The 57671-nt window shown below is 66.0% G+C and carries 49 protein-coding genes (1 of these 49 only partly in view); 31 read left to right on the top strand and 18 right to left on the bottom strand.

Features of this window, described 5'->3' with window-relative positions; all coding sequences use genetic code 11:
• The first annotated feature begins 19 nt into the window (after window positions 1–19).
• The 10 genes from rho to FHR95_RS06840 all read left to right on the top strand — a co-directional run bounded on the left by rho (window position 20) and on the right by FHR95_RS06840 (window position 8985).
• Window positions 20–1279, top strand: coding sequence for a transcription termination factor Rho (gene rho / locus FHR95_RS06875; RefSeq protein WP_040185073.1), 1260 nt, complete (start codon window positions 20–22; stop codon window positions 1277–1279).
• 110 nt (window positions 1280–1389) lie between these two features.
• Window positions 1390–2877, top strand: a complete 1488-nt coding sequence (gene ubiD / locus FHR95_RS06870; protein WP_183313865.1) for a 4-hydroxy-3-polyprenylbenzoate decarboxylase — start codon at window positions 1390–1392, stop codon at window positions 2875–2877.
• A gap of 18 nt (window positions 2878–2895) precedes the next feature.
• On the top strand, window positions 2896–3675 hold the full coding sequence (locus FHR95_RS06865; protein ID WP_183313864.1) for an NAD(P)H-flavin reductase: 780 nt from the start codon (window positions 2896–2898) through the stop codon (window positions 3673–3675).
• Complete coding sequence (folM, locus tag FHR95_RS06860; protein WP_040185077.1) at window positions 3672–4385, top strand: dihydromonapterin reductase; 714 nt, start codon at window positions 3672–3674, stop codon at window positions 4383–4385. Before FHR95_RS06865 ends, folM begins: the two co-directional genes overlap by 4 nt.
• An 84-nt stretch (window positions 4386–4469) precedes the next feature.
• Complete coding sequence (locus FHR95_RS17285; protein WP_257125510.1) at window positions 4470–4598, top strand: hypothetical protein; 129 nt, start codon at window positions 4470–4472, stop codon at window positions 4596–4598.
• A gap of 64 nt (window positions 4599–4662) precedes the next feature.
• On the top strand, window positions 4663–4788 hold the full coding sequence (locus FHR95_RS17280) for a hypothetical protein (protein WP_281380749.1): 126 nt from the start codon (window positions 4663–4665) through the stop codon (window positions 4786–4788).
• Between the two features lie 133 nt (window positions 4789–4921).
• Window positions 4922–5080 carry a hypothetical protein gene (locus FHR95_RS06855; protein ID WP_183313863.1) on the top strand — a complete coding sequence of 53 codons (159 nt, stop codon included), beginning with the start codon at window positions 4922–4924 and terminating at the stop codon, window positions 5078–5080.
• 7 nt (window positions 5081–5087) lie between these two features.
• Complete coding sequence (locus FHR95_RS06850; RefSeq protein ID WP_183313862.1) at window positions 5088–6152, top strand: 3-deoxy-7-phosphoheptulonate synthase; 1065 nt, start codon at window positions 5088–5090, stop codon at window positions 6150–6152.
• A 68-nt stretch (window positions 6153–6220) separates the two neighbouring features.
• On the top strand, window positions 6221–6733 hold the full coding sequence (locus tag FHR95_RS06845; RefSeq protein WP_040185079.1) for a DUF3087 family protein: 513 nt from the start codon (window positions 6221–6223) through the stop codon (window positions 6731–6733).
• A 101-nt stretch (window positions 6734–6834) separates the two neighbouring features.
• A complete protein-coding gene (locus FHR95_RS06840; RefSeq protein ID WP_183313861.1) occupies window positions 6835–8985 on the top strand; it encodes a PhoX family protein in 2151 nt (716 codons plus the stop codon).
• A 103-nt stretch (window positions 8986–9088) separates the two neighbouring features.
• Here FHR95_RS06840 and ppk1 read toward each other — a convergent pair whose 3' ends face one another.
• Window positions 9089–11293 (bottom strand): polyphosphate kinase 1, encoded by a 2205-nt coding sequence (ppk1, locus tag FHR95_RS06835; RefSeq protein ID WP_183313860.1) that lies wholly within the window; start codon window positions 11291–11293, stop codon window positions 9089–9091.
• Between the two features lie 46 nt (window positions 11294–11339).
• On the bottom strand, window positions 11340–12350 hold the full coding sequence (hemB, locus tag FHR95_RS06830) for a porphobilinogen synthase (protein WP_183313859.1): 1011 nt from the start codon (window positions 12348–12350) through the stop codon (window positions 11340–11342).
• 214 nt (window positions 12351–12564) lie between these two features.
• Between hemB and elbB the strand changes: the two genes are divergently transcribed.
• Window positions 12565–13227 (top strand): isoprenoid biosynthesis glyoxalase ElbB, encoded by a 663-nt coding sequence (elbB, locus tag FHR95_RS06825; protein ID WP_183313858.1) that lies wholly within the window; start codon window positions 12565–12567, stop codon window positions 13225–13227.
• A gap of 194 nt (window positions 13228–13421) precedes the next feature.
• Here the strand turns inward: elbB and tatC are convergent, their stop codons facing one another.
• From tatC to FHR95_RS06760, 13 genes are all read right to left on the bottom strand, one after another.
• Complete coding sequence (gene tatC, locus FHR95_RS06820; protein WP_183313857.1) at window positions 13422–14186, bottom strand: twin-arginine translocase subunit TatC; 765 nt, start codon at window positions 14184–14186, stop codon at window positions 13422–13424.
• On the bottom strand, window positions 14183–14629 hold the full coding sequence (tatB, locus tag FHR95_RS06815; RefSeq protein WP_040185084.1) for a Sec-independent protein translocase protein TatB: 447 nt from the start codon (window positions 14627–14629) through the stop codon (window positions 14183–14185). The genes tatC and tatB overlap by 4 nt, the downstream gene beginning before the upstream one ends.
• A gap of 6 nt (window positions 14630–14635) precedes the next feature.
• Complete coding sequence (gene tatA, locus FHR95_RS06810) at window positions 14636–14914, bottom strand: Sec-independent protein translocase subunit TatA (protein ID WP_040185085.1); 279 nt, start codon at window positions 14912–14914, stop codon at window positions 14636–14638.
• Window positions 14915–14966: 52 nt separating this feature from the next.
• Window positions 14967–15302: a phosphoribosyl-ATP diphosphatase gene (locus tag FHR95_RS06805; RefSeq protein WP_183313856.1), complete on the bottom strand. Its 336-nt coding sequence runs from the start codon at window positions 15300–15302 to the stop codon at window positions 14967–14969.
• Between the two features lie 43 nt (window positions 15303–15345).
• On the bottom strand, window positions 15346–16968 hold the full coding sequence (gene ubiB, locus FHR95_RS06800) for a ubiquinone biosynthesis regulatory protein kinase UbiB (protein WP_040185089.1): 1623 nt from the start codon (window positions 16966–16968) through the stop codon (window positions 15346–15348).
• Window positions 16965–17621: a ubiquinone biosynthesis accessory factor UbiJ gene (locus FHR95_RS06795; RefSeq protein WP_183313855.1), complete on the bottom strand. Its 657-nt coding sequence runs from the start codon at window positions 17619–17621 to the stop codon at window positions 16965–16967. Before FHR95_RS06795 ends, ubiB begins: the two co-directional genes overlap by 4 nt.
• Before the next feature lie 7 nt (window positions 17622–17628).
• Complete coding sequence (gene ubiE, locus FHR95_RS06790) at window positions 17629–18384, bottom strand: bifunctional demethylmenaquinone methyltransferase/2-methoxy-6-polyprenyl-1,4-benzoquinol methylase UbiE (RefSeq protein WP_183313854.1); 756 nt, start codon at window positions 18382–18384, stop codon at window positions 17629–17631.
• Between the two features lie 99 nt (window positions 18385–18483).
• Window positions 18484–18867, bottom strand: a complete 384-nt coding sequence (locus FHR95_RS06785) for a gamma-butyrobetaine hydroxylase family protein (protein WP_183313853.1) — start codon at window positions 18865–18867, stop codon at window positions 18484–18486.
• Window positions 18868–19069: 202 nt separating this feature from the next.
• Window positions 19070–20392, bottom strand: a complete 1323-nt coding sequence (hslU, locus tag FHR95_RS06780) for an ATP-dependent protease ATPase subunit HslU (protein ID WP_040185096.1) — start codon at window positions 20390–20392, stop codon at window positions 19070–19072.
• Between the two features lie 2 nt (window positions 20393–20394).
• Window positions 20395–20913 carry an ATP-dependent protease subunit HslV gene (gene hslV, locus FHR95_RS06775; protein WP_040185097.1) on the bottom strand — a complete coding sequence of 173 codons (519 nt, stop codon included), beginning with the start codon at window positions 20911–20913 and terminating at the stop codon, window positions 20395–20397.
• Between the two features lie 152 nt (window positions 20914–21065).
• On the bottom strand, window positions 21066–21794 hold the full coding sequence (locus FHR95_RS06770) for an SPOR domain-containing protein (RefSeq protein ID WP_183313852.1): 729 nt from the start codon (window positions 21792–21794) through the stop codon (window positions 21066–21068).
• 3 nt (window positions 21795–21797) lie between these two features.
• Complete coding sequence (gene argS / locus FHR95_RS06765) at window positions 21798–23483, bottom strand: arginine--tRNA ligase (RefSeq protein WP_183313851.1); 1686 nt, start codon at window positions 23481–23483, stop codon at window positions 21798–21800.
• A 101-nt stretch (window positions 23484–23584) separates the two neighbouring features.
• Window positions 23585–25828, bottom strand: a complete 2244-nt coding sequence (locus FHR95_RS06760; RefSeq protein ID WP_246378423.1) for a primosomal protein N' — start codon at window positions 25826–25828, stop codon at window positions 23585–23587.
• A gap of 159 nt (window positions 25829–25987) precedes the next feature.
• On the opposite strand from FHR95_RS06760, the gene rpmE reads away from it, so the two are divergent.
• A complete protein-coding gene (gene rpmE, locus FHR95_RS06755) occupies window positions 25988–26200 on the top strand; it encodes a 50S ribosomal protein L31 (RefSeq protein ID WP_040185115.1) in 213 nt (70 codons plus the stop codon).
• Window positions 26201–26456: 256 nt separating this feature from the next.
• The gene (locus FHR95_RS06750) at window positions 26457–27728 is read left to right on the top strand and encodes a malic enzyme-like NAD(P)-binding protein (protein ID WP_040185117.1); all 1272 of its coding nucleotides are present in this window, start codon (window positions 26457–26459) and stop codon (window positions 27726–27728) included.
• Window positions 27729–27832: 104 nt separating this feature from the next.
• On the opposite strand, the gene FHR95_RS06745 is transcribed toward FHR95_RS06750, so the two are convergent.
• Window positions 27833–30361, bottom strand: coding sequence for a penicillin-binding protein 1A (locus FHR95_RS06745; protein ID WP_183313849.1), 2529 nt, complete (start codon window positions 30359–30361; stop codon window positions 27833–27835).
• A gap of 262 nt (window positions 30362–30623) precedes the next feature.
• On the opposite strand from FHR95_RS06745, the gene pilM reads away from it, so the two are divergent.
• From pilM to eno, 13 genes are all read left to right on the top strand, one after another.
• Window positions 30624–31685 (top strand): type IV pilus assembly protein PilM, encoded by a 1062-nt coding sequence (gene pilM / locus FHR95_RS06740; protein ID WP_183313848.1) that lies wholly within the window; start codon window positions 30624–30626, stop codon window positions 31683–31685.
• On the top strand, window positions 31682–32242 hold the full coding sequence (locus tag FHR95_RS06735; protein WP_183313847.1) for a PilN domain-containing protein: 561 nt from the start codon (window positions 31682–31684) through the stop codon (window positions 32240–32242). Before pilM ends, FHR95_RS06735 begins: the two co-directional genes overlap by 4 nt.
• Window positions 32239–32871, top strand: a complete 633-nt coding sequence (locus tag FHR95_RS06730) for a type IV pilus inner membrane component PilO (RefSeq protein ID WP_040185124.1) — start codon at window positions 32239–32241, stop codon at window positions 32869–32871. Before FHR95_RS06735 ends, FHR95_RS06730 begins: the two co-directional genes overlap by 4 nt.
• Window positions 32868–33398 (top strand): pilus assembly protein PilP, encoded by a 531-nt coding sequence (locus FHR95_RS06725; RefSeq protein WP_183313846.1) that lies wholly within the window; start codon window positions 32868–32870, stop codon window positions 33396–33398. Before FHR95_RS06730 ends, FHR95_RS06725 begins: the two co-directional genes overlap by 4 nt.
• A gap of 60 nt (window positions 33399–33458) precedes the next feature.
• Window positions 33459–35522, top strand: a complete 2064-nt coding sequence (locus FHR95_RS06720; protein WP_183313845.1) for a type IV pilus secretin PilQ — start codon at window positions 33459–33461, stop codon at window positions 35520–35522.
• Window positions 35522–36064 (top strand): shikimate kinase AroK, encoded by a 543-nt coding sequence (gene aroK / locus FHR95_RS06715; protein ID WP_183313844.1) that lies wholly within the window; start codon window positions 35522–35524, stop codon window positions 36062–36064. Before FHR95_RS06720 ends, aroK begins: the two co-directional genes overlap by 1 nt.
• Before the next feature lie 4 nt (window positions 36065–36068).
• Window positions 36069–37175, top strand: a complete 1107-nt coding sequence (gene aroB, locus FHR95_RS06710) for a 3-dehydroquinate synthase (protein ID WP_183313843.1) — start codon at window positions 36069–36071, stop codon at window positions 37173–37175.
• A 448-nt stretch (window positions 37176–37623) separates the two neighbouring features.
• Window positions 37624–42072: a glutamate synthase large subunit gene (gltB, locus tag FHR95_RS06705; RefSeq protein ID WP_183313842.1), complete on the top strand. Its 4449-nt coding sequence runs from the start codon at window positions 37624–37626 to the stop codon at window positions 42070–42072.
• Between the two features lie 48 nt (window positions 42073–42120).
• Window positions 42121–43542 (top strand): FAD-dependent oxidoreductase, encoded by a 1422-nt coding sequence (locus FHR95_RS06700; RefSeq protein ID WP_183313841.1) that lies wholly within the window; start codon window positions 42121–42123, stop codon window positions 43540–43542.
• A gap of 113 nt (window positions 43543–43655) precedes the next feature.
• Window positions 43656–44210, top strand: a complete 555-nt coding sequence (locus tag FHR95_RS06695) for a cupin domain-containing protein (RefSeq protein ID WP_183313840.1) — start codon at window positions 43656–43658, stop codon at window positions 44208–44210.
• 129 nt (window positions 44211–44339) lie between these two features.
• Complete coding sequence (gene pyrG / locus FHR95_RS06690; protein ID WP_183313839.1) at window positions 44340–45995, top strand: CTP synthase; 1656 nt, start codon at window positions 44340–44342, stop codon at window positions 45993–45995.
• Window positions 45996–46000: 5 nt separating this feature from the next.
• A complete protein-coding gene (gene kdsA / locus FHR95_RS06685) occupies window positions 46001–46867 on the top strand; it encodes a 3-deoxy-8-phosphooctulonate synthase (RefSeq protein WP_183313838.1) in 867 nt (288 codons plus the stop codon).
• A 32-nt stretch (window positions 46868–46899) separates the two neighbouring features.
• Window positions 46900–48192 (top strand): phosphopyruvate hydratase, encoded by a 1293-nt coding sequence (eno, locus tag FHR95_RS06680; protein WP_183313837.1) that lies wholly within the window; start codon window positions 46900–46902, stop codon window positions 48190–48192.
• A gap of 508 nt (window positions 48193–48700) precedes the next feature.
• On the opposite strand, the gene fdxA is transcribed toward eno, so the two are convergent.
• On the bottom strand, window positions 48701–49024 hold the full coding sequence (fdxA, locus tag FHR95_RS06675) for a ferredoxin FdxA (protein ID WP_040185148.1): 324 nt from the start codon (window positions 49022–49024) through the stop codon (window positions 48701–48703).
• 164 nt (window positions 49025–49188) lie between these two features.
• On the bottom strand, window positions 49189–51765 hold the full coding sequence (mutS, locus tag FHR95_RS06670; protein WP_183313836.1) for a DNA mismatch repair protein MutS: 2577 nt from the start codon (window positions 51763–51765) through the stop codon (window positions 49189–49191).
• Window positions 51766–51909: 144 nt separating this feature from the next.
• Here mutS and FHR95_RS06665 point away from each other — a divergent pair, with 144 nt between their 5' ends.
• From FHR95_RS06665 to FHR95_RS06645, 5 genes are all read left to right on the top strand, one after another.
• Window positions 51910–52422 (top strand): CinA family protein, encoded by a 513-nt coding sequence (locus FHR95_RS06665; protein ID WP_183313835.1) that lies wholly within the window; start codon window positions 51910–51912, stop codon window positions 52420–52422.
• 129 nt (window positions 52423–52551) lie between these two features.
• Window positions 52552–53619 carry a recombinase RecA gene (recA, locus tag FHR95_RS06660; RefSeq protein ID WP_183313834.1) on the top strand — a complete coding sequence of 356 codons (1068 nt, stop codon included), beginning with the start codon at window positions 52552–52554 and terminating at the stop codon, window positions 53617–53619.
• A 3-nt stretch (window positions 53620–53622) separates the two neighbouring features.
• Window positions 53623–54111 carry a regulatory protein RecX gene (locus FHR95_RS06655; RefSeq protein WP_183313833.1) on the top strand — a complete coding sequence of 163 codons (489 nt, stop codon included), beginning with the start codon at window positions 53623–53625 and terminating at the stop codon, window positions 54109–54111.
• 207 nt (window positions 54112–54318) lie between these two features.
• Window positions 54319–56928 (top strand): alanine--tRNA ligase, encoded by a 2610-nt coding sequence (gene alaS, locus FHR95_RS06650; RefSeq protein ID WP_183313832.1) that lies wholly within the window; start codon window positions 54319–54321, stop codon window positions 56926–56928.
• A gap of 105 nt (window positions 56929–57033) precedes the next feature.
• Window positions 57034–57671 carry the 5' portion of an aspartate kinase gene (locus FHR95_RS06645; protein WP_040185164.1) on the top strand. The gene runs 613 nt beyond the window's last position, so 638 of the gene's 1251 nt are visible here — the first part of the coding sequence; it begins with the start codon at window positions 57034–57036; the stop codon falls past the right edge of the window.

Raw genomic sequence — 57671 nt, 5'->3', positions numbered from 1 at the left:
GCGAATTCTGAACACACCGATGAATCTTACCGAACTCAAGCAAAAGCCAGTGCCGGAGCTTCTGGAGACTGCCCGCGAGATGGGCATCGACAACCTGGCACGTTCTCGCAAGCAGGACATCATCTTTGCCATTCTCAAGAAGCATGCCAAGAGTGGCGAGCCGATCTTCGGTGATGGCGTGCTGGAGATCCTGCAGGATGGCTTCGGCTTCCTGCGCAGCGCCGACAGCTCCTACCTGGCCGGCCCCGATGACATCTATGTCTCGCCCTCCCAGATTCGACGCTTCAATCTGCGCAAGGGCGACTCCATCTCCGGCAAGATTCGTCCGCCGAAGGAAGGGGAGCGCTACTTCGCGCTGCTCAAGGTCAGCGAGATCAACTTCGACAAGCCGGAGAACGCCAAGCACAAGATCCTCTTCGAGAACCTCACGCCGCTGTTCCCCCAGGAGCGGCTGCGCATGGAGATCGGCAATGGCTCTACCGAGGATCTGACAGCGCGGATCATCGACCTGACCGCGCCCATCGGCAAGGGCCAGCGTGGCCTGCTGGTCTCGCCGCCCAAGGCGGGCAAGACCTTGATGTTGCAGAACATCGCCACCTCGATTACCCGCAACAACCCCGAGTGCCATCTGATCGTGCTGCTGATCGACGAGCGCCCGGAAGAGGTGACCGAGATGTCGCGCACCGTGCGCGGCGAGGTGGTGGCCTCGACCTTCGACGAGCCGCCGGCGCGGCACGTCCAGGTGGCCGAGATGGTCATCGAGAAGGCCAAGCGTCTGGTGGAGCACAAGCGTGACGTGGTGATCCTGCTCGACTCCATCACCCGCCTGGCGCGCGCCTACAACACCGTGGTGCCAAGTTCCGGCAAGGTGCTCACCGGGGGGGTCGATGCACACGCCCTGGAGAAGCCCAAGCGCTTCTTCGGCGCCGCGCGCAACATCGAGGAGGGCGGCAGCCTGACCATCATCGCCACGGCGCTGGTCGATACCGGCTCGAAGATGGACGAGGTGATCTTCGAGGAGTTCAAGGGAACCGGCAACATGGAGGCGCACCTCGACCGCAAGCTGGCCGAGCGTCGCGTCTACCCGGCGATGAACATCCGCCGCAGCGGCACCCGCCGCGAGGACCTGATTGCCTCCGAGGACGAGATGCAGCGCATGTGGATCCTGCGCAAGCTGCTCAACCCCATGGAAGACACCGCGGCCACCGAGTTCCTGATCGACCGCCTCAAGGATACCAAGACCAACCTTGAGTTCTTCGAGGCGATGAAGCGCCGCTGACCACGACTGCTGGCAAAGCCGCGGGTTGAAACGGCCGCGCGGTCGGACGTGAAAGGAAGGGGCGGCATGCTATGCTGCCCCTTTCGTCATTCTGGAACCGGGAAATCCGAATGAAGTACAAGGACCTGCGCGAGTTCATCGCGATGCTCGAGGCCCAGGGCGAGCTCAAGCGCATCACCGCCGAGGTCGACCCCTACCTCGAGATCACCGAGATCTGCGACCGGACCCTGCGCGCCGGTGGGCCGGCGCTGCTGTTCGAGAACGTCAAGGGCCATACCATGCCGCTGCTCGGCAACCTCTTTGGCACGCCGAAGCGAGTGGCCATGGGCATGGGCCAGGACTCGGTTGCCGCGCTGCGTGAGGTCGGGGAGCTGCTCGCCTTCCTCAAGGAGCCCGAGCCACCCAAGGGGTTCCGCGACGCCTGGAGCAAGCTGCCGATCTTCAAGCAAGTGATGAGCATGGGGCCCAAGACGGTGCGCTCGGCACCGGTGCAGGCGCTCGCCTACGAGGGCGAGGAGGTCGACCTCGACCGGCTACCGATCCAGCACTGCTGGCCGGGTGACGCCGCGCCGCTGGTCACCTGGCCGCTGGTGATCACCCGTGGACCGTACAAGAAACGCCAGAACCTGGGGATCTATCGTCAGCAGAAGCTCGGCAAGAACCGCCTGATCATGCGCTGGTTATCGCACCGCGGCGGTGCCCTGGATTTCCAGGAGTTCCAGCAGGAGCATCCCGGCGAGCCCTTCCCGGTAGCGGTGGCGCTGGGCGCCGATCCCGCCACCATCCTCGGCGCGGTGACCCCGGTTCCCGATAGCCTCTCCGAATACGCCTTCGCCGGGCTGCTGCGCGGCTCGCGTACCGAGCTGGTCAAGTGTGGTCATGCCGATCTGGAGGTGCCTGCATCGGCAGAAATCATTCTGGAAGGCTTTATCTATCCCGACGACATGGCGCCCGAGGGCCCCTACGGCGACCATACCGGCTACTACAACGAAGTGGATCATTTTCCGGTGTTCACGGTGACGCGCATGACCCTGCGCGAGAACGCCATCTATCACTCGACCTACACCGGCCGCCCCCCCGATGAGCCGGCGATCCTGGGGCTCGCTCTCAACGAGGTGTTCGTGCCCATCCTGCGGCGCCAGTTTCCCGAGATCGTCGACTTCTATCTGCCGCCGGAGGGCTGTTCCTATCGCATGGCGGTGGTGACCATGAAGAAGCAGTACCCCGGTCATGCCAAGCGAGTGATGATGGGCGTCTGGAGCTTCCTGCGCCAGTTCATGTACACCAAGTTCGTGGTGGTGCTCGACGACGATGTCTGCGCCCGCGACTGGAAGGACGTGATCTGGGCCATCACCACGCGCATGGACCCTGCCCGCGATACCGTGATGGTCGAGAATACGCCTATCGACTACCTGGACTTCGCCTCCCCCGTGGCGGGACTTGGCTCCAAGATGGGCCTGGATGCTACCAGCAAGTGGCCCGGCGAGACCGACCGCGAGTGGGGCACGCCCATCGTCATGGACGAGGCCGTCAAGGCCCGCGTCAGCGAGCGCTGGAACGAGCTGGGCATCGAATTACCTGACAACTCGACATTCTGACAACTTCATGAGGCTTTCATGACGCCAAGGACCCTGACCTGCCTGGTCACCGAGGTCGAGGATCTCACCCCGGACGTCTTCCGCGTCCAGTTGGAGGGCCGGCCCGAGGCCGTGGCCCATGAGCCCGGCCAGTACCTGGAGCTCAAGCTCGCCGAGGACCTGTGGGTGCCGTTCTCCATCGCCAACGCCCATGCCGGCGATGGCACCATCGAGCTGCATATCCAGCACTGGCCGGAGCGGGAGAACTCCGCCCGGCTGCGCGAGCTGATGCAGGTGGCCGAGCGACTGACCCTGCGCCTGCCCGGCGGCGACTGCATCCTCGACCCTGACAGCACGCGCCCCCTGTTGCTGGTCGCGGCCGGCACCGGCTTTGCCCAGATGAAGGCGATCATCGAGGCGGCCCTGCATGCCGACCCGGAACGCGAGATCGACCTCTGGTGGGCGGCCCGCGAACGTCGCGACCTCTACCTGGAGCGTCTGCCCCGGGCGTGGGCGGAAGCGCATGCCAATCTCCGTTTCCATGCCGTGACCGAGCTCGCACCGGAGCAGGACGTGGCGGGGGAGCGGGTCATCGGCCACCGCGGCCGCGTCGATCAGGCCCTGGCTTTGAGCCTCGATGACGTCTCGGGGCATGACGTCTATGTCTCAGGCTCGCCGGGGATGGTCTATGCCTGCGTCGACGTGCTGGCGTCGATGGGCCTCGAGGCCTCGCGGGTCTTCTCGGATGTCTTTGCCTATGCGCCGCGGGACCCTATCGTGCCCACCGCGGGCAGCCTGGTGAGGAGGGCGCGGCCATGAGCGCCTCGCCGATCCTGATCACCGGCGGCGCCCAGCGTCTGGGGCGCCACTGTGCCGAGCGCCTGCGTGACGACGGCCACCCGGTGATCATCAGCTATCGCCGCGAGCGTCGTGAGCTGGACGCGCTGCGTGAGCGGGGCATCGTTACCCTGCCGGCCGACTTCGCGAACGAGGCGGGCATCCTCGACTTCCTTGAGCGGCTCAGGGCCGAGACGCCCTCGTTGCGGGCTATCGTCCACAACGCCAGCGACTGGGCGCCGGATTCCAGCGGCCCCGAAGCGGGAGCAAATTTCGAGCGGCTGTTTCGCATCCACATGCTGGCGCCCTACCTGATCAACCTGCATGCCCGCGAGCTGCTCGAGGCGTGCAGTGAGCCCCAGCGCGACATCGTGCACATGACCGACTACGTGGTGCAGAAGGGCTCGAAGAAGCACGCCGCCTACGCCGCCACCAAGGCGGGGCTGGACAACCTGACGCTCTCCTTCGCCGCCATGTTCGCCCCGGCGATCCAGGTCAATGCCATTGCCCCGGCAATGATCATGCTTAACGAGGGCGATGACGAAGTGTACGCCGAGAAGGCCCGCGCCAAGTCGGCGATGGAAATGATCCCCGGCCCCGGGGTGATCTATCAGAGCCTGCGCTACCTGCTCGACAACCGGTTTGTCACCGGCGCGACCCTGCCGGTGGATGGCGGGCGCCACCTGCGTTGAGCCTGTGACGCTCGATGCCGTGCCGGACGCGGCCATCTTCGCTAGAATGCGCTTCTACCCTGACACGATATCGAGGAGTGACACATGGCGGGACACGACACGAACTTCAAGGACGACAGCGGCCTATTGTCCGTGGTGCTTGGCCTGGTGGTGCTGGTGGCCATGAGCGCCCTGCCGGCCACCATCGGCTGGTATCAGCTGTTCGCCGGCTGAGCGGGCGGCGCTTGCCAGCCATGCCGCAATGCGGCAGGATGAGTCCATACCTCAGGAGCGTTCCATGACCATGACCCGCCGTGACCATCCCGTTTCTTACGTTGCCCGCAAAGGCAGCGTGGCATTTGCGGTAAGCGGCGACTGGTTTGGTTACTGGTTTACCCCCGGGGTGCCCATGGCCATGTCCTGAACGCAACATGCGACATCGCCGGGAGGCACCCCACCAGGGCCGCCTCCGCCAGAACCCCCGGACGGCCGCCCCGCCCGGGGGTTCTGCGTTTCACGGACACCCGACCATACAACTGACATCCAGGAGAGAGACCATGACCGCATCCATCGCCATCCGCCAGACCCGGGGCTTCGCGGGCTATTACGGTTACTGGCGATTTAGCGAGCTGCGGTCGGCCCACTCCGCCATGCCCGGCCGTAGCGAGATCGATGGCAGCCGACACACACGATGTAAGACCGCTACCCGGAGTTGATCACGCCATGAACGCGACCCTTGCCGCCACCCCCTTGACCGAGACCCTGCGCTCCACCGCCAGTCCGGCCCGGCCGCTGCCCACCCCCGGCGAGCTGCACCGCGAGCTGCCGCTTTCCCCGGCGCTGGCGGCCCGGATCGAAGCACAGCGCCAGGCCGTGCATGAGATCCTTGCCGGCCGTGATGACCGCCTGCTGGTGGTAGTGGGTCCCTGCTCCATCCATGATCCGGAGGCAGCCCTGGAGTACGCCCGCCGCCTGGCCGAGCTGGCGCCAAGGGTCTCGGACCGGCTGCTGCCGGTGATGCGCGTCTACGTGGAGAAGCCACGCACCACCGTGGGCTGGAAGGGACTGGCCTACGACCCTGACCTCGACGGCAGCGGCGACATGGCTCGGGGCCTGTCGGTCTCTCGGCAGCTGATGCGCGACGTGGCCGAGCTGGGGCTGCCGGTGGCCACCGAGCTGCTGCAGCCGATGCTGGCGCCCTACCTGGAGGACCTGCTCTCCTGGGTGGCGATCGGCGCCCGTACTACCGAGTCTCAGCTGCACCGCGAGCTGGCCAGCGGGCTCGAGGCGGCAGTGGGCTTCAAGAACGCCACCGGCGGTGATATCGGCGTGGCAATGGACGCCATGCGCGCCGCGGCCCATCCCCACAGCCATTTCGGGCTGGATGACGGGGGTCGCCCGACGGTGCGCGATACGCCAGGCAACCCTCATACCCAGCTGGTGTTGCGCGGCGGTCATGGCGAGCCCAACTACCAGGCTCCCCATGTCCAGGCGGCACGTCGGGCTCTGGAGGACGCCGGACTGTCGCCGCGCTTGATGGTCGACTGCAGCCACGCCAACGCACGCAAGGATCACCGCCGCCAGAGCGAGGTGCTGCTCGACGTTCTGGCCCAGCGCCAGGCCGGCGAGACGGCGCTGGCGGGGTTGATGCTGGAAAGCCATCTCCATGAGGGCAAGCAGGCGCTGGCGCCGGGCCAGCTTCGCCATGGCGTCTCGGTCACCGATGCCTGTATCGGCTGGGAGACCACCGAGCATTTGCTGCTCACGGCCGCCGAGCGCTTGCGTTAGCCTTGTACCGCGGGGGGCGATGTCGGGATAATACCGTTGATTTCCGACTCGCCACCCAGGATCCCTAGATGACCTTTCAGTTCGAGGACCACGACCCCGAGACCTATCGCCGCAAGGGGCGTTTTATCAGCCTGGCCATGGCCGGCCAGCTGGTCGTCTTCGGGCTGCTGTTCGTTCAGCTGCTGCAGGCGGCTTTCGACGGTGGTTTCTGGCTCAATGTCTTGGGCGTGCTGCTGGGGCTGGTCGCGACCAGCCTGGTGTTCGCAGTGCTGCGCGAACGGCCCTGGATGGCGGAGGTGCGCTATGTCTGGCAGCTCAAGCATCAGCTGTCCCGAGTCAGCGGCTACCTGCCGGCACTGCGCCGCGGCATGGCCGAGGGCAACGAGACCGCGCTGGCGGTGCTGGCCTTCTATCACCAGGGCATGGCCCAACTCGCCGAACTCAATGGCCGCACTCTGGACGATGATGCCGAACTGCTCGCCGAACGCGAGGTGGTGCGCTCCGCCCGCCGCGAGCGCGGCCTGCCCGAGCGCGTATCCGGGCTCGACCCCCACGACCTCGAGGCGTTCCGCAAGGGCTGACGCCAAGCCTTCACGTCCCTGTCACCTCCCTTCCCTAATCTGTATCCGGGTATCGACCAGTCGGCCTGTCGGCCGCCATCCATTCGCCGAGGTACAGGGTCATGAGCAGGGAAATCGAGGATCATCGTAACTTCAATCGCAGCGGCAACGAGCCCTTTGCTGCCGTGCTGGAAAAGCAGCTGTCGCGTCGCAACGTGATGCGCGGTGGGCTGGGGCTTGCCGCCATGTCGATGATGGGCTTTGGCGCGGCGAATGCCTTGGCGGGCGCGGATGCCGGGACCGGCGTGCAGGGTACCAGCGCATCGGGAAAGAAGCCGTTGCGCCTGGCGTTCGAGTCGCTTCGTGGGGCGAGGCTCGACAGCGTCGTGGTGCCGGAGGGCTACACGGCACAGGTGCTGATCCCCTGGGGCGCGGGACTCACCAGTGACGTTCCCGAGTGGCGGGAGGACCTCGAGATGACCCCCGAGATTCAGGCGAATGCCATCGGCATGCACCACGACGGGATGTACCATTTTCCGCTCGGCCAGGGCAGCGAGTCTCGGGAGTTTCTGCTCGCCATCAACCACGAATACATCGACCAGAGCGCCCTCTGGGCGCCCCGGGGCGGTCCGACCAATGCCCAAGAGGGCCAGCGCCCGGCAGACGAGGTGCGTACCGAGATCAATGCCCACGGCGTCGCCGTTGTACACGTCAAGAAACAGGCCGATGGCCGCTGGCGTCATGTGGTCGACTCGCCCTACAACCGGCGCATTACCAACGCCTCCGAAATGGACATCGGTGGTCCATTGGCAGGTAGCGACTACGTGAAGACCCGGTTCTCGCCCCAGGGAACGCGCACCCGCGGGACCTCCAACAACTGCGGCAACGGCTACACCCCCTGGGGTACCTACCTGGCCTGCGAGGAGAACTGGCCCGGCTACTTCGTGCGCAACGCGCAGCGCCGGCGGGACGATGATCGTCTGGGGATCGCCAGTGGCCGTGGTCGATACGGCTGGGAAACCGCCGCCGGCGATGCCTCCGAGCACCGCGACGAGTTCGCTCGCTTCGATACGACGCCCACCGCGGCCGACGCCACCGGCGACTATCGCAATGAGGCCCGCACCTACGGCTACCAGGTGGAGGTCGACCCCTACGACGGCAGCCGCCGCGCCGTGAAGCGCACCGCGATGGGCCGCTTTCGCCATGAGGGCTGCTGGCCGGGCAAGCTGGTGGCAGGTGAGCCGGTGGTCTTCTACTCCGGCCACGATTCGCGCAACGAATACATCTACAAGTTCGTCTCCCGCGCGGCCTGGGACCCGGCCGATACCAACCGGTCTGACGCCAACGTCGATCGCCTGGCAATCGGCGCCAAGTACCTCGACGAGGGCACCCTGTATGCCGCTCGCTTCGACGCCGACGGGCGTGGTGAGTGGCTGGCGCTGACGCCGGAGGCGGTGACCCGCGACGGCCGGCGTCTCCACGAGGCGCTGGGGCTGGCGGCCGACGACCAGGCGGGCATCATCGTCCATACCTGTGATGCTGCCGATCTGATGGGCGCCACTCCCATGGACCGTCCCGAGTGGGGGACGGTGGACCCGACGTCCGGCGATGTCTACATGACCCTGACCAACAACAGCCAGCGCACCGCGGCGGACACCGAGCCCACCTATACCCACGGTGGCAGCGATATCGAGGAGCCGGGGGTGGGCTACGGCACGGCACCGGTCAATGCGGCCAACCCGCGTCCCGACAACGCCACTGGCCAGGTCATCCGCTGGCGGGATAGTGACGACGTCACCCGCTTCGACTGGGAGGTGTTCGTCTTCGGTGCCGCCACCTCTGATCCCGACAACCTCTCCGGCCTGACCGAGCTCAACCAGTTCGCCAGCCCCGACGGCCTGTGGTACGACGACCGGGGTAACGGCGATGGCATCCTGTGGATCCAGACCGACAACGGCTATGACGGCGTTGCCGACGACACCAACGATCAGGTGCTGGCGGTGGTGCCCAATGGCCTGCAGGCGGGTGATGCGCGCTCGGTACTCAACGAGACCAACCAGCAGCATCTCAAGCGCTTTGCCGTGGGGCCCAACGGCTGCGAGGTGACCGGCATCTTTGCCACGCCGGACAAGACCGCGCTGTTCATCAACATCCAGCACCCGGGCAACTGGCCGGCCTCCGAGGATGCCACCCGGCAAGCCGCCGGTAAGGTGCGCCCGCGAGCGTCCACGGTAGTGATCCAGAAGCTGGATGGCGGCCAGGTCGGCGTCTGACCCGGCTTCGCCGGGAGCTTTACGTTTTAAGCGTCACGCCGGAAGAAAAACCGCCCCCGCAGCCAGGCTGCGGGGGCGGTTCGGTTCGAGCTTCGCGCTTTGCTCAGGCCCGAGTGGCGTAAGCGAAGAGCAGGGTCTCCTGGGCGCTGATCGGCGCTGCACTGCCGGCCTGCTGCTTGATATAGAGGCCATCGCTGCGCAGCAGCCAGCTCTGGCAGTTGTCGACCAGGTAGGTCTCGAGGTCCTTGCGGACTCGGGCGGCGAGCTTTCTGTCAAGCAGCGGGAAACAGGTCTCCACCCGGTGGAACATGTTGCGTGCCATGAAGTCGGCACTGGAGCCCCAGATTTCCGACTTGCCGTCGTTGTGGAAATGGAAGACCCGGGTGTGTTCCAGGAAGCGGCCGATGATCGAGCGCACGCGGATGTTCTCCGAAATCCCCGGGATGCCCGGACGCAGGCAGCACATGCCGCGGATGATCAGGTCGCACTCCACCCCGGCTCGGGAGGCCCGATAGAGGGCCTGGATCAGCTTCGGCTCGGTGAGCGAGTTGCACTTGATGATCAGGTGGGCACGCTTGCCCTTGCGGGCGTGCTCGGCCTCCCGATCGATCTTGGCCACGATCTGTTCGTGCAGGGTGAAGGGGGCATGCAGCAATTGCTCGATATGCCGCGCCCGGCCCATGCCCGAGAGCTGCTGGAAGACCTTGTGCACGTCGGCGCACAGCACCGGATCGGCGGTAAGCAGGCTGTAGTCGGTATAGAGCTTGGCGGTCCGCGAGTGATAGTTGCCGGTGCCCAGGTGGGCATAGTGACGCAGCTTACCTCTTTCACGGCGCACGATATGCATCATCTTGGCGTGGGTCTTGTAGGCCATCACGCCGTAGATGACGATCGCCCCGGCTTCCTGCAGGCGCGAGGCCAGGGCCAGGTTGTCGGCTTCGTCGAAGCGGGCCCGCAGCTCGATCACCACCGTGACTTCCTTGCCGTTGCCGGCGGCCTCGACGAGGGCGTTGACGATGGGCGAGTCGGCGCCGGTGCGGTAGAGGGTCTGCTTGATGGCCAGCACGTCCGGATCCCGGGCGGCTTCGCCGAGCATCTCCTCCACCGGCGAGAAGGACTGGAAGGGGTGGTGCAGCAGGATATCGCCATCGGCGATGGCGCCCAGCACGCTGTCGGCCTTGCGCAGTACCTTGGGCAGGCCGGGGGTGAAGGGGCGGTAGAGCAGCTCGGGACGCTCCACGTCGCCCAGCACCGACATCATGCGCGTCAGGTTCACCGGGCCGTTGACGCGGAAGAGATCCGTCTGCTCGAGCTGGAATTGCCGGAGCAGGAACTCGGCCAGCTCGTCGGGGCAGTTGTCGGCCACTTCCAGGCGAACCCCGCTGCCGTAGCGCCGCGACAGCAGCTCGCCGCGCAGTGCCGAGGCGAGGTCGGAGACCTCCTCGGGATCCACGGAGAGATCGGCGTTGCGCGTCAGGCGGAACTGGTAGCAGCCGAGCACCGTCATGCCCGGGAAGACCTCCTCGGCGTGGGCATGGATCATCGAGGAAAGGAAGACATATTCGCTGACCCCCTCCTCGCAGAGTGCCTGGGGCAGGGAAATCACCCGCGGCAGCGAGCGGGGGGCCGGCAGGATAGCCAACCCGCCCTCGCGGCCGAAGGCGTCCTTGCCCTCCAACTGGACAATGAAGTTGAGGCTCTTGTTGACCAGGCGCGGGAAGGGGTGAGAAGGATCCAGCCCGATGGGACTGATCACCGGCATGATCTCGGTCTCGAAGTAGTCGCGCACCCAGGCGCGTTGCTCCTCGGACCAGTCCCCGCGGCGGCGGAAACGCAGCCGCTGGGCCTCAAGAGCAGGGATCAGTACCTCGTTGAGGATCTGGTACTGACGCGCCACCTGCTCGTGGGCGATCTGGGAAATTTCGGCCAGGACAGAGCGCGGCGAGCGTCCATCGGCACCCGTGGAATCATCGCCGAGCAGGATCTGGTTCTTCAGGCCCGCCACGCGGATCTCGAAGAACTCGTCCATGTTGGACGAGAAGATCAGCAGGAACATCAACCGGTTGAGCAGCGGATGCGCCTCATCCAGAGCCTGTTCCAGCACCCGGACGTTGAACTGCAGATGGGAGAGCTCGCGGTTGAAGTACAGACCGGGGTCGGCGAGGTCCGCCTCGGGGTCCGGCAGCGCCTTGGGCTTGATGCCTGTGCGGGTCTGATTCAGCCGCGGGGCGGGTGGCCCGGGGGGCTCGCCGCCCTGAGCAGGCGTGGTCACATCGGACTGCCGGTCGGGACCGCGTGTCTCTTCCATGGGGTTTCCCTGTCGTCGGACGGAAGGGCGCTGTCCCTCCCGTCGTTTATGGTGTGGCGAGCAGCCGGGCCGCCCGCTTGGCGAAATAGGTCAGCACGCCGTCGGCCCCGGCGCGCTTGAAGCACAGCAGTGACTCGAGGATGACCGCATCCGCCTCGAGCCAGCCGTTTTCGAAGGCGGCCATGTGCATGGCGTACTCGCCGCTTACCTGATAGGCGAAGGTCGGGACCTTGAGCTCGTCCTTCACCCGGCGCACCACGTCCAGATAGGGCATGCCGGGCTTGATCATCACCATATCGGCCCCTTCGGCGAGGTCCAGCGCGACCTCATGCAGCGCCTCGTCGCCGTTGCCCGGATCCATCTGGTAGGTGGTCTTGTCGGCCTTTCCCAGGTTGCCGGCGGAGCCCACGGCATCGCGGAAGGGCCCGTAGTAGCGAGAGGCGTATTTGGCGCTGTACGCCATGATCCGGGTGTTGACCAGCTGCTCCTGTTCCAGCACCTGGCGAATCGAGCCGATGCGCCCATCCATCATGTCAGAAGGGGCCACCACATCGGCGCCGGCCTCGGCGTGTGAGAGCGCCTGCTTGAGCAGCGTCTCAACGGTACGGTCATTATGGACATAGCCCGCCTCGTCGAGGATGCCGTCCTGGCCGTGGCTGGTGTAGGGGTCGAGCGCGACATCGGTGATGATGCCGAGCCCCGGTAGCGCCTGCTTGAGGGCACGAACGCTGCGCTGGACGAGGCCCGCCGCATTGTAGGCCTCCTCCGCCAGTTCGCTCTTGAGTTCCGTGCCGACCACCGGAAACAGGGCGATGGCCGGGATGCCGAGGTCAAAGGCCTCGCGTGCCTCCTCGATCAGCAGGTCGATCGACAGCCGCTCGACCCCCGGCATGGAGGGCACCGCCTCGCGCTGGCCCTCGCCCTCGAGCACGAACACCGGCCAGATCAGGTCGGCCGGCGTCAGGGTGTGCTCGCGCATCAGGCGGCGTGAGAAGTCATCGCGACGCATGCGGCGCAGACGCGAGGTCGGGAACTGGCGTGTGGTCGTGAAGCTCAAGGCGTCTCTCCGGGTAGTGTTCGGGACCGCCGTCCCAGCAGTATGACGATGCAGGATGAAGGATTGATGACAGCGGCAGGCGAATGCCTCGAGTATATCAGTATGGCCTGGTGTCGAAAGCCGCGCCTTGTCCCACCCCGGCCGACTCTCTAAAGTGAAGGCTTGCGGATTTCAGGGCCTGGACAAACAGGCACCTACCTTCAAGGAGAAAGGCATGAGCAAACAGGTGGCGGTCATCCTCTCGGGATGCGGGGTGCAGGACGGTGCCGAGATTCACGAGACCACCCTGACCCTGCTGCGCCTCGATCAGCTGGGCCTGGGCTATCGCTGTTTCGCCCCCGACATCGAGCAGCATCACGTCGTCGACCATCGGCGCGGGGCGGTGGCCGAGGGTGAGCATCGCAACGCACTGACCGAGTCGGCGCGCCTGTGCCGGGGCGAGATCTCGCCGCTCGACGAGCTCGAGGCCGATGACTTCGATGCGGTCATCCTCCCGGGTGGCTTCGGTGTCGCCAAGAACCTCTCCAACTTCGCCCAAGCCGGGGATGGCATGCAGGTGCTCGACGAGCTCAGCGAGGCGCTGTCGGGCTTCCACGAGGCGCGCAAGCCGATCGGCCTGATGTGCATCAGCCCGGTGCTTGTGCCGCGCCTGCTGGGGCCCGGCATCGCCGTGACCGTGGGACATGACCCGGGCGTCGCTGGGGCTATCAGTGCCATGGGCGGTCTTCACCGCAGCTGCGGGGTGGGGGATATTGTGGTGGATTTCGAGAACCGCGTGGTGACCACGCCCGCCTACATGCTGGCCACGCGCATCAGCGAGGCCGCCACCGGCATCTTCAAGCTGGTCGACCGCGTCGACGAGCTGATGGACCTGTAAGCTTCAAGCGCCGAGCGCCGAGCTACAAGCAACCCCCCGAAGGCCGAGATCTTCGGGGGGTTGCTTTTGCTGGCTCGGGTCTTAATTCTGCTGGCCGCTTGGCCGCTTGGCCGCTTGGCCGCTTGGCCGCTTGGCCGCTTGGCCGCTTGGCCGCTTGGCCGCTTGGCCGCTTGGCCGCTTGGCCGCTGGCGCTATTACTCCTCGCCTTCCTCGTCCTTCTCCCGCTTGCGGCGTACCAGGCGACCGAACAGCAGGCCGATCTCGTAGAGCAGATACATCGGCACCGCCAGCAGGCTCTGGGAGACCACATCCGGCGGGGTGAGCAGCATGCCGATGACGAAGCAGCCCAGTACCACGTAAGGGCGCTTCTTCGACAGGCTTTCCACCGTGGTGGCCCCCGAGAGAATCAGCAGGAAGGTGGCGATGGGGATCTCGAAGGCCACCCCGAAGGCGAAGAACAGCTTGAGGACGAAATTCAGGTACTGGTTGATGTCGGTCATCACCGCGACGTTCTCTGGCCCGGTCTGGGTGAAGAACTGGAACAGCAGCGGGAAGACCACATAGTAGGCGAACGCAGCGCCGCCATAGAACAGCGCCACGCTGGAGGCCAGGATCGGCAGCGCCAGCGCCTTCTCATTGTCGTAGAGCCCCGGGGCCACGAAGGCCCAGGCCTGGTGCAGCACATAGGGAATGGCGGCAAACACCGCCACCACCAGGGTCAGCTTGAAGGGCGCCAGGAAGGGCGAGGCCACTTCGGTGGCAATCATCTGCGAGCCTTCCGGCAGCAGCGCCATCAGTGGCTGGGCGACAAAGGAGTAGATGTCGTTGGCGAAGGCATAGAGGCCCAGAAAAATCACCAGGATGGCGATCACCGCGCGCATCAGCCGCGAGCGCAACTCGATCAGGTGCTCGATCAGTGGGGCCTGGTTCTGCTCCTGGGGGTCACCGGTCTTGCTCATCTGGGGGCAGAATCCTTGTCGGCGTGGGAGGAGGTCTCGGCTGGGCCCTCCTGGGAGTCCTTGCCCTCGGTGTCCGTGCGGGCCTTGGCGAGGGCGTCGTCGAGTCGCTTTTCGGGCGTCGCGGCCGGCCTTGCTTCACCGCCTTCGTCACCCGTCGAGCTCGACTGGCGCGTGTCACTCTCGTCATCGGCGATGCTTTCCACGCCGCGCTTGACCTGCTGGACGCCCTCGTCGAGCTTTTTCTGCTGCTCGTTGAGCTTCTGGCGTAGCTCCTCCGCCTCGAGCTGGGCACTGATCTCGCGCTGCATGCCCGACACGGTGCGCTTGATCTTGCCGATCCACAGCCCCACCGTGCGCGCCGCTTTGGGCAGGCGCTCGGGGCCCAGCACCAGCAGGCCCACCACGCCGATGATCATCAGTTCGAGAAAGCCCATATCGAACATGGCGGATTACTTGCGCTCTTCCTGGTGCTCTTCCTGATCGTGGGCCTTGCGGTCGGCCTTGACGTCGTAGGTGTTGGCCTCTTCGTCGTGGCTGACGCGGCCCTGGGGATCATCCGCCTTCTCGCCCTCGTCCTTGTCCTTTTCCTCTTCATGCATGGCCTTCTTGAAGCCTTTCACGGCGCCGCCCAGGTCGCCACCGACGTTGCGCAGCTTCTTGGTGCCGAAGATCAGGATGATGATGCCGAGAACGATCAGCAGCTGCCAGATACTGATACCACCTAACATAGTTGCTTCCTCAGGTTGGGGCTCCGGGCGGGTCCGGAATAGCCAGTTGACGCTAGGATTGCCGTGCGGCTTTCTCGTCGTGTCCGGAAACGCCGAAACGGCGGGCCAGCTCATCGAGGACCAGGCGATGGTCGAGGCCCAGGTGCGAGAGCATTACCAGGCTATGAAACCACAGGTCGGCCGTTTCGGCGACCAACGCTTGGCGTGCCGGCTCGTCGCCATGCTCGGCGTCCTTGGCGGCCAGCAGCGTCTCGGTGGCTTCCTCGCCGACCTTCTCGAGTATCTTGTTCAGTCCCTTGTGATGCAAGGCCGCCACATAGGAATCCTGTGGCTCTGCGCGGCGGCGCTCTTCGAGGACAACGTGAAGGCGGTCGAGGATATCGCTCATGGTGAAGGTTCCATTGCCGTGTGTGAAAGCGCGGTGCAGGCCATCAGTGCCAGGTCAGCAGCAGCACGCCGAGTGCGGCGGCGACCAGCGCCGGCCAGGCCTGGCCGGCGGCCCACTCGCTCAGCGGCTGCCAGGCGACGGCAGCCGCCACCAGCAGCAGGCCGAGGCGCATCCTCCGCTGGCTCCTGATGTGCCGATTCAGCTGTTGATGAATGCCGCCCATGGCATCGACCTGGCGGCGTCGCTGGCGGTGTTCCAGTTCGGTACGGCTGAGCACCTGATGGGCGAGTACCGGTAGCTCGGGCAATTGGCGAGACAGCTCCGGTGCCTGTCGCTTGAGCGATTCCCAGAGGCCGCTGACGCCAGCACGCTCCTTCATCCATTGCTCGAGATAGGGCTTGGCGGTGCTCCACAGGTCCAGGTCGGGGTAAAGCTGGCGACCCAGTCCCTCGATGTTGAGCAGCGTCTTCTGCAGCAGTACCAGCTGGGGCTGCACCTCCATGTTGAAGCGGCGGGCCGTCTGAAATAGCCCCAGCAGTACCTGGCCAAACGAGATGTCCTTGAGCGGCTTTTCGAGGATCGGTTCGCAGACGGTGCGGATTGCCGCGGCGAACTCGTTGGCCCTGGTTTCCTCCCCCACCCAGCCGGACTCGATGTGCAGCGCTGCCACCTCGTAATAGTCCTGATGGAAGAAGGCCAGCAGGTTGCGTGCCAGGTAGTCCTGGTCCTCGCGGGTCAGGCTGCCGACGATGCCGCAGTCGATGGCGATATACTGCGGATCCTGGGGGTGGTCGTAGGAGACGAAGATATTGCCCGGGTGCATGTCCGCATGGAAGAAGTTATCGCGGAACACCTGGGTGAAGAAGATCTCCACGCCGCGTTCGGCCAGCTTCTTGAGATTGGTGCCCTGTGCGAGCAGGGCCGCGGTGTCGGCGACCGGGACGCCGTAGATCCGCTCCTGCACCATCACGCGGCGGTGCGTCAGCGCCCAGTAGATGGCCGGTACGTAGAGCAGCGGTGAGTTCTTGAAGTTGCGCTTGAGCTGGGAGGTATTGGCCGCTTCCTTGGTCAGGTCGAGCTCGTCGAACAGCGTTGACTCATAGTCGCGGACGACCTCTACCGGGCGCAGCCGACGCGCCTCGGGAATCCGCGCCAGTACGCTGGCAAAGCGGTACAGCAGCGCCATGTCCTGGCGCATCACGCGCTCGATTCCCGGCCGAATGATCTTGACCACCACGGCCTCGCCACCATGCAGGCGTGCGGCATGCACCTGAGCAACGGAGGCTGACGCCAGGGGCTCGGGCTCGAAGCTGGCGAAGGCGTCCTCGAGCGACATCGCCAGCTCCTCCTCGACCAGCGCCTTGGCCTGCTGAGCGGGGAAGGGGGGAACCTGATCCTGGAGCCGCTGCAACTCGTCGGCAATGTCCTCGGGGAGCAGGTCGCGGCGTGTCGAGAGCATCTGGCCGAACTTGACGAAGATCGGACCCAACGCCTCAAGCGCCAGGCGCAGTCGCTCGCCGCGGGGGCGCTCGCCGATCGGTACCAGGCGTAGCGGGGAGAGAACGAACAGGCTACGCAACCACCAGGGCATGCGCCCCAGCGGCAACAGGGTGTCGAGCCGGTAGCGGGTGATCACCCAGACGATGCGCGCCAGGCGAAAAATCATGGCGTCGTCTCCGGCGCCGCCAGGCGGCGGCGCAGGCGCTCCAGCCGCGCCTCGAGGCGGTCGGTGGCGATCTCCACCTCGGTGAGGTGGTCACGCATCGCTTCGAACTGATGACGTCCAGGCAGCAGCCGTGCCTCTTCGAAGACATATTCTCCCACGTCGGCGCAGAGCTCCTGGCGGGTTCGCAGGCCCCAGCGGGAGAGGCTTCGCAGCCCCTCCGCCAGTCTATGGGCCGGGATGTCGCCAAGCCAGCGGGCGAGTTCCGCCTCCCAGTCCAGGTCGAGGTCGAGCAGCAGGTCGCGGGTCGTTTCCAGCAGATGGGTGCGTCCCCGCACGGCGAGCTTGCCCTGGAACATCAGGCGCTCGACGGAGGCGCCACCGAGCAACTCGCCGAGGGTTTCGGCATCCAGCTCGACCACCGCATCGAAGCCCTCCTCGGCGAAGGCTGTCTCATCGGTCAGGTCGGGGCGTATCAGGTCGAGGCCGCCCGGATGAAAATGGATGGCCAACGCCAGGGCGGGTTGCTCCAGGCGCAGCAGGATTCGCTGCCCGGTCAGCCTCGCCAGGCGCGACGGCGCGGCCGGATCACGGGCGAGCAGAGCATTCAGGGTGCGTTCCAGGCCAGCCAACAGCAGGGTAGGAGATAGCGTCATCTTGCCCTCACAGCTTGATGCCGCGATGCAGGGCCACGATGCCCCCGGTCAGGTTGGTGTACTCGACCCGCTCCAGCCCGGCGTCTTCCATCATTGCCTTGAGGGTCTCCTGATCGGGATGCATGCGGATCGATTCGGCCAGATAGCGGTAGCTGTCGGCATCGCTCGCCACCAGCTCACCGATCTTCGGCAGCAGCCGGAAGGAGTATTCGTCGTATGCTTTGGAGAACAGCGGGTTGCCCGGCTTGGAGAACTCCAGCACCAGCAGGCGGCCGCCGGGCTTGAGCACGCGGGTCATGGAGCGCAGCGCGGCATCCTTGTCGGTGACGTTGCGCAGGCCGAAGGCAATGGTGATGCAATCGAAGGTGTTGTCGGGAAAGGGCAGGCACTCGGCATTGGCCTGGACGTACTCGACATTGCCGCTAATGCCATTGTCGAGCAGCTTGTCGCGGCCGACCCTCAGCATGGACGCGTTGATATCGGCCAGCACCACCCGCCCGCGGGGGCCGACCATGCGCGAGAACTTTGCCGTCAGGTCGCCGGTGCCGCCGGCGATATCGAGGACGCTGTGGCCCGGGCGCACGCTGGCGCGTTCGATGGTCAGTCGTTTCCACAGGCGATGGATGCCCATCGACATCAGGTCGTTCATGATGTCGTAGCGGGCCGCCACCGAATCAAAGACATGCGCCACGCGCGAGGCCTTTTCGTCGACCGGGACCTCTTGGTAGCCGAAGTGGGTGGTGTGCTTGTCACTGGCGCTCATGCCGTGGGCTCCCGAATCGCTGCGGTGGGGAAAGGCCTGGCGGCCTCGCAATGGGCGCCATTGTAGCCTTCCCCAATGGCGATTGTCTTGACGCCACCCCTACAGCTGCTTGATCTCGATGCCCAGGGGCTCCCGGGAGGCGCCTGCCTCTTCCAGACGGTGCAGGTAGTCGGCCCAATTGACTTCACGCTTCTGGATCAGGTCGTAGAGGTAGTCCCAGCTGAAGAGTCCGCTATCGTGGCCATCGTCGAAGTGCAGCTTGAGGGCATAGCGGCCGGCCTGGGTAATGTTCTGCAGGCCCACGTACTTCTTGCCCACCTGCAGGGTGGCGGACTCGGGGCCGTGGCCACGCACCTCGGCGGAGGGCGAGAAGACGCGCAGGTACTCCACCGGCAGCCGGTAGCTTTCGCCGTCGGCGTAGGTGAGCTCGAGCTCACGGTCCTGGCGATGGTAGTGCACTCGGGTGGGAATCGGGGCGCTCATTGCATGCCTCCGCTTATGGCGTGGTGGAGGGGCGGCTACTCCGGCGACAGGCCCCGGAGCGCCGGACCGTCGAGGGGGCGCTGTGAACCCTTCCCTGGGCGCTACCGATGCCATCCCTGGCATAGGACCCCCGCTACGACCTGTCCCCGGCGCCGCGCAGCCCGGTGCCTCTAGGCTAGCAGCCCGAGGCTTCCGGTTGGGATCAGAGGATATACCGCGACAGGTCCTCGTCCATCGCCAGCTCGCCGAGTTGGGAGTCGACGTAGGCGGCATCGATCGACAGCGGGCTGCCGAAGTCACCGCCCAGGTAGGAGGCCTCCTCGAGCAGGCGCTCCATCACGGTGTGCAGGCGGCGGGCGCCGATATTCTCGGTGCCTTCGTTGACCTTCCAGGCGATCTCGGCGATGCGCGCGATGCCATCTTCCGTGAAGGTGACCTCGAGCCCTTCGGTGGCCAGCAGCGCCTCATACTGCTTGGTCAAGGCGGCGGAAGGCTCGGTGAGGATGCGCTGGAAATCCTCCGGCGTCAGGGCGTTGAGCTCGACGCGGATCGGCAGCCGGCCCTGAAGCTCGGGGATCAGGTCCGAGGGGCGCGACAGGTGGAAGGCTCCTGAGGCGACGAACAGGATGTGGTCGGTGCGCACCATGCCGTACTTGGTGGAGACCGTGGAGCCCTCGATCAACGGCAGCAGGTCACGCTGCACGCCCTCGCGGGAGACCTCGCCGCCGCTGGACTGGCCGCTGCCCTTGCAGACCTTGTCGATCTCGTCGAGGAAAACGATGCCGTTCTGCTCTACCGCCTCGACGGCACGGCTCTTGATATCGTCCTCGTTGACCAGCTTGCCGGCCTCTTCGTCACGCAACAGGCCGAAGGCGTCCTTGACCGCCACGCGGCGGGTCTCGCTCTTCTGCTTGCCCATGCCGGCGAACAGGTTCTGCAACTGGCTGGTCATCTCCTCCATGCCCGGCGGGGTCGTGATGTCGACGCCGGCGCCCTGGGGCGTGACCTCGATGTCGATCTCCTTGTCATCGAGCTGTCCCTCGCGCAGCTTCTTGCGGAAGATCTGGCGGGTCGAGCTGTCCTGGCGCGGCGCGTCTTCCTGGCCGCGGGGCGGCGGCAGCAGGGCGTCGAGAATACGCTCCTCGGCGGCATCCTCGGCACGCTGGCCCACTTCTTCCTTGGCTTGCTCGCGCACCAGCTTGATGGCGGATTCGGTCAGGTCGCGGATGATCGACTCGACGTCGCGGCCCACGTAGCCCACCTCGGTGAACTTGGTGGCCTCGACCTTGATGAAGGGGGCGCCGGCGAGCTTGGCCAGGCGGCGCGCGATCTCGGTCTTGCCCACGCCGGTCGGGCCGATCATCAGGATGTTCTTGGGCGTCACCTCGTGGCGCAGCTCGCCGTCGAGTTGCATACGGCGCCAGCGATTGCGCAGGGCCACGGCCACGGCGCGCTTGGCGTCCTGTTGGCCAACGATGTACTGGTCCAGGGCGTGGACGATCTCGCGGGGTGTCATCCGGGTCATGATCAGAGCTCTTCCAGCGTGACGTTATGGTTGGTGAACACGCAGATGTCACCGGCGATGGACAGCGACTTCTCGGTGATCTCGCGGGCACCGAGGTCGGTGTTCTCGAGCAGCGCTCGGGCAGAGGCCAGGGCGTAGTTGCCGCCCGAGCCGATGGCGATGATGCCGCCCTCGGGCTCCACGACGTCACCATTGCCGGTGATGATCAGCGAGGCCTCCTTGTTGGCCACGGCGAGCAGCGCCTCGAGACGGCGCAGGGCGCGATCGGTGCGCCAGTCCTTGGCCAGTTCCACGGCGGCCTTGACGAGGTTGCCCTGGTACTTTTCCAGCTGCGCCTCGAAGCGCTCGAAGAGCGTGAAGGCGTCGGCAGTACCGCCGGCGAAACCGGCCAGCACCTGGCCGCGGTAGAGGCGGCGTACCTTGCTGGCGTTGCCCTTCATCACGGTGTTGCCCAGCGAGACCTGGCCGTCGCCGGCCAGCGCCACCTGGTCACCGCGGCGCACGGATACGATCGTGGTCATGGAGGGGACTCCTTGGGGGAGCAAAGGGCTCCCGATGACTGGCGGCGCCGCGGGCAGGGCCGGGGCGCCGGGGTGAACTCAGCAAGTAACGTGTGGGCGGGGAGTGAGGAATTCAACCTTGGTCGAGTTTCTCCCTCGTCCGGTCGGGTGCGTCAGTTCTGCAGCTGGATCAGCAGCGGCTCGATGCCCTGGGTGACCATCAGGTCCTGGGCCCGGTTGAGCTCACGCCGGTCGCTGTAGGGGCCGACCTGGACCCGGTGCCAGGTGTCGCCGCCGCCGGCCTTGACCTCGCTGATCTTGGCCAGCAGGCCGAAATCGCGCAGCCGTCCCGCCAGCTTGCTGGCATCGCCTGCCTCGCGAAAGGAGGCGGCCTGCAGCATGAAGCGCTGATCGGCCGACGAGGTGCCCGTCGCTGGCGTGCTTGCCTGCTCGTCCTGCGCCGCGGCGTCGGTGTCCAGATTGGCGGCGATCACCCGGGCGATGGGGTCGTCGCCGGCTGCTGTGTCGATTGCCTCGGGGCGTTCCGGCGGCGTGGCGGTGGAGGCGGGCACCTTGCCCCCGGGGGCGATCACCTCGGATTCCGGCAGCAGGGTGTAGAACTCGAAGGTCGGCATCGGTGGCTTATCGGCAGTCTCGGCCGCCTCGCCTTCTCGAGCTGCCTGGCGATCACCGGGCTTGGTCAGCACCGTGGCCAGCGGCGAGTCGCTGCCCTCTTGCCAGGGGGCGATGCCCTGCTGGTGCTGGGCCAGCAGGAAGCCTGCCACCAACCCGACCAGGCCCCACAGCCAGCCCGGGATACCGCGGCGCGAGGGGGCGGCGGCGCGCCGCCGTGGAGTGCTGGTGGCGCCGCGCTTCTTCGCTGGCTGCTTCCGGGTGGCCATGGCTTACATCTCCTCGGGCGCGCCGACACCCATCAACTCGAGGCCGTTGCGCAGCACCTGGCGCGTGGCCAGCCCCAGCGCCAGCCGGGCGTTGCGCTGTGCCGCCTCGTCGACCATCACTTTCACCGCGTTGTAGCAGGTGTGGAAGTCGGCGGCGAGGTCGAGCAGGTATTGGGCGATCTGCTGGGGCTCTCGGGCGGCGGCGGCGTACTGGACCACTTCGGGGTAGCGGGCAAGTCGATTGAGCAGGGCCTTCTCCTGGTTGGCCTCCAGCAGCGCCAGGCTCTGCAGGGCCAGGGCGTGGTCGAACGGGGTCTTCTCGGCCTCGGCCTTGCGCAGCATGCTGCACACCCGGGCGTGAGCGTACTGCACGTAGTACACCGGGTTGTCGTTCGACTGGGAGCGAGCCAGGTCGATGTCGAAGGTGAGCTGTGAGTCCGCTCGCCGCGCGGCCAGGAAGAAGCGGGTGGCATCGCGGCCCACCTCGTCGATCAGGTCGCGCACCGTGACGTAGCTGCCGGCGCGCTTGGAGAGCTTCACCTCGACCCCGGAACGGGTGACCATCACCATCTGGTGCAGCACATAGTCGGGCCACCCCGTCGGGATGCCGGCCTCGAGGGCCTGGAGGCCGGCGCGCACCCGGGTCACGGTGGAGTGGTGGTCGGCTCCCTGCTCGTTGATCACCGTCTCGAAGCCGCGCTGCCACTTGTCCAGGTGGTAGGCGACGTCGGGCAGGAAGTAGGTGTAGTGGCCGTCGCTCTTGCGCATCACCCGGTCCTTGTCGTCGCCGAACTCGGTGGTGCGAAGCCACAGCGCGCCGTCCTGCTCAAAGGTATGGCCCTTGTCGATCAGCCGCGCCACGGTAGCCTCGACCTTGCCCTGCTCGTAGAGCGAGGATTCCAGGAAGTAGACGTCGAACTCGACGCCGAAGGCCTTGAGGTCGAGATCCTGCTCGCGGCGCAGGTAGGCCACGGCGAACTCCTGGATGGCATTCAGGTCTTCGGGGTCGGCCTGGGCGGTGACGTGGCGGTCATCGGCGTGCACGGTTTCGCCGGCCAGGTAGGCGTTGGCCACGTCGATGATGTAGCCGCCGCGGTAGCCGTCCTCGGGCCAGCCCGTGTCGCCGGGGTCGATGCCTTGCACCCGCGCCTGCACCGAGCGTGCCAGGTTGCTGATCTGGGCGCCGGCGTCGTTGTAGTAGAATTCACGGGTCACTTCATGGCCGGTGGCCTCGAGCAGGCGGCAGATGCTGTCGCCGATCGCCGCGCCGCGGCCATGACCGACGTGCAGGGGTCCGGTGGGATTGGCGGAGACGAACTCCACCTGCACCCGGCGGCCCTGGCCGCTGAGGTTGCGGCCGAAGGCGTCACCGGCCTCGAGCACCTGGCGCACCACCTGGGCTGCCGCGTCGGTGGCGGCGAAGAAGTTGACGAAGCCGGGACCGGCGATCTCCACCTTCTGCACGGCATCGCTTGCCGGCAGGGCGGCGACCAGCGCCTCGGCCAGCTCGCGGGGCTTCTTGCCGGCCGGCTTGGCCAGCATCAGCGCCAGGTTGGTGGCGTAGTCGCCGTGGGCCTTGTCGCGGGTCGGGTCGACCTTGATGGTCGGCGCGATCTCTGCGGGCAGCACGCCCTGCTGCCGAAGGTCATCCAGGGCGCCCTCGAGCAGCACGATGATGGTCTCTTTCATGGAAGTGTCCGGTGTCCTGTGGCGTGGGCGGTGTGGGACAACCGCCGAGCGAATCGGGGCGTCATTATCGGCAATCGGCGCCGGGCTTTAAAGGTGTGCGCTCAGGCCAGCGTCTGCGGGTCAATATCCAGCGACCAGCGCACCCGGCGCGCCTCGGGGCAGGCCTCCAGCCAGGCGACCAACCAGGCGCCGGCTTCGTGCAGCTGGCTGCGGCGATCGGCGGCCAGCATCAGCTGTAGATGGTAGCGGTTCTGGCGCCGTTCCATGGGGGCCGGCACCGGCCCCAGGCAGTCGACCGCGAGGCCTCGTTCGCCGATCCGTTGGCGCAGGGCCTCGGCGGCCAGGCCGCCCAGGGTGACCACGGCCGCCTCGTGGGGCGCTTCGAGGCGCAGCAGGGCGAGGAAGCGGAACGGCGGCAGTCGGGCGGCCCGCCGCTCCTCGAGCAGCTGGCCAGCCAGGACATCATAGCCTCGCTCGGCCAGCAGGCGCAGGTGCGGGTCGTCGGTATGCAGGGTCTGCACCAGCACCCGGCCAGGGTGGGCGGCGCGACCGGCGCGGCCCGCCACCTGTTCCAGCAGCTGGGCGCTGTGCTCCAGCGCCCGGAAGTCGCTGGCATAGAGGCCAGCGTCGGCATTGACCACCACCACCAGGGTGACGTGTGGCAGGTGGTGGCCCTTGGCCAGCATCTGGGTCCCCACCAGCAGGCAGGGCTCGCCGCGGCGCACCTCGGTCAGCATCTGCTCGAGGGCGTCGCGGCGCCGGGTGCTGTCACGGTCGATGCGGTGCACCGCCACCTCGGGAAACAGCGACGCCAGGGTCTCCTCAATGCGCTCGGTGCCGCTGCCCAGGGGGCGCAAGTCGACGCTACCGCAGTCGGGGCAGGCGTCGGGGAGGGCACGGCGCCGGTCGCAGTGGTGGCAGGCCAGCAGCGGCGGCTGCCGGTGCAGGGTCATGCGCGCATCGCAGTGGTCGCACTCGGCCATCCAGCCGCAGGCATGGCAGGCCAGGGTGGGGGCGAAGCCGCGCCGGTTGATGAAGACCAGCACCTGGTGGCCGGCGGCCAGGGTCTCGCGCACCGTCTCGATCACCGGCGGGATCAGGCCGCCTTGGCGACGCCGGCCGCGCAGGTCGACGAGTTCGAGGCGGGCCGGGGCATGGCGACTCGCCCGGCGGGTCAGGCGCAGATGGCGATAGTCGCCGTGCAGTGCGCGCTGCAGAGATTCCAGTGAAGGCGTTGCGCTGCCCAGCAGCAGCGGGATGCGGTGGTGGTGGGCACGGGCCACGGCCAGGTCGCGGGCATGGTAGCGCAGGCCATCCTGCTGTTTGTAAGAGCCGTCGTGCTCCTCGTCGACGATGATCACCCCGGGATGAGCCAGGGGGGTGAAGATGGCCGAGCGGGTGCCCAGCACGATCGGCGCCCGGCCGCTTGCCGCGGCCTCCCAGGCATCGAGGCGCTCGTGGTCGGTGAGCCCCGAGTGCAGGGCTACTACCGGTGCCCGGAAGCGGCGTCGAAAGCGTGCGAGGGTCTGCGGTGTCAGGCCGATCTCGGGGACCAGCACCAGGGCCTGGCGGCGACGGGCGATGACCGCCTCGATCAGCTGCAGATAGACCTCGGTCTTGCCGCTGCCGGTGACGCCATGCAGCAGGCAGGGGTGGAAGCCGTCGAGGCGCTCGTGGATGGCGGCCAGCGCCGAGGCCTGTTCGCGGTTGAGGGGCAGGGCGGGCTCGGCCAGCCTGGCCTCGCCCTCGGCCGCCGGCGAGGCCGCCAGGGGTTCCTCGTGACGTGCCACCAGGCCCTTGCCGGCCAGGGCACGCAGCTGGTCGCGGCTGAACGACTGGGCGAGGATCGCCTGGCTGACCAGCCCGTGGGGGTGCTGGCGCAGCATGGCCAGCAGCTCGGCCTGGCGGGGCGCGCGGCCCAGGCTTGACGGTGTCTCTCGGTGGCCGGCCGCGGTCACGCTCCAGCGCTCGCGGGTACGCGCCTCGAGTGCCCGGCCCTGGCGCAGCAGTCCCGGCATGGCCTGGTGCAGGGTATCGCCCAGTGCATGCTGGTAATAGCGGGCCGCGAAGCGGCACAGCCACAGCCAGTCCGCCGGCAGCGGGGCCGCATCGAGGCAGCTGGCCACCGGCCTGAGATCCGACAGCGGCAGCGCGCTCCCGTCGCGGCACTCCACGACCACGCCGACCACCTCGCGACGCCCGAACGGGACGCGCACCCTCAGCCCCGGCTGCCAGCCCCCGGAAGGCGCCTCGCGGCAGGGACGGTAGTCGAACAGCCGGCGCAGCGGCGAGGGCACGGCGACGCCCAGCACGCATGGCGTGGGCGGGTAGGGGGACTCGGGCAATTGGCCTCCGGCGTCGGCTCTGCTAGAATGCTTCGCCGCTGCGGACATCCTGACCTTGGGTTAGCGTGCGCGGCGGCAACCGGTTCGCATCGACAGACAACCCGTATGCGGTGCCTGGCAAAAGATCAGGTGGCGGCATACAGCTTCACGAGGCTCAAGATGAAACAAGGTATCCACCCGGATTACAAGACGGTCAACGCGACCTGTTCCTGCGGCGCCACCTTCGAAGTCGGCACCACCGCCGGACACGATTTCTCCCTGGACGTCTGCTCCCAGTGTCACCCCTTCTATACCGGCAAGCAGAAGCAGGCGACTACCGGTGGTCGCGTCGAGCGCTTCAACAAGCGCTTCGGTGCTGCCATCAAGCGCTGAGCCAGCTGGCGCATCGCACCCCCGAGAAACCCGCCCATCGTGGCGGGTTTCTTGCTTTCAAGCTGTCGACATCACGGCCTGCGGCGTTGAGACGAGAAACGTCATGGCTGTTGGTTGACGGGCAAGTGAAGGCAAATGGTCGGCAACGTCTTCAAACGAGCGTACAACAGGGTGATGTCGGGCGAGTTGAGCGAGTCGGGGTTTTTGTATACGCTAGCCGGCCTCCCTCACCACTACCACACCGGATTCCCTCAGCATGACTGACGCGAAGAAGAAGGCGGCGCTGGATTACCACGCGAAACCCATTCCCGGCAAGCTGTCGGTGGAGCTCACCAAGCCCACCGCCACAGCCCGCGACCTCTCCCTGGCGTATAGCCCTGGTGTCGCGGAGCCGGTTCGCGAGATTGCCAGTGACCCGGAGAACGCTTACCGCTACACCGGCAAGGGTAACCTGGTGGCGGTGATCTCCGACGGTAGCGCCATTCTGGGCCTCGGCAACCTGGGGCCGCTGGCCAGCAAGCCGGTGATGGAGGGCAAGGGAGTGCTGTTCAAGCGCTTCGCCGGCATCAACTCGGTGGATGTCGAAGTCAACGCCGAGAGCCCCCAAGCCTTCATCGACACCGTGGCGCGCATCGCCGACACCTGGGGCGGCATCAACCTCGAGGACATCAAGGCGCCGGAATGCTTCGAGATAGAGCAGGCGCTGATCGAACAGTGCAGCATCCCGGTCTTCCATGATGACCAGCACGGTACGGCCATCGTCACGGCCGCGGGCATGCTCAATGCCCTGGACATCGCCGGCAAGTCGCTGGATAGCGCCCGCATCGTCTGCCTGGGAGCCGGTGCCGCGGCCATTGCCTGCATGAAGCTGCTGGTCGCCTGCGGCGCGCATCCCGAGAACATCGTGATGCTTGACCGCAAGGGGGTGATCCATAGCGGTCGAGAGGACCTGAACCAGTACAAGGCGATGTTCGCCGTGGAAACCGACAAGCGGACCCTGGCCGATGCCATCGAGGGCGCCGACGTCTTCGTTGGCCTCTCTGGCCCGGGCCTGATGAGCGTTGATCATATCCGCAGCATGGCGCCTAATCCGGTGGTCTTTGCCTGCACCAACCCCGACCCGGAGATCCACCCCGACGTGGCTCGGGAGGCGCGCCCGGACGTGATCATGGCCACCGGCCGCTCCGACTATCCCAACCAGGTCAACAACGTGCTGGGCTTTCCGTTTATCTTTCGCGGGGCGCTCGATGTGCGCGCTACCCGCATCAACGAGGAGATGAAGGTCGCCGCCGTCCACGCCCTCAAGGACCTCGCCCGCGAGCCGGTGCCAAAGGAGGTGCTGGAGGCCTACGAGATGGATGAGATGTCATTCGGGCCGACCTACATCATTCCCACCCCCGTGGATATCCGCCTGCTCGATCGGATCTCCTCGGCCGTGGCTCAAGCCGCGGTGGATTCCGGTGTGGCACGCAAGCCCTACCCCTCCCACTATCCGCTGAAGACCGTGGACGACGTCTACGGCGGCTGAACCCTGGATAGTGCTTCATCTACGACGACGACGCCGGCCTGAGGGCCGGCGTCGTCGTGAGTGCGGGCGACATTTGTCGCCCGGCGCGGGAGCCAGGAGTCAATCTAGAAGATGGCCTCGTAGACGCCGGTGCCTTGTGAGCCGCTCTCGCGTTCAACCTCACGGTCGACACGACGCGGCTGGACGTCGGGCAGGTGATCGGCCATGAACAGCTCCTCGATGCCGCCGCCCTGACCCTCGCGCAACAGGCGGCCGGTATCGGGGTCGACCCGCTCGGTGACCACGCGCTCTGGCCGCTCGGGCCAGCGCTCCGGCTGGTCTTCCAAGGCACGTCCCATGAACTCCATCCAGATCGGTAGAGCAGCCTGGGCGCCGTACTCGGCGGTGGAGGAGTTGTCGTCCTTGCCCACCCAGGCGGTGGTCACCAGCTCGCTATTGAAGCCGGCGAACCAGGCGTCGCGCTGGTCGTTGGTGGTGCCCGTCTTGCCGACGATGTCGCTGCGGTCGAGCTCCAGGGCCTTGCGAGCGGTACCGCGCTCGACCACGTCGCGCAGCATGTCGCGCAGGATGTAGACGGCGGCGGGGTCGGCGACCCGGGGGGCAACCTCGTACGTCTCGCCGTCGCGTTCGACGGTCTCCTGACCGTCGCGGCAATCCCGGCAGGCAACGCGCGGGCTGGCCTCCTCGACGACGGTGGCATCATCGCCGCGCGTCACGCGCTCGATGAACCAGGGAGATACCTGGAAGCCGCCGTTGGCCAGCACCGCATAGGCGTTGGTCATCTCCAGCGGGGTGAGGCTGGCGCTGCCCAGGGCCAGGGAGAGGCCGCGCGGCAGTTGGTCGCCGGCAAAGCCGAAACCCTGCAGGAACTCGATGGTGCGCTCCAGCCCCAGCGACTGCAGCACGCGGATGGTCACCAGGTTGCGCGAGCGGGCCAGGGCATCGCGCAGCCGGGTGGGGCCGAGAAAGTCGCCGCTGGAGTTTGCCGGGCGCCACAGCTCGTCGCTGCCGTCCTGCATCACTACCGGGGCGTCATTGACCACGCTGGCCGGGTTCATCTCGCCGCTATCAAGCGCCGCCAGGTAGATGAAGGGCTTGAAGATCGAGCCGGACTGGCGGCGAGCCTGGGTGGCGCGGTTGAACTTGCTGGCATCGAAATCGAAACCGCCCTGCAGGGCCAGGATGGCTCCGGTATCGGGTGCCATCGCCACCAGCGAGCCCTCGGCTTCGGGTCGCTGGGAAAGCCGCCAGCTGCCGTCTTCCTGCTGCAGGATGCGCACCAGGTCACCGCGGCTGGCGATCTCGCCGGCCGATCCCGGCGTAGCCCCCCGGCTCCGGGCGCTGCGATAGGGGCGTGCCCACTCCAGGCCGGCCCAATCCAGGGTATGCAAGTCGCCGCCGCGGGCCAGCACCTGCATCTCGCGGCCCTCGCTCTCCACCACGATGGCCGGTTGCAGCGGGCCGTAGGCAGGCGTGCGCTCGAGTACCTGAAGCCAGTTGCTGACATCGCCCTCGATGCCCTCGACCTCGGTCTGGCTGCGCTCGGCGGCGCGCCGGGCGGTCTGCATGATCTCGGGCGACTCGGCAAGCTCCTCCTCCAGGCCCTCGCGTCCGGTCTGCTCCTGGGCCTCGGCCAGGCTGCGCGGGATGTCGGTCTGCTCGGGGCCGCGCCAGCCATGACGGGTATCGTACTCGATCAGCCCACCGGCCAGGGCCTGGCCCGCCAACGGCTGCAGCTCGCTGTCCAGGGTGGTATGGATGCGATATCCGCCGGTGTAGGCCCGGTCGCCATAGTGCTCCACGGCGAACTGCCGGGCCATCTCGGCGACGTAGTCGGCCTCCACCTCCAGCTGGGCGAGATGACGGCTTGCAGTGACCGGGGCCTGAACGGCCTGCTCATAAGCCGCCTGGTCGATGATCTCCAGTTCGCGCATGCGGAACAGAATCCAGTTGCGGCGGATCAGCGCCCGTTCGGCATTGGCCAGCGGGTTGAAGGCGGAAGGCGCCTTGGGCAGGCCGGCGATCATCGCCGTCTCGGCCAGGGTCAGCTCGGCCAGCGGCCGGTCGTAGTAGACCTCCGCCGCGGCGGCGATGCCATAGGCACGGTTACCCAGATAGATCTTGTTGACGTAGAGCTCGAGGATCTCCTGCTTGGTGAGGATCTGCTCCATCTGCAGCGCCAGCAGGATCTCGCGGATCTTGCGGGTGAAGGTCCTATCCAGGGTCAGCAGGTAGTTGCGCGCCACCTGCATGGTGATGGTCGAGCCCCCGGACTGGATGTCGCCGCCGCTGGCCACCAGCTCCACCGCGGCACGTGCCAGGCCCTTGGGATCGACGCCGCGGTGGTCGAAGTAGGTGGCATCTTCGGCGGCCAGCAGTGCCCCGATGAGTGGCTGGGGAATTTCCTCATACCCCACCGGGGTACGTCTCTCCTCGCCGAATTCGCCAATCAGCTTGCCGTCCCGCGTGAAGATCCGCAGCGGGGTCTGCAATTCGAAGTCCTGCAGCTGGCGAACATCGGGCAGGCCGGGGGCGAAATACAGCGCGGCACCCACCACGCCCAGTACCCCGGCGGCCGAGAGCGAGACCAGCAGCCAGAGCAGAGAAACAACCAGGGTTTTGAGTAACTTCATGAAAATACTGTATCCATGCTGAGAGCGGGGCAAAATGGTAGCAATGAACGTGGCCTTTCCCTTGCGGCCGCCATTATAGGAAGCCGGGAAGGGGGTCACCAGCGTTGACGTTTGGCGACACCGTCCTTCGTGTGAGATTCGGAAATATCATGTAACCTTCATTACCGGTGGGTATGGTGAGTCTAATGGGCTCCGCCCACGTGGAGTGGATAATCACAATCAAGCGGTACGCCGCACGGATCAGGTAGGGGCATGACACACGATGCGACTGAGAGCATCCGGCAAGGGACTGGTCGGTGTCGACATTACCTCGGCAACCGTCAAGGTGATCGAACTCAAGCGTGCCGGTAGCCATTACCAGGTGGAGAGTTACGCTGTTCGGCCGCTACGCGAAGGCGCTGTGATCGAGCGTCGGATCCGTGACATGTCGGCGGTGGTGGATGCGCTCAAGCGTGCCGTGGATCATGCTCGCCCGGGATCGCGTAACGCCGCCGTGGCCGTGCCGGCCAGTGCCGCCATCACCAAGACCCTGACACTGCCAGCCTCTCTCGATGACGATGAGATCGAGGCGCGCATTCAGATCGAGTCCGACAAGCACATCCCGTTTCCGTTCAGCGAGGTCGCCTTCGACTTTCAACGGCTGGGGCTCAATTCGCGCTATGGCGACCAGCAGGACGTCTTGCTGGTCGCCTGTCGGCAGCAGGACGTCAACCAGTTGACCGAGGCCGTCACGCAGGCAGGGCTCACACCGGCGGCGGTGGACGTCGAGACGTTCGCCATGGAGCGCGCTTTCCAGGAGCTGCGTCACCAGTTGCCCTCCATCGAGGGTGAGCAGGATTGCGTGGCGCTGGTGGATATTGGCGCCACCATGAACGCTTTCCATGTGCTTCGTGAAGGTCGCGTCACCTACAGTCGCGATACCGTATTCGGGGGCCGTCAACTGACCGATGAGATTCGCAACCGCTACGGGTTGAGCCTCGAAGAGGCCGGCCTGGCCAAGAAGCGCGGCGGCCTGCCGGATGACTATCAGCGCAGCGTGCTCGACCCCTTTCTCGACACCCTGGTTCAGCAGGTGGGCCGCTCGCTGCAACTCTATTACACCGCTGGGCGCAAGCAGGAGGTTCGGCGGATGATCCTGGCCGGTGGCACCAGCGTGCTGCCGGGACTGGCGGAGCGCCTGGCCGAGGAGAGCGGCATGGAGGTAGTGATTGCCAACCCCTTTCGGCGCATGAAGGTCAATCCCCGCATCGACGTCCCGACCCTCGCCGGTGATGCTCCGGCCATGCTCACGGCCTGCGGCCTGGCGATGAGGGTAGGCAAATGACCATCGAGATCAATCTGCTTCCCTGGCGGGAAGAAGTGCGTGCCCGGCGAAGCAAGCGGTTCACCCTGGCGCTGCTGTTGATGGCAATCATCGGTCTCGGCGGCGGTTACGGCGTGACCTGGTACTACGAACAGCAGTTGGCCGACCAGCAGCAGCGTCATCAGCTGATCACTTCTCGGACGGCGGAGCTGGATCGTGATATCCGTGCGGTAAGCCAGTACGAGGAGCAGGTCACGTCATTGAAGCGCCAGATCGGGGTCTTCGAACAGCTGCAGATGGGGCGCCCGCAGACGGTTCACGTCTTCAACGCCTTGGCGTCGAGCCTGGAGGAGGGGGTCTACTACTCCGGACTCAACCGTCAGGGCAGCCAACTTCGGCTGACTGGCCTGGCCGAGGATAATCGTCGTGTCTCAGACCAGCTTCGCCAGTTGGAAGCCTCGCCTGTCTTCGATGTGCCAGTACTCTCCGAAGTGGAATCCACCGATAACGACATGCGTCGCTTCAATCTCAGCGTGAACCAGCAGATGCCCGACAGGGAAGCCACGGAGGCGCCATGAATCTGTCCACGGAATTTCGGCGACTACGCGACCTCGACTGGGGAGAGCTGGACATCAAGGAGTCCGGCGGCTGGCCTTTCCTGCTGCAGTTGATCTGCTGCCTGCTGGTGCTGGGTCTGACGTTCGCCGGGATGTACTGGTACTTGGCCGCGCCCAAGATGGAAGAGCTCGAGCAGGCCCAGCGCGAGGAGCAACGCCTGCTGCGCGACTACCGCAGCAAGGCGGCCCAGGCCGCCAATCTGCCGGCGCTGCGCGAGCAGGTCGAAGAGCTCGACCAGCGACTGTCGGCGCTGGTGGCCATGCTCCCGGGCGGTCCCGAGATCCCCGCGCTGATCGACGACATCAGCGAGACCGCCCTCGACAATCAGCTCACCATCGACTTCATCCGTCTGCGCAGCCCCGCCTCTCAGGAGTTCTACACCGAGCGTCCCTTCGATATCCGGGTTCGCGGCGACTACCACCGCATCGGCTCCTTCATTGCCGGCATCGCCGATCTGCCACGCATCGTCACCCAGCACGACTTCAGCCTGGAGCCAGTCGGGGGGGGCAATCGCCTGCAGCTCTCGATGCTGGCCAGGACCTATAGCTATCGTCCGCCCCAGGCTAATGCCGAGGAGGGGTCACCATGAAACACTGGCTGACCAGAGTCGCCCTGCTTGCGCTGCTGCTCGCGCTGGGAGCATGCCGCGACGCGAACCTGCCCGCCCTGGAACGCGAACTCGAAGCGATGAGAGTCGACCCCGGCGAGGTAGACCTTGAGCCGGTGCCGCCCATGCCAACCTATACTTCGGTCGATTACCAGTTCGCCGACGAGCGAAGCCCTTTCCAGGCACGCCCGCCGGAGCCCGAGGAACTCCCAGGGATGGGCGCCGACAGCAATGTGGCGCCGGACGAATCGCGTCCCAAGGATCCTCTGGAGGCCTACGACCTGAGTCAGCTCGAACTGGTGGGAACGCTGACGGTGGGTGGTCAGCCCTCAGCCCTGGTGCAGTCGCCAGAAGGCCAGGTGCACCGCCTGCGCACCGGCGATCACATGGGGTCCGATTTCGGCCGCATCATCGGCATCACCGAGTCTTCGGTTCAACTGGTGGAGATTGTGCCCACAGGGCGAGGCGGCTGGACCGAGCGCAGCACTCGCCTAACACTTAAAGACTAGATAACTCGATGCCTTCCCGCCTGGCGGGAGGCGGAAGAGGCCAGCAGGGGGAAGGGAACAATGCAACCGATAATTCGTGGTCTCGCAACCGTCGCACTGCTGGCGGTCTCCACGGCCAGCATGGCGGCCTCCACCCTTACCAACCTGGATTTTCGCCAGGGTGGCGACGGTGCGCTGGAGGTGGATCTCGATTTCCGTGGTCCGGTTCCGGAGGTGCGCGGCTATCGTCTCGACGACCCGGCCCGGCTGACCATCGACCTGATGGAGACCGACAGCACCCTGGAGCGCCGCCGCGAGGAGCTCGGCATCGGTGGGGTCGAGCGGGTCACGGCCCTCGAGGCCGGTTCGCGCACGCGCCTGGTGTTCGAACTCGAGGGCCCTCTGCCCTACAACACCCGTCAGCAGGGCGACCGCCTGCGTCTCTCTATCGGCGGCGGCGCGGGTCAAGTGGCAACCACGGCCAGTTCGCCGTCGACATCCTCGACAAACGCCGTGCCGGCAAGTCCGAGCCGGGATGCCAGTTCGGGGTATCGCGAGCCGAGTATTCAGAACATCGACTTCCGTCGCGGCGACGGCGGTGCCGGGCGTCTGGTCGTGACCTTCGATCGGACCGGGGTCGATGCCCGGGTGCGCGAGAGCGGCCGCAACCGCATCGTCGCCGAGTTGCGCGGGGTCGAGCTGCCGGCTTCCCTGGATCAGGTCTATGACGTCAGTGACTTCGGCACGCCGCTTGAGCGCGTCATTCCGCGGGTGGGCCGCGATGGCGTGACCCTGGAGATCGAGGGCAGCGGCGATTTCGCCATGGTCTCCACCCAGAGCGGCCGTCAGCTGACCATCGAGGCAGAACCGGTCACCCAGCAGGAGCGCGAGGAACGCACTCGTGAGCAGTTCCCCTACACCGGCGAACGCATCACCCTGAACTTTCAGGACATCGAGGTGCGTTCGGTGTTGGCGATCATTGCCGATTTCACCGGCCTCAACCTGGTGGCCAGCGACAGCGTGACCGGTCGCGTCACCCTCAACCTGCAAGACGTGCCCTGGGATCAGGCCCTGGACCTGGTGCTCAAGAGCCACGGCCTGGCGAGCCGTCAGCAGGGCAACGTCATCGTGGTGGCCCCGGCCAGCGAGCTGGCCCAACTCGAGCGCCAGGAGCTGGAATCCCGCGAGCAACTCGAGACCCTGGCACCGTTGGAGACCGAGTACATTCAGGTGAAGTATGCCAAGGCATCGGAGCTGGCGGCGTTGATGCGCAGCGATACCGGCTTCGGCCTGCTCACCGAGCGTGGCCGAGTCGCCGTCGACCCGCGGACCAATACGTTGCTGGTGCAGGATACCGTCGACCAGATCGATACCATCCTGCAGACGCTGGAACGCCTGGACGTTGCCGTCCGCCAGGTGCAGATCGAGGCGCGCATCGTGATCGCCCGCGACAGCGCTACCCGTGAGTTGGGGGTGAACTGGGGGCTGTCATCGCCAGACCGTATTGGCGACAGCCGATTCGACGTCGCCGGGGCAGCTACCGGCAGCGTACCCAATGGGGGTTTGGCGGTGGATATGGGGGGCACCGGTACCTCTGGCACCGGCTTCTCATTTGGCTATCTTTCCGGCGATATCCTGCTGGATCTGGAACTGCGCGCCCTGGAGAGCGAGGGCAAGAGTCAGACCATCTCCCAGCCGCGAGTGATCACTGCCAACCAGCGCACCGCCGTGATCAAGCAGGGTACCGAGATTCCCTACCAGGAGGCTGCTTCAAGTGGTGCAACCAACGTCGAATTTGAAGAGGCCGTGCTGTCGCTCGAGGTAACGCCGCAGATCACGCCGGATAACCGCATCATCATGGACCTGGTCATCAACAACGATACGGTGGGGGAGCTCTTCAACGGCGTGCCCTCCATCGACACCAACGAGATCGAGACTCAGGTGCTGGTGGACAACGGCGAGACGGTGGTACTGGGCGGCATTCTGACTACCGAGGAAGCCCGCAGCCTGTTCAAGACGCCCTTTTTCGGCGACCTGCCGGTGCTGGGCAACCTCTTCCGCTATACCGAGAACACCAATGATAAGGTAGAGTTGCTGGTATTCATCACGCCCCGAATACTGGACGACAACCTGGCCATTCGCTGATGCAGGCACTTCCCAACCTGATACTGATCGGCCCCATGGGGGCCGGCAAGAGTACCATCGGCCGCCTTCTGGCGGCCGAACTGTCACGCGAGTTCTTCGACAGTGACCACGAGATCCAGGCGCGCTGCGGCGCCGACATCCCGTGGATCTTCGATGTCGAGGGCGAGTCGGGTTTTCGCGACCGCGAGACCCTGATGATCCGCGATCTGACCCGCCGCGACGGCGTGGTTATCGCCACCGGTGGCGGCGCCGTGCTGCGCGAGGAGAACCGTCGGATGCTGCGCGAGAGCGGCACCGTCATCTACCTGTTTACCACCGTGGAGCAGCAGCTCAGGCGCACCGCCAAGGACCGCAACCGCCCCCTGCTGCAGCGGCCGGACAAGGAGGCCGTGCTGCGCGACATGTTCTCGCTGCGTGACCCCCTCTACCGCGCCACCGCCGATGTAGTGGTGCGCACCGATCGTCGCGGCCCGCGCGCCGTGGTCAACGAGATCGTGCGGCGCGTCACCCGCCTGGTCGATCCCCTGCAATGCAAGGCCTGAACCCATGACCGAGTCTCCCGCTGGCCCGTCCACCCTCGAGGTGTCGCTGGGTGATCGCAGCTATCCCATCCATATCGGCCCCGGGCTGCTCGGCGACCCCCGCTGGCTGGCGCCACACCTGGCCGGCCGCCAGGTCATGGTGGTGACCAACGAAACGGTCGCACCGCTCTACCTGGCGCGCCTCCGTCAGGGGCTTGGCGACGACCTCGAGGTTCGTGAACTGGTGCTGCCTGACGGCGAGGCCACCAAGACGCTGGCCAGCGTCGAGCGGATCTGGGATGCCCTGCTGGCGGCCGGCTTCAATCGCCGCTGCACCCTTATCGCCCTGGGCGGTGGGGTGATCGGTGACATGGTCGGCTTCGCCGCGGCCTGTTATCAGCGCGGCGTGGCCTTCGTGCAGGTGCCGACCACGCTGCTCGCCCAGGTCGACTCCTCGGTGGGGGGCAAGACAGGGGTCAACCACCCGCGGGGCAAGAACATGATCGGCGCCTTCTGGCAGCCCCGGGCGGTGCTGGTCGATACCGACACCCTTGCGACGCTGCCGCCCAGGGAGCTCTCCGCGGGGCTTGCCGAAGTGATCAAGTATGGGCTGATCCGCGATGCCGACTTCCTGGCCTGGCTGGAAGCGGAGATGCAGGCGCTGCGCGACCTCGACGCCGCCGCCCTGACCGGGGCCATCGAGCGCAGCTGTGCCCTCAAGGCCGAGATCGTCGCCGAGGACGAGACCGAGCAGGGGGTGAGGGCGCTGCTCAACCTGGGGCATACCTTTGGTCATGCCATCGAGGCCCACCAGGGGTATGGCAGCTGGCTGCACGGCGAGGCCGTGGGTGCCGGCATGTTGATGGCCGTCGAACTCTCCCGCCGGCTGGGCTGGCTGGGTGACGCAGAGGTGGCGCGCACCCGCGCGATCATCGAGGCCGCGGGCCTGCCGCTGGCCGCCCCGGCCAGCATGGGCGTGGACGACTTCCTTACCATCATGCGGCTCGACAAGAAGAACCTCGATAGCCGCCTGCGTCTGATCCTGTTGCGCACGCTGGGTGAGGCCTGCATCCATGACGCGACGCCGACCGAGACCCTGGCCGCTCTCCTTGAGGATTTCCCTCGCCGCTGACGGCTGCCTGCGCGCCCGTTTGCCTGCCGACGCCCGCCCCGTGCGGGCGTCCTCGTCTCCGGGGGCTATGCTTGCCAAGTAAGGGCGCGGTGGCCTCCCGGGCTCACGCATCTGCATGGCATATGCCGGATCGGCATGGGCTATTAGCGGGCTTTGCTACCAAAGTTTAATACGTTCTTTGCCGCGTTTAAGGAACGTCGTTGGGCCTTGCAAGCTATTGAGTTGGCGGGTTTTTTTACTTTGCCCTGGTTGCAAGTGGCGGATTTGCCGATGGTTTTTCAAGGCATGCAGGCGAGTGAATATTGCGCGCTGGAGCGGCGCTGGCTATGCTGGCGAACCTTTTGTCCGGCAGTCGTGCGGCCCTCGGATCGGCCGCGTAAAAAAAGAAAAACCGTAAACTATAGCATGTGATGACTGCCAAAGAAACCCTTTAACCCGAGGCACGCCCATGAACAAAGGTCTTCATCAGCCCGGCGAGTTCCGCGACAACTGCGGATTTGGCCTGATCGCGCATATGGAGGGCCAGGCCAGTCACGACCTGCTCAAGACCGCCATCGAGTCACTGACCTGCATGACGCATCGTGGCGGGATCGCGGCCGACGGCAAGACCGGCGACGGCTGCGGGCTGCTGCTGCAGATGCCGGATACCTTCATGCGTGAGGCGGCCCATGAGGCGCTGGGCGTCGATCTGGGCGAGCATTACGCCGTGGGTGCGGTGTTCCTGCCTGACGACGATGCCCGCGAGGCGCGCGGCCGCGAGACCCTGGCCGCTGAGCTCGAGGCGCGTGGCCTGCGGGTGGCCGGCTGGCGCGACGTCCCGGTGGACGCCAGCGTCTGTGGGCCCATGGCCCTGGATTGCCTGCCGCGGATTCGCCAGCTGTTCGTCGAGCCGGGCGATGGCGAGGTCGAGCACTTCGATGTGGATCTCTTCATGGCCCGCCGCCGCGCCGAGGAAAAGCTCCGCGACGACGAAGACTTCTATGTCTGCTCGCTCTCCCGCGAGGTCGTCTCCTACAAGGGGTTGATGATGCCGGCGGATCTGCCGGCCTTCTATCCCGACCTCGGCAACGAGCGCCTGGAGACCGCGATCTGTGTCTTCCACCAGCGCTTCTCCACCAATACCGCGCCGCGCTGGCCGCTGGCCCAGCCGTTCCGCCTGCTCGCCCACAACGGCGAGATCAATACCGTGGAGGCCAATCGGGGTTGGGCCAACTCGCGCAAGGAGAACTTCGTCAACGACCGGCTGCCCGACATCGCCAGCCTCGACGAGATCGTCAACACGTCCGGATCGGACTCGTCGAGCATGGACAACATGCTCGAGGTGCTGTTGACCGGTGGCATGGAGCTGCATCGCGCGGTACGCATGATGGTGCCGCCGGCCTGGCAGAACGTGGAGCTGATGGACGGCGACCTGCGTGCCTTCTACGAATACAACTCCATGCACATGGAGCCCTGGGACGGTCCCGCTGGGGTGGTCATGACCGATGGCCGCCAGGCTGTCTGCATGCTCGACCGCAACGGGCTGCGCCCCGCGCGTTGGGTGATCACGAAAAACGGCTACATCACGCTGGCCTCGGAGATTGGCACCTACGGCTACCAGCCCGAGGACGTAGTGGCCAAGGGGCGCGTCGGCCCAGGCCAGATCCTGGCCGTGGACACCGAAACCGGCGAGGTGCTGCACACTGCTGACATCGATGAGCGACTCAAGTCCGCCTATCCCTACAAGCGCTGGCTGAAGCAGGAAGCGCAGTATCTGGAGTCGGCGCTAACCGAGCTTGCCAGCTTCCAGAACATGGACCCCGAGGCGCTGCTCGCCCAGCAGAAGATGTTCCAGGTCAGCTTCGAGGAGCGTGACCAGGTGCTGCGGCCGCTGGCCGAGAGTGGTCAGGAGGCGGTGGGCTCCATGGGCGACGATACCCCCATGGCCGTGCTCTCCGGCAAGCCGCGTCTGCTGACCGACTATTTCCGCCAGAAGTTCGCCCAGGTCACCAATCCGGCCATCGATCCCTTGCGCGAGGCGATCGTGATGTCGCTGGAGACCTGCATCGGTGCCGAGCTCAACGTCTTCAAGGCAACGCCGGAGCATGCCCATCGCATCATTCTGACCGCGCCGATCCTGTCGCCGCGCAAGTTCGCCGCCCTGGTCGGTCAGGACGACCCGGCCTTCACCAGCCACACGCTCTCGCTGGGCTACGATCCCCAGGAGGTCGGACTGAAGGGCGCGATCCAGGCACTCTGCCGCCAGGCTGAACAGGCGGTCAATGAGGGCAAGGTGATCCTGGTGCTCTCCGATGCCGAACTGGGCAAGGGGCTGTTGCCCATTCATGCGGCCCTCGCGGTAGGCGCGGTGCATCACCATCTGGGACGGCTGGCCCTGCGGCCGCGCTGTAACATCGTGGTCGAGACCGGCTATGCCCGCGATGCCCATCAGATGGCTGTGCTGTTCGGGGTGGGGGCAACCGCGGTCTTCCCCTGGCTGGCCTATCAGGTCATGGCCGACATGCACCATACCGGCGAGCTGGTCGGGAACCCCGCCGATGCCCGGGAGAACTATCGCAAGGGGCTGCAGAAGGGGCTGTTCAAGATCCTCTCCAAGATGGGCATCTCGACCCTGGCCTCCTATCGTGGCTCGCAGCTATTCGAGGCGGTGGGCCTCTCCTCCGACGTGGTCGATCTCTGCTTCACGGGTGTGGCCGCGCGCATCGAGGGTACCGGCTTCAGCGAGCTCCAGCTTCAGCAGGAGCTGTTGGGCCGCGACGCCTGGACGCCGCGCAAGGGGATTTCCCAGGGCGGCCTGATGAAGTACGTTCATGGCCACGAGTATCACGCCTACAATCCCGACGTGGTCATGGCGCTGCAGGAGGCGGTTCAGGAGGGCGACTACGCCAAGTGGAAGAAGTTTGCCCGACTGGTCAACGAGCGCTCGCCGGCCACCCTGCGCGACCTGCTTAGGCTCAGGCCCGCGGACGAGCCGCTGCCGATGGAAGAGGTCGAGGCGGTCGAGGACCTACTGCCGCGCTTCGACAGCGCCGGGATGAGCCTCGGGGCCCTCTCACCCGAGGCCCATGAGGCGCTGGCTCAGGCCATGAATGAGGCTGGCGGACGTTCCAATTCCGGCGAGGGCGGCGAGGACCCGGCGCGCTACGGGACCATCCGCTCCTCCAAGATCAAGCAGATCGCATCGGGACGCTTCGGTGTGACACCGGCTTACCTGGTCAACGCCGAGGTGCTGCAGATCAAGGTGGCTCAGGGTGCCAAGCCCGGTGAGGGCGGGCAGCTGCCCGGCGGCAAGGTCAACGAACTGATCGCCCGGTTGCGCTACTCGGTGCCCGGCGTGACGCTGATCTCGCCGCCGCCGCACCACGATATCTACTCCATCGAGGACCTGGCGCAGCTGATCTTCGACCTCAAGCAGGTCAATCCCGATGCCCAGGTCTCGGTCAAGCTGGTCTCCGAGCCCGGTATCGGGACCATCGCCACCGGTGTGGCGAAGGCCTACGCCGACCTGATTACCGTCTCCGGCTATGATGGCGGCACCGCGGCGAGCCCGCTGACCTCGATCAAGCATGCCGGCAGCCCCTGGGAGCTGGGGCTGCCCGAGGTGCACCAGGCGCTGCGCATCAACGGCCTGCGCGACAAGATCCGTCTGCAGACCGACGGCGGCTTGAAGACCGGCCTCGACGTGATCAAGGCGGCCATCCTCGGCGCCGAAAGCTTCGGCTTCGGCACCGCGCCGATGGTGGCGCTGGGCTGCAAGTACCTGCGCATCTGCCACCTCAACAACTGCGCTACCGGCGTGGCCACCCAGATGCAGTACCTGCGCGACGAGCACTTCCGCGGCACCGTGGACATGGTCAAGCACTACTTCCGCTTCATTGCCGAGGAGGTGCGCGAACTGATGGCACTGCTGGGCGTGCGCAAGCTCACCGACCTGATCGGCCGCACGGACCTGCTGGACGTGCTGGAGGGCGTTACTGCCTCGCAGCGCAAGCTCGACCTCTCGGGCCTGCTGGGTAACGACTTCGTGCCTGCCGATGCTCCGCAGTTCTGCGCGGTCAGCCGTAACGTGCCCCACGACCCGGGCGCCAAGAATCAGGAGGTCCTCGAGGCCCTGAAGACGGCGATCGAGGAGAAGTCTGGTGGCGAGTTCGCGTTTGCCATCACCAACTGCGACCGCAGCGTCGGCGCATTGAGCTCCGGGGCCATCGCCAAGCGCTATGGTGAGGCGGGGCTCGAGGATGCGCCGGTGATCGCGCGCTTCACCGGGGTGGCCGGCCAGAGCTTCGGGGTGTGGAACGCGCGTGGTCTCCACCTCTATCTGGAAGGCGATGCCAACGACTACGTCGGCAAGGGCATGAACGGCGGCAAGGTGGTGATCGTGCCGCCCGCCGGCAGCGCGTTCGAGAGTCACCAAACCGCCATTGTCGGCAATACCTGCTTGTACGGCGCCACCGGCGGCAAGCTGTTCGCCGCCGGTACGGCCGGCGAGCGCTTCGGCGTGCGCAACTCCGGTGCGCATGCGGTGATCGAGGGTGCCGGCGACCACTGCTGCGAGTACATGACCGGCGGCCTGGTTGCCGTGCTCGGCGAGGTGGGGGTCAACTTCGGCGCGGGCATGACCGGCGGTTTCGCCTATGTGCTCGACGAGGACCGCACCTTCGTCGACAAGTACAACCACGAACTGGTGGAGATTCACCGGGTGAACACCGAGGCCATGGAGGCCTATCGACGTCACCTGCGGGAAGTCATCGAGGAGTACGTGGCCGAGACCGGCTCCGCGCGCGGCCGCGCGATTCTCGAGGACTTCAGCGACTTCGTCCGTCACTTCTGGCTGGTGAAGCCCAAGGCCGCGAGCCTGGGCAGCCTGCTCGCCGAATCCCGGCGTCGGCCGGAATAAGCCCGCCGAGACGACGATATCGCCACGCACAGACCAGGAGACAAGACGATGGCCAACCGCTTGAGCAACGATTTCCAGTTTATCGACGTGGGTCGCCAGGACCCGCAGAAGAAGGAGGCGCGCACCCGGGCCAGGGAATTCGCCGAGATCTACGAGCCCTTCAAGCCCCAGGAGGCGGCTAGCCAGGCGCATCGCTGCCTGCACTGCGGCAACCCCTACTGCGAGTGGAAGTGCCCGGTTCACAACTACATTCCCAACTGGCTGCAGCTGGTCAGCGAGGGCAACATCCTCGAGGCGGTAGAGCTGTGTCACAAGACCAACTCCCTGCCCGAGGTCTGCGGTCGCGTCTGCCCTCAGGACCGCCTCTGTGAGGGAGACTGCACCCTCAACGACGGTTTCGGGGCCGTCACCATCGGCTCGGTGGAAAAGTACATTACCGACACTGCCTTCGCCATGGGTTGGCGTCCGGACATGTCTCGCGTCACTCAGACCGGCCGCAAGGTGGCGGTGATCGGCGCAGGCCCGGCGGGGCTGGGGTGTGCCGACATCCTGGTCCGCAATGGCGTCACGCCGGTGGTCTTCGACAAGTATCCCGAGATCGGCGGTCTGCTGACCTTCGGCATTCCCGAGTTCAAGCTCGAGAAGACCGTCATGGAACGTCGCCGCGCGGTGTTCGAGGAGATGGGCATGGAGTTTCGCCTGGGTGTCGAGGTCGGCAAGGACGTCGACTTCGACGACCTGCTCGAGGAGTACGATGCGGTCTTTTTGGGCATGGGCACCTACAAGGCCATGGAAGGGGGCTTCCCCGGCGAGGACCTGCCCGGGGTGCACAGGGCACTCGATTTCCTGATCGCCAACGTCAATCACTGCCTGGGCTTCGAGAAGGAGCCGAGCGACTACGTCTCCTTCAAGGGGCAGCGTGTCGTGGTGCTGGGCGGCGGCGACACCGCCATGGACTGCAATCGCACCTCGATTCGCCAGGGAGCGAGCAGCGTGACCTGTGCCTATCGGCGCGATGAAGAAAACATGCCGGGCTCCAAGCGCGAGGTCGCCAATGCCCGCGAGGAGGGGGTGGAGTTCCTGTTCAATCGCCAGCCGGTGGCGGTGGTAGGGGAAGGCAAGGTCGAGGGCGTCAAGGTGGTGCGCACGCGCCTGGGCGAGCCCGACGAGAATGGCCGACAGCGTCCGGAGGTGGTGCCCGGTTCCGAGGAGATCATCCCCGCCGATGCCGTGATCGTGGCGTTCGGCTTCCAGCCAAGCCCGGCGCCCTGGTTCGAGACCGTGGGTATCGAGCTCGACGAGCGCGGCCGCGTCAATGCGCCGGAGGAAGGGGGCACACACCCCTTCCAGACCACCAACGAGAAGATCTTCGCCGGCGGCGACATGGTACGTGGCTCCGACCTGGTGGTTACCGCCATCTATGAGGGCCGTCAGGCCGGCGAGGGCATCCTCGATTATCTCGGCGTGTGACGAGAAGCAGGGCTTCATGGCCAGGCGACGCCCCGACCCATGTCGGGGCGTCTTCGATACGGCGCGATGCGTCTTCTAGACTTCCTCTCTCACCCCTCTGGCAGGAGACGACGATGGAAGCGACGCTTAAAACCCTGGGACTTGCCCCCGAAGAGGGCGGGCCGCTGATGCCCGAGCGGCTGACCTTTGCCGATGATGGGGGTATTCCTAATACTCGACTGCCGACGCTGCTGTTTCGCTCGAGCGGGGTCGAGCCGGGGCTCGACCGCAACGCCGTGGCGGACTGCTTCGAGCAGTTGTTTGCCAGGCACGGCTGGCGGCCCAGCTGGCGTGGTGGCGTCTATCCCTATCACCACTACCACTCCATTGCCCATGAGGCCTTCGGTGTGCTGTCGGGCCGTGGCTCGCTGCGACTGGGCGGCGAGCAGGGGGAGGACGTCGATATTCGCGCCGGTGAAGTGCTGGTGCTGCCGGCTGGAACGGGCCACTGCCACCGCTGGGCCAGCGACGATTTTCTGCTGCTCGCCGCCTATCCCGAGGATCAGCGCGAGCTCGATCTGATCCGTGACGAGCCCGCCGAGCACGACGCCGCCGTGGCGCGCATCGCCAAGCTGTCGCGCCCCGAGCACGACCCCCTGGGCGGGGAGCTGGCGCGCTGGTGGCCCTGAACATTTCCCGCCACCGGGACGGTTGCCGCTGGGCTGAAATTGAGCCTTTGGTCGTATTCTGCTAGTCTGTCGACCCATCCTGGCGCGGCTTCCTGCTGTGCCTAACGATCACGCTTCGACAGGTTCTTCATGACACGATATATCTTCGTGACCGGCGGCGTTGTGTCCTCACTCGGCAAGGGCATCGCGTCGGCCTCGCTGGCGGCGATTCTCGAGGCGCGCGGTCTCAGGGTCACCATGCTCAAGCTCGATCCCTACATCAATGTGGATCCGGGCACCATGAGTCCTTTTCAGCATGGTGAGGTGTTCGTCACTGAGGATGGCGCCGAGACCGACCTGGACCTGGGCCACTACGAGCGCTTCATCCGCACGAAGATGACCCAGGCCAACAACTTCACGACTGGACGCGTCTACGAGCACGTGCTGCGCAAGGAGCGCCGCGGCGACTACCTGGGTGGCACCGTGCAGGTGATTCCGCACATCACCGACGAGATCAAGCGTCGTGTCTACGCCGGCGGCGAAGGCTTCGATGTGGCGCTGGTCGAGATCGGGGGCACCGTGGGCGACATCGAATCGCTGCCCTTCCTGGAGTCGATCCGCCAGATTCGCAGTGAGCTGGGGGCAAGCCGGGCGATCTTCATGCATCTGACCCTGGTGCCCTACATCAAGACCGCCGGCGAGACCAAGACCAAGCCGACCCAGCACAGCGTCAAGGAACTGCGTTCCATCGGTATCCAGCCAGATATCCTGATCTGTCGCAGCGAGGTGGAGCTCGAGGAGGGTGAGCGGCGCAAGATCGCCCTGTTCACCAACGTGGAAGAGCGGGCCGTCATCCCGCTGCAGGATGCCGACACCATCTATCGCATCCCGCTGATGCTCAACGAGCAGGGCCTCGCCGACATCGTCTGTGACAAGCTGCGTCTCGAGGCCGATGAAGCCGACCTCGGCGAGTGGGTCAAGGTGCTCGATGCCAAGCTCAACCCCCTGAAGTCGATCAACATTGCCATGGTCGGCAAGTACATGGAGCTGCTCGACGCCTACAAGTCCCTCAACGAGGCGCTGATCCATGCCGGTATCCAGACGCGTGTGAAGGTCAACGTCGACTATGTCGACTCCGAGGACATCGAGCACCACGGCACCGAGCGCCTGGCCGGCAAGGACGCCATTCTGGTGCCCGGCGGCTTCGGCGAGCGCGGCGTGGAAGGCAAGATTGCCACGGCCCGCTTTGCCCGTGAGAGCGGGATCCCCTATCTGGGCATCTGCCTCGGCATGCAGGTGGCGGTGATCGAGTTCGCGCGCCATGTGGCGGGCTGGGACGACGCGGATTCCACCGAGTTCACCCATGACACCCAGCATCCGGTCGTCGGGCTGATCACCGAGTGGCTCAGCCCCGAGGGCAAGGTCGAACTGCGTGACGCGGCGTCCGACCTCGGTGGCACCATGCGCCTGGGCGGCCAGGTCTGCCAGCTCAAGGCCGGTAGTAAGGCTCGCGAGGCCTATGGGGCCGATGAGATCATGGAGCGTCACCGCCACCGCTTCGAGGTAAACAACCAGTTCATCGACGACCTGGAGCAGGCCGGTCTGGTCGTCTCCGGCAAGAGCGTCGACAACTCCCTGGTGGAGATGGTGGAACTGCCCGACCATCCTTGGTACGTGGCCTGCCAGTTCCATCCGGAATTCACCTCCACGCCGCGCGACGGTCATCCGCTCTTTACCGGCTTCGTCAATGCCGCGCTGGAACACAAGGCGTCGCGGACCCGCGCCCAGTCTTCCCATCAGGAGTGATGCTCATGTCGCTCACGACCGAATCCGTATCCGCACGTGACATCGAATTTGCCGGCCTCAAGGCCGGCAATTCATTGCCGCTGATGTTACTGGGCGGCATGAACGTGCTCGAGTCTCGCGAGCTGGCCCTGGAGGTTGCCGAGACCTACGCGACGGTGACGGCGCGGCTGGGTATGCCGTATGTCTTCAAGGCGAGTTTCGACAAGGCCAACCGTAGCTCCATCCACTCCTTCCGAGGCCCCGGCCTGGAGAAAGGCCTGGATATCCTGGCCGAGGTGAAGGCGCGCTTCAACGTGCCGATCATCACCGATGTCCATGAGCCCTGGCAGGCAGGGCCCGCCGCCGAGGTCGCCGACATCATCCAGCTGCCGGCCTTCCTGGCGCGCCAGACCGACCTGGTGGTGGCCATGGCCGAGACCGGGGCGGTGATCAACATCAAGAAGCCGCAGTTCCTGGCGCCCCACGAGGTGCGCCACATCATCCGCAAATGCGAAGAGGCCGGCAATCACAGATTGTTGCTTTGCGAACGCGGATCGAGCTTCGGGTATAATAATCTGATTGTTGATATGCTCGGTTTTGGTGACATGAAGCAGACAGGCTATCCTGTCTTCTTCGACGTCACTCATGCGCTGCAGCGCCCTGGCGGACGAGCTGACAGCGCTGGCGGGCGCCGGCAGCAGGTCGCCGAACTGGCCCGCGCCGGGGTGGCGGTCGGTCTGGCCGGTCTCTTCCTGGAGGCCCATCCCGACCCCGACAATGCCAAATGCGACGGCCCCTGTGCCCTGCCGCTGGACCGCCTCGAGCCCTTCCTGGCCCAGTTGAAGGCCGTCGATGACCTGGTGAAGGGTTTCGCTCCGCTCGAGATTTCCTGATATTCCACGCTGACACGACAAGGACCAACAAGATGACCAAGATCGTCGAACTTCGCGCCCTCGAGGTGCTCGATTCACGCGGCAATCCCACCGTGCAGGCCGAGGTACGCCTGGAAAGCGGCGCCGTGGGCGTGGCCTGTGCGCCCAGTGGTGCCTCGACCGGCTCCCGCGAGGCGCTGGAACTGCGTGATGGTGACAAGGGCCGTTACCTGGGCAAGGGCGTGTTGAAGGCCGTGGAGGCCGTCAATACCGCCATCCGTGAGCGCCTGGTGGGCATGGATGCTCGTGATCAGCGCGGGCTGGACGACGCCATGCTGGTACTGGACGGTACCGACAACAAGGCCAAGCTGGGTGCCAATGCCATCCTGGCGGTATCGCTGGCGGCCGCCAAGGCCGCGGCCAATGCCAAGGGCATGCCGCTCTACGCGCATATCGCCGAGCTCTACGGCCAGCCGGGGCAGTACCTGATGCCGGTGCCGATGATGAATATCCTCAACGGTGGCGAGCATGCCGACAACAACGTCGACATCCAGGAGTTCATGATCCAGCCGGTGGGGGCCCCGAGCTTCCGCGAGGGCCTGCGCATGGGTGCCGAGATCTTTCACGCCCTGAAGAAGGTGCTCAGCGCCCGAGGACTGGCCACCTCGGTGGGCGACGAGGGCGGCTTTGCGCCGAATCTCGACTCCAATGCCGAGGCCCTGTCGGTCATCCAGCAGGCGGTGGCAGATGCCGGCTACCGCTTGGGTGACGACGTCACCCTGGCACTCGATTGCGCCTCCTCCGAGTTCTATCGGGATGGCCAGTACGATCTCTCCGGTGAAGGCAAGGTGTTCGACGCCGGGGGCTTCGTCGACTACCTGGCCGACCTGTGTGAGCAGTTCCCGATCGTCTCCATCGAGGATGGCATGGACGAGTCCGACTGGGATGGCTGGAAGGCGCTGACCGAAAAGCTGGGGGACAAGGTCCAGCTGGTGGGCGATGACCTCTTCGTCACCAACACCCGGATACTCAAGCGCGGCATCGATGAGCAGATCGGCAACTCCATCCTGATCAAGTTCAATCAGATCGGCTCGCTCTCCGAGACCCTGGAGGCGATCCATATGGCCCAGGAGGCGGGCTTCACCGCGGTGATTTCCCATCGCAGTGGCGAGACCGAGGACACTACCATCGCGGATCTTGCCGTTGGCACCCGTGCCGGCCAGATCAAGACCGGCTCGTTGAGCCGCTCGGACCGTGTCGCCAAGTACAACCGGCTGCTGGTGATCGAGCAGGAACTGGCCGGCCAGGTAGACTACCCGGGGCGCGCGGCGATCAAGGGGCAGTAAGCGAACGGTGTTGTCTTTTGCGTGATCTCGTGTAAGAGATCTCCTACAAAGTGGCGAAGAGATTCGCCATTACTGTGTCGGACAGGGTCGATCCTTCATGGCATCGGCCCTTTTCTTTTTGTTGATTTTAAAGAAGTTTTACGGTGTTCCGGGGTGAAGGCGGTCTTGCAGTAGCGTTGTAGGACCGCCACGAGCGAGGTTGTGCTGCAAAGCGGCTATGCCACAATGCACCCGGGATGTGGAAGAGCGAGGATGCTTTTCCGGCAGGATGCAACGGGATGCGTGAAGTGATGTGCTCGGTGCGGCAGGAAGCCGCTCCCGGGCAGGGACAACATCACGGGAGTCCGGGCGGAGGGAGCCGCTCGAGGATAGGCTGGGAGCGGGCGGCCTGCGGGCCGCCTTTTTTGCCGAGTGTTCTCCTTACTTCGCTCAGGGCAGAGACGACGACGCCGGATGTCAGATGACATCCGGCGTCGTCGTTTTTCGCCGGTGGTGATTGGCCGACGCCTTAGCGCTCGAGCAGCTCCAGCTTGCCCGACTTGCCGTCCCACTCCTCGGCATCCTCGGGTGGATCCTTCTTCTCGCTGATATTGGGCCACACCTCTGCCAGTTCGGCGTTGATTTCGATGAACGTCTCCTGGCCATCCGGCAGTTCATCCTCTGCGAAGATCGCCTCGGCAGGGCACTCCGGCTCGCACAGGGCGCAGTCGATGCACTCGTCGGGATGGATCACCAGGAAGTTGGGGCCTTCGTAGAAGCAGTCCACCGGGCAGACCTCGACACAGTCGGTGTACTTGCACTTGATGCAGTTCTCGGTGACGACGAATGTCATGCCAGTCTCCCATTCTCTGGCCGTGGCGGGGCGCGGCCGGTAATGATAATTCAATTTTAGTTATAAGAAATTCCTTTCTTATAATCCAAAATATTTTTGATCGCGCCATTCTAGACGCGCCGAGGGCGGCCTCGCAAGCGCCGCTAGGCGCTATTGTCGGCCATTCACAGGGCCTTCTTCCAGCGATAGAGCAGTTCCAGTGCCTGTCGGGGCGACAGATCATCGGGATCCAGGCGGTCCAGTTGATCGACCAGCGGATGCGGGGCGCTGGCGAAGAGGTCGGCTTGTCGGGGGGCTTCGTTGTCTGGCGTTGCGGCCGGCAGCCGGCTGCCCTGATCGATCTCCTGCTGCTCCAGAGAGGCGAGTTTCTCCCGGGCGCGGGCGATCACCCCTTGGGGGACGCCGGCCAACTGGGCCACCTGCAGGCCGTAGCTCTGGCTGGCCGGACCGTCCTCCACCCGGTGCATGAAGACAATCCCGTCGCGATGCTCGGCCGCCGTCAGGTGGACGTTGGCCACCCCCTCGGCCTGTTCGGCCAACGCCGTCATCTCGAAGTAGTGGGTGGCGAACAGCGTGAAGGCGCGTGAGCGGGTCAGGTGCTCGGCGCTGGCCCAGGCCAGCGAGAGGCCGTCGAAGGTGCTGGTGCCGCGGCCGATCTCGTCCATCAGTACCAGGCTGTGGTCGGTGGCGTTGTGCAGGATGCTCGCGGTCTCGGTCATCTCCACCATGAAGGTCGAGCGGCCTCCGGCCAGGTCGTCCGAGGAGCCGATGCGCGTGAAGATGCGGTCCACGGGGCCAATGGCGGCCGCATCCGCCGGCACGAAGCTGCCGGTGTGAGCGAGCAGCGTGATCAGCGCAGCCTGGCGCATGTAGGTAGACTTGCCGCCCATGTTGGGGCCGGTGATGACCAGCATGCGGCGGCTGTCGTCCAGCATCAGGTCGTTGGGCACGAAGGGCGTCTCGGTGACCTGTTCGACCACCGGGTGGCGGCCGCCAAGGATCTCGATGCCCGGCGACTCGGGCAGTGCCGGTCGTGCGAACTCCAGGGCCCGGGCGCGCTCGGCGAAGGCGCACAGCACGTCGAGTGCCGCCAGCGCCCGCCCCGTGCCCTGCAGCGCGGCCAGCTCGGCGTTCAGGGTGTCGAGCAGGCCGTCGTAGAGCAGCTTCTCCCGAGCCAGGGCACGGGACTTGGCCGAGAGGGCCTTGTCCTCGAACTCCTTGAGCTCGGGAATGATGAAACGCTCGGCGTTCTTCAGGGTCTGGCGGCGCACGTAGTCGACCGGGGCGTCCCGGGCCTGGGCGCGGGGAATCTCGATGTAGTAGCCGTGGACCCGGTTGTAGCCCACCTTGAGGCCGGGCAGGCCGGTACGCTCGCGCTCCCGGGTCTCCAGGCGGATCAGGTAGTCGCCGGCGTGCTCGGCAAGGCCTCGGTGCTCGTCGAGCTCGGCGTCGAAGCCCTCGGCGATCACCCCGCCGTCGCGGATCACCACCGGTGGGTTCTCCACCAGGGCGCGCGTCAGGGTGTCGGCCAGCGCCGGGAAGGGGTGGATATGGCGGCGCAGCTCGTCCAGCGTGCTGCCCTCGCCGTAGGGCTCGAGAGCGGCCTGAAGGTCGGGCAGGGCGAGCAGGGCATCGCGCAGGCGGGCCAGGTCGCGCGGTCGTGCGCTGTAGAGGGCCACGCGGGCCAGGATTCGCTCCACGTCGCCGATCGCCTTGAGGGACTCGCGCAGTGGGACGAAGCCCTCGTCATCGAGCAGCAGCGCCACCGCCGCCTGACGGCCACTAACCTGTTCACGGTCGCGCAGTGGGCGATTGAGCCAGCGCTTGAGCAGTCGCGAGCCCATGGCGGTGGCGGTGGTGTCGAGCACGCTGGCCAGGGTGTTGTCGCTGCGGCCGCCCAGGTTCACGTCGATCTCCAGGTTGCGACGGCTGGCCGCATCGATCACCACGGCGTCGTCGCGGCTCTCCACGCCGATAGCGGTGACGTGTGGCAGGGCCGTGCGCTGGGTATCCCGGGCATAGTCGACCAGCACGCCAGCGGCGGTGATGGCGGCCTCCAGGTGGGCGCAGCCGAAGCCGCGCAGGTCCTGGACCTGGAACTGGTCGCACAGGGTGCGGGTCGCGCTCTCGAGGTCGAATAGCCAGTCGCTCTGGCGACGCAGGCCGCGACGCCCCTCCAGGGCGGTCGGCAGGGCCAGGCTTTCGGCAACCAGCAGCTCGGCGGGGTCGAGGCGCTGAAGCTCGGCGAGCATCTCACTCTCGCCCTCGACCTCCAGCACGTTGAAGCGGCCGCTGGAGAGCTCCAGCCAGGCCAGCCCCCAGCGCTCGCCGAGCGGAGCCACGGCGACCAGCAGGTTGTCGCGGCGGGCATCGAGCAATGCCTCGTCGTAGAGCGTGCCCGGGGTGACGATGCGCACCACGCGGCGCTCTACCGGTCCCTTGCTGGTGGCCGGGTCGCCGATCTGCTCGCAGATCGCCACCGACTCGCCGGCAGTCACCAGGCGGGCCAGGTACCCCTCGGCGCTGTGGTAGGGCACCCCGGCCATGGGAATCGGCTGGCCCGCGGACTGGCCGCGCTGGGTCAGGGTGATGTCGAGCAGGGCGGCGGCACGCCGGGCATCGTCGAAGAACAGCTCGTAGAAGTCACCCATGCGATAGAAGAGCAGCACGTCGGGGTGCTCGCGCTTGATCTTCAGGTACTGGCTCATCATGGGAGTATGCTGGGCACTGGCCTGTGACATCGGGTTCCTGCTCTGACGGATGACGGATGGCTGGCGTCGAATGCGCCATGCATGTCGCTGACAAAGCCGTTATTGTACGGAAAACTCATCGCTCACGCGCGGCCGTCGTCGCCTCGGCCGCTGCAAATGCCCAGGAGTCATGCCATGTCCCTCCGTGCCTCCCGCCTGGCCGACCTCGACCTCATGGCCCTCGCCGAGCGGCTCGGCGAACGGTGCCGCGAGAAGGGCATCACGGTCACCGCGGCCGAGTCCTGCACCGGGGGTGGGGTGGCCAGTGCGATCACCGCCGTGGCCGGCAGCTCCGACTGGTTCGAGACCGGCTACGTGACCTACGCCAACGGCGCCAAGACCCGGCTGCTGGGCGTGTCGGAGGCGCTGCTGGGCGAGCATGGGGCGGTGAGCCGCGCGGTTGTCGAGGCGATGGTGGCCGGCGCCTGCCGCGACAGCGGCGCCGGGCTCGGCGTGGCGATCAGCGGGGTGGCCGGTCCCGGCGGCGGCAGTACCGACAAGCCGGTCGGAACCGTGTGGCTGGCTTGGGGCGATGCCGAACGGGCCGAGGCGGCGTGCCATCATTACGACGGGGATCGTACGGCCGTGCGGGAACAGGCCGTTCGCGAGGCGCTGATCGGGCTGGTGCGGCGCCTGGAAACCGAATGACGCCGCTCGACTCGCATTGAGGTGATCGCGATGCTGGTCGCGCCGCCAATTTTTCGCCATACTACTGTGTAGTCATACAGTGGTCGTCGGCTGTCGTCACCTCCATTCGCTATCTCTCAGGAGTTCCTCATGGCTCAGGATGAAAACCGCAGCAAGGCGCTGGATGCCGCCCTTTCCCAGATCGATCGCCAATTCGGCAAGGGCACCGTGATGCGCCTGGGCGACGCCCCGCGCGTGGTGATGCCGTCGGTCTCCACCGGCTCGCTGGGGCTGGATATCGCCCTGGGCATTGGCGGCCTGCCGCTGGGCCGGGTGGTCGAGATCTTTGGCCCCGAGTCCTCGGGCAAGACCACCCTGACGCTCTCGGTGATTGCCCAGGCGCAGAAGCAGGGCAAGACCTGCGCCTTCATCGATGCCGAGCACGCCCTGGACCCGAGCTATGCCGAGAAGCTCGGCGTCAACCTCGACGATCTGCTGGTTTCCCAGCCGGATACCGGCGAGCAGGCCCTCGAGATCTGCGACATGCTGGTGCGCTCCGGTGGCGTCGACGTGATCATCATCGACTCGGTAGCGGCGCTGACCCCGCGGGCCGAGATCGAGGGCGAGATGGGCGACTCCCACGTCGGTCTGCAGGCGCGCCTGATGTCACAGGCCCTGCGCAAGATCACCGGTAACATCAAGAACGCCAACTGCATGGTGGTGTTCATCAACCAGATCCGCATGAAGATCGGCGTGATGTTCGGTAGTCCCGAAACCACAACCGGCGGCAATGCGCTCAAGTTCTATTCCAGCGTGCGCCTGGACATCCGTCGCACCGGCTCGGTCAAGCAGGGTGATGAGGTCACCGGCAACGAGACCCGCGTTAAGGTGGTCAAGAACAAGGTGGCGCCGCCGTTCCGCCAGGCGGAGTTCCAGATCCTTTACGGCAAGGGGATCTACCACGCCGGGGAGGTGGTCGACCTCGGCGTGCAGTGCAAGCTGGTCGACAAGGCGGGTGCCTGGTACAGCTACCAGGGCAACAAGATCGGCCAGGGCAAGGCCAACGCCGCCCAGTTCCTCGAGGACAACCCGGCGGTGATGGAGGAGATCGAGAGCCAGATTCGCGCCCAGCTGCTCGCCCCGGTGGAATCCAAGAAAGAGGAGGCTGCCGACGAGGCGGCTACCGCCGAGGTCGGCCAAGGCGACGACCAGCCCTGACGCATGCTGGGACAGCCCTCCGGTAACGAGTCGTCGCCGCGTGATGACGCCATCCGTCTGCTGGCCCGGCGGGAGCATTCGCGCCGGGAACTCGCCGAGCGCCTGGCGGCCAAGGGACATGCGCACGAGGTCATCGCCGAGTGCCTCGATGCGCTGGCCGAGCAGGGGCTGCAGTCCGATGCCCGTTTCGCCGAGAGCTTCCTGCGCTCCCGCATCCAGCGGGGTCAGGGGCCGATGAAGATCCGCGGCGAGCTTGAGCGACGTGGCATCGAACGCGAGCTCATTGGCACTGCCTTCGCCGAGAGCGAGCAGGCCGGCGAGGGCGACTGGTTCGCCCTGGCCGGTGAGATACTCGCACGGCGCTTCACGGGGCCTGGCGAGTCGCCTCGCGAGCGCGCCCGCCGCGAGCGCTTCCTGGCAAGCCGCGGCTTCGACTTCGACCAGGTGCGCCACGCCCTGGCGCACGCCTGGGATTCAGCACCAGACCAGTAGTCGTCCAGGCAGCACCGGGTCAGCTCAGAGCGGTGCTGGCGGAGGCGCCCCTTCAGTCCATTGACAACTGCGCTATAATGGCTCCCTTTGCGAACGCCCCGGGTGGCCCCCGCGGCACTGCGATGCGACTGGAAAACGCGCGTCATGGTGCTCGCTTCACGCCAGCGTCGCCCGCCGGGTCACCCCGTTCATCGCCACGGATACCCCATGAAAAGCGCAGATATCAGACAGGCCTTTCTGAGTTACTTCGAGGCGCACGGCCATACCGTCGTGCCCTCCAGCTCACTGGTTCCCGGCAACGACCCGACCCTGCTGTTCACCAATGCCGGCATGGTGCCGTTCAAGGACGTCTTCCTGGGTCGTGATCCCCGCCCTTACGTGCGTGCGACCTCGTCTCAGCGCTGCGTGCGCGCCGGTGGCAAGCACAACGACCTCGATAACGTCGGCTACACCGCGCGCCACCATACCTTCTTCGAGATGCTGGGCAACTTCAGTTTCGGCGACTACTTCAAGCGCGATGCCATCCGCTTCGCCTGGCAGTTCCTCACCGAGACCCTGGGCCTGCCCAGGGAAAAGCTGTGGGTCACCGTGCACGTCAGTGACGACGAGGCCGAGCGCATCTGGAAGGACGAGATGGGTATCGATCCTGAACGTTTTTCCAAGCTCGACGAGGACAACTTCTGGCAGATGGGTGACACCGGCCCCTGCGGGCCGAGCTCCGAGATCTTCTTCGATCACGGCCCCGAGGTGTGGGGCGGCCCGCCCGGCAGTCCCGAGGAGGACGGCGACCGCTACATCGAGATCTGGAACCTGGTGTTCATGCAGTTCGACCGGGATGCGGCCGGGACCCTCAATCCCTTGCCCAAGCCCTCCATCGATACCGGCATGGGCCTGGAGCGCATCGCTGCGGTGATGCAGGGCGTGCACTCCAACTACGAGATCGACCTCTTCCAGAACCTGCTCGAGGCCGCTGCGCGCCATACCGGCCATGCGGATACGTCTACGCCATCGCTGCGGGTGATCGCCGACCATATCCGCTCCTGTGCCTTCCTGATCGCCGATGGCGTGCTGCCTTCCAACGAGGGCCGCGGCTATGTGCTTCGCCGCATCATCCGGCGCGCCATCCGTCACGGCCACAAGCTGGGCGCCCAGGGCAACTTCTTCCACAAGCTGGTGGGCGCGCTGGACGTGGAGATGGGCGACGCCTTTCCCGAGCTGCGCGAGTCGCGCCACCAGATCGAGCGTGTCCTGCTCAAGGAAGAGGAGCAGTTCGCGCGCACCCTGGAGCATGGCATGGGCCTGCTCGAGGAGGCGCTGAGCGGGCTCGAGGGCGATACCCTGCCGGGCGAGACGGTCTTCAAGCTCTATGACACCTTCGGTTTCCCCTTCGACCTGACCGCCGACGTCTGCCGCGAACGCGGCGTGACTCTCGACGAGGCCGGCTTCGAGCGCGAGCTTGAGGCCCAGCGTGAGCGTGCCCGCGCGGCGAGCCAGTTTGGCGCCGACTACGCTGCCGCGCTGGACCTGGAAGGCGAGACGGCGTTCACCGGTCATGACCTGCTGGAGGATCGCGCCACCGTCACCGCCCTGGTCGATCGCGAGGGCAATGCCCTGGCGCGACTCGAGCCGGAACAGCGCGGCGTGGTGGTGCTCGACCGCACGCCGTTCTATGGGGAGTCCGGGGGCCAGGTAGGCGATACCGGCTACCTGGAACTGGAAGGCGGCCGCTTCCTGGTCACCGACACCCAGAAGCAGGGCGGCCACCATCTGCACCATGGCGTGCTGCTCGAGGGCACGCTGGTGGTGGGCGCCGAGGTCCACCCGCGGGTCGATGCCAGCCTGCGTGCGGCCACGGTGCGCAACCACTCCGCGACCCACCTGATGCACAAGGCGCTGCGTCTGGTGCTCGGCGATCACGTGGCGCAGAAGGGCTCGCTGGTCACCCCCGAGCGGCTGCGCTTCGACTTCAGCCACTTCGAGCCCATGACCCCGGAGCAGCTGGCCGAGGTGGAGCGCCTGGTCAACGAGCAGATTCTGGCCAACGCGCCGACGCGCACCGAGCAGATGACCCTCGACGAGGCCAAGGCCAAGGGCGCCGCCGCGTTGTTCGAGGCCAAGTACGCTGACAGCGTGCGCGTGCTGACCATCGGCGCCGACGACTTCTCCATCGAGCTTTGCGGCGGCACTCATGTGGCCCGCAGCGGTGATATCGGCTGCTTCCACATCATCAGCGAAGTCGGTATCGCCAGCGGCGTGCGTCGCATCGAGGCGATCACCGGCGAGGGCGCATTGGCCTGGTTCCGCGCGCAGGAGGCGCGCCTGAATCGCATCGGCGAACGCCTCAAGGCCAAGCCGGAGCAGGTCGAGGAGCGGGTCGAGTCGCTGCTCGAGCGCAACCGTATGCTGGAGAAGGAGCTCGAGCGCCTCAAGGCCAAGCTGGCCAGTGCCGCCGGCAATGACATGCTCAACGAAGCCCGTGAGGTCAAGGGCGTCAAGGTGCTGGCCAAGCGCCTCGAGGGCGTGGCTGGCAAGGAGCTGCGCGGCATGCTCGACCAGCTCAAGAACAAGCTGGGTTCCGGCATCGTGGTGCTGGGCGTGGCCGACGCCGAGGCCGGCAAGGTCAGCCTGATCGCCGGCGTCACCGACGACCTGACCGGCCAGATCAAGGCCGGCGATCTGGTCAAGCACGTGGCGGCCCAGGTCGGCGGCAAGGGCGGGGGCCGACCCGACATGGCCCAGGCTGGCGGTAGCGACGTCGAGGCGCTGCCCGGGGCGCTTGACAGCGTGCCGGCCTGGGTCGAGGAGCGTCTCCAGTAAGGGCTATCAGGGCCGGCGGCAGCAATGCCCCGGCCCTTCTTGTTTCCACTTACCTTTCACTCATCCGAGCACGACTCGCACGCGACATACGAGGAAAATCGGCATATGGCACTATACGTACAGAAATTCGGCGGCACCTCGGTGGGCTCCGTTGAGCGCATCAAGGCCGTGGCCGAGAAGGTCAAGGGATTTCGCGATAACGGCCACCAGGTCGTTGTGGTGGTCTCCGCCATGAGTGGCGAGACCAATCGTCTGATCGGCATGGCCAACGAGATCAACGACGAGCCGACGCCGCGCGAGATGGACATGCTGGTCTCCACCGGTGAGCAGGTCACCATCTCGCTGCTGGCCATGGCGCTGCACAAGATCGGCGTGCCGGCCACCTCCTACACCGGTTCTCAGGTAGGCATCCAGACGGATAGCGCGCACACCAAGGCCCGCATCCAGCGCATCGAGACCGATGAGCTGCAGGAGGACCTCGACGCCGGTCAGGTCGTGGTGGTTGCCGGCTTCCAGGGCGTCGACGAGGAGGGCAACATCACCACCCTCGGCCGCGGCGGCTCCGATACCACCGGCGTGGCGCTGGCGGCGGCGCTGAAGGCCGACGAGTGCCAGATCTATACCGACGTCGACGGCGTCTACACCACCGACCCGCGAGTCTGCTCCAGGGCTCAGCGCCTCGACACCATCACCGTTGAAGAGATGCTGGAGCTGGCGAGTCTCGGCTCCAAGGTCCTGCAGAT

This window comes from Halomonas fontilapidosi (genome assembly GCF_014192285.1).
Lineage (GTDB): Bacteria > Pseudomonadota > Gammaproteobacteria > Pseudomonadales > Halomonadaceae > Halomonas > Halomonas fontilapidosi.
The sequence above is the reverse complement of the archived record's forward strand: the minus strand, read 5'-3'. Positions and strand labels throughout refer to the sequence as shown.

What these genes read in the sequence shown, in the direction of transcription:
- recA (WP_183313834.1), top strand. Translation starts at nt 52,552, where the DNA reads ATGGCTCAGGATGAAAACCGCAGCAAGGCGCTGGATGCCGCCCTTTCC.
- FHR95_RS06745 (WP_183313849.1), bottom strand. Translation starts at nt 30,361, where the DNA reads ATGAAGTTACTCAAAACCCTGGTTGTTTCTCTGCTCTGGCTGCTGGTC.
- mutS (WP_183313836.1), bottom strand. Translation starts at nt 51,765, where the DNA reads ATGTCACAGGCCAGTGCCCAGCATACTCCCATGATGAGCCAGTACCTG.
- ubiE (WP_183313854.1), bottom strand. Translation starts at nt 18,384, where the DNA reads ATGAGCGCCAGTGACAAGCACACCACCCACTTCGGCTACCAAGAGGTC.
- FHR95_RS06805 (WP_183313856.1), bottom strand. Translation starts at nt 15,302, where the DNA reads ATGAGCGATATCCTCGACCGCCTTCACGTTGTCCTCGAAGAGCGCCGC.
- FHR95_RS06865 (WP_183313864.1), top strand. Translation starts at nt 2,896, where the DNA reads ATGACGCCAAGGACCCTGACCTGCCTGGTCACCGAGGTCGAGGATCTC.
- FHR95_RS06845 (WP_040185079.1), top strand. Translation starts at nt 6,221, where the DNA reads ATGACCTTTCAGTTCGAGGACCACGACCCCGAGACCTATCGCCGCAAG.
- FHR95_RS06695 (WP_183313840.1), top strand. Translation starts at nt 43,656, where the DNA reads ATGGAAGCGACGCTTAAAACCCTGGGACTTGCCCCCGAAGAGGGCGGG.
- FHR95_RS06855 (WP_183313863.1), top strand. Translation starts at nt 4,922, where the DNA reads ATGACCGCATCCATCGCCATCCGCCAGACCCGGGGCTTCGCGGGCTAT.
- pilM (WP_183313848.1), top strand. Translation starts at nt 30,624, where the DNA reads ATGCGACTGAGAGCATCCGGCAAGGGACTGGTCGGTGTCGACATTACC.
- pyrG (WP_183313839.1), top strand. Translation starts at nt 44,340, where the DNA reads ATGACACGATATATCTTCGTGACCGGCGGCGTTGTGTCCTCACTCGGC.
- FHR95_RS06725 (WP_183313846.1), top strand. Translation starts at nt 32,868, where the DNA reads ATGAAACACTGGCTGACCAGAGTCGCCCTGCTTGCGCTGCTGCTCGCG.
- elbB (WP_183313858.1), top strand. Translation starts at nt 12,565, where the DNA reads ATGAGCAAACAGGTGGCGGTCATCCTCTCGGGATGCGGGGTGCAGGAC.
- folM (WP_040185077.1), top strand. Translation starts at nt 3,672, where the DNA reads ATGAGCGCCTCGCCGATCCTGATCACCGGCGGCGCCCAGCGTCTGGGG.
- FHR95_RS06795 (WP_183313855.1), bottom strand. Translation starts at nt 17,621, where the DNA reads ATGACGCTATCTCCTACCCTGCTGTTGGCTGGCCTGGAACGCACCCTG.
- eno (WP_183313837.1), top strand. Translation starts at nt 46,900, where the DNA reads ATGACCAAGATCGTCGAACTTCGCGCCCTCGAGGTGCTCGATTCACGC.
- tatA (WP_040185085.1), bottom strand. Translation starts at nt 14,914, where the DNA reads ATGTTAGGTGGTATCAGTATCTGGCAGCTGCTGATCGTTCTCGGCATC.
- fdxA (WP_040185148.1), bottom strand. Translation starts at nt 49,024, where the DNA reads ATGACATTCGTCGTCACCGAGAACTGCATCAAGTGCAAGTACACCGAC.
- FHR95_RS06735 (WP_183313847.1), top strand. Translation starts at nt 31,682, where the DNA reads ATGACCATCGAGATCAATCTGCTTCCCTGGCGGGAAGAAGTGCGTGCC.
- FHR95_RS06655 (WP_183313833.1), top strand. Translation starts at nt 53,623, where the DNA reads ATGCTGGGACAGCCCTCCGGTAACGAGTCGTCGCCGCGTGATGACGCC.
- FHR95_RS06770 (WP_183313852.1), bottom strand. Translation starts at nt 21,794, where the DNA reads ATGGCCACCCGGAAGCAGCCAGCGAAGAAGCGCGGCGCCACCAGCACT.
- ubiD (WP_183313865.1), top strand. Translation starts at nt 1,390, where the DNA reads ATGAAGTACAAGGACCTGCGCGAGTTCATCGCGATGCTCGAGGCCCAG.
- FHR95_RS06785 (WP_183313853.1), bottom strand. Translation starts at nt 18,867, where the DNA reads ATGAGCGCCCCGATTCCCACCCGAGTGCACTACCATCGCCAGGACCGT.
- rho (WP_040185073.1), top strand. Translation starts at nt 20, where the DNA reads ATGAATCTTACCGAACTCAAGCAAAAGCCAGTGCCGGAGCTTCTGGAG.
- FHR95_RS06665 (WP_183313835.1), top strand. Translation starts at nt 51,910, where the DNA reads ATGTCCCTCCGTGCCTCCCGCCTGGCCGACCTCGACCTCATGGCCCTC.
- FHR95_RS06840 (WP_183313861.1), top strand. Translation starts at nt 6,835, where the DNA reads ATGAGCAGGGAAATCGAGGATCATCGTAACTTCAATCGCAGCGGCAAC.
- ubiB (WP_040185089.1), bottom strand. Translation starts at nt 16,968, where the DNA reads ATGATTTTTCGCCTGGCGCGCATCGTCTGGGTGATCACCCGCTACCGG.
- argS (WP_183313851.1), bottom strand. Translation starts at nt 23,483, where the DNA reads ATGAAAGAGACCATCATCGTGCTGCTCGAGGGCGCCCTGGATGACCTT.
- alaS (WP_183313832.1), top strand. Translation starts at nt 54,319, where the DNA reads ATGAAAAGCGCAGATATCAGACAGGCCTTTCTGAGTTACTTCGAGGCG.
- aroB (WP_183313843.1), top strand. Translation starts at nt 36,069, where the DNA reads ATGACCGAGTCTCCCGCTGGCCCGTCCACCCTCGAGGTGTCGCTGGGT.
- rpmE (WP_040185115.1), top strand. Translation starts at nt 25,988, where the DNA reads ATGAAACAAGGTATCCACCCGGATTACAAGACGGTCAACGCGACCTGT.
- FHR95_RS17285 (WP_257125510.1), top strand. Translation starts at nt 4,470, where the DNA reads ATGGCGGGACACGACACGAACTTCAAGGACGACAGCGGCCTATTGTCC.
- FHR95_RS06730 (WP_040185124.1), top strand. Translation starts at nt 32,239, where the DNA reads ATGAATCTGTCCACGGAATTTCGGCGACTACGCGACCTCGACTGGGGA.
- tatC (WP_183313857.1), bottom strand. Translation starts at nt 14,186, where the DNA reads ATGAGCAAGACCGGTGACCCCCAGGAGCAGAACCAGGCCCCACTGATC.
- tatB (WP_040185084.1), bottom strand. Translation starts at nt 14,629, where the DNA reads ATGTTCGATATGGGCTTTCTCGAACTGATGATCATCGGCGTGGTGGGC.
- FHR95_RS06850 (WP_183313862.1), top strand. Translation starts at nt 5,088, where the DNA reads ATGAACGCGACCCTTGCCGCCACCCCCTTGACCGAGACCCTGCGCTCC.
- gltB (WP_183313842.1), top strand. Translation starts at nt 37,624, where the DNA reads ATGAACAAAGGTCTTCATCAGCCCGGCGAGTTCCGCGACAACTGCGGA.
- FHR95_RS06700 (WP_183313841.1), top strand. Translation starts at nt 42,121, where the DNA reads ATGGCCAACCGCTTGAGCAACGATTTCCAGTTTATCGACGTGGGTCGC.
- FHR95_RS06750 (WP_040185117.1), top strand. Translation starts at nt 26,457, where the DNA reads ATGACTGACGCGAAGAAGAAGGCGGCGCTGGATTACCACGCGAAACCC.
- aroK (WP_183313844.1), top strand. Translation starts at nt 35,522, where the DNA reads ATGCAGGCACTTCCCAACCTGATACTGATCGGCCCCATGGGGGCCGGC.
- hslU (WP_040185096.1), bottom strand. Translation starts at nt 20,392, where the DNA reads ATGACCCGGATGACACCCCGCGAGATCGTCCACGCCCTGGACCAGTAC.
- FHR95_RS17280 (WP_281380749.1), top strand. Translation starts at nt 4,663, where the DNA reads ATGACCATGACCCGCCGTGACCATCCCGTTTCTTACGTTGCCCGCAAA.
- ppk1 (WP_183313860.1), bottom strand. Translation starts at nt 11,293, where the DNA reads ATGGAAGAGACACGCGGTCCCGACCGGCAGTCCGATGTGACCACGCCT.
- FHR95_RS06720 (WP_183313845.1), top strand. Translation starts at nt 33,459, where the DNA reads ATGCAACCGATAATTCGTGGTCTCGCAACCGTCGCACTGCTGGCGGTC.
- kdsA (WP_183313838.1), top strand. Translation starts at nt 46,001, where the DNA reads ATGTCGCTCACGACCGAATCCGTATCCGCACGTGACATCGAATTTGCC.
- hslV (WP_040185097.1), bottom strand. Translation starts at nt 20,913, where the DNA reads ATGACCACGATCGTATCCGTGCGCCGCGGTGACCAGGTGGCGCTGGCC.